The organism is Spiroplasma endosymbiont of Nebria brevicollis, assembly GCF_964030895.1.
GTDB lineage: Bacteria > Bacillota_I > Bacilli_A > Mycoplasmatales > VBWQ01 > Spiroplasma_E.
Genome location: NZ_OZ034986.1, coordinates 1,384,111 through 1,441,781, shown reverse-complemented (window position 1 = coordinate 1,441,781; position 57,671 = coordinate 1,384,111). Strand labels below are relative to the sequence as shown.

Below are 57,671 nucleotides of genomic sequence, written 5' to 3'. Positions count from 1 at the left end.
AAATAAAAGCAATTAATTTATTAATTGCAAATGGTGCAAAACAAATAATTATTAGTGATGTTCCTGATTTAACATTAACACCAAAAGTTAAAAAAATATTAAATAATAACCAAGAAAAAATCAAAACAGCGAGTAAAATATGCATTAAATATCAAGAAACATGAAACCAAATGATAATAAAATTGAAAAATATTTACAAAAATATTATTATTCCGTTTTTTCTTTCAAAGGAATTAGAAACTGATATGATTAATTTTAAAAATAAAATTCCAAATGGAATTATTGAAACCAGTGCTACATATTCTAAAATGATAACCAAAAAAGAAATTTATTCTTATAAACCAATTTTTAATTCTGGAGTTAATGCAAGTAATTTAAATAAATATTTTTATTTTGATGAATTTCATCCAGGGATGTGATTTCATCAACAAATGGCAAATCATATCATCGACATTTTACAAAATAATTAATTCAATTGTTAGGAATATTAATATTAAAAAATTAAAAGAGGTTTTTCAGTAAAGTGTAAATAAGGGTGTTGAAGAGTATATTGCTCATCCAAATGACTTAAAAAATATAAAAATTGGACAAGCATATGTAAAAATATTATTACCTAGTTCAAATCAGTATATAGATAAAATTGATATAAAAAACAACATTAATGAATAGAAAAGTATTCAAAATTAAATTAAGAAGACGAACTAAGGAATGAAAAACTAGTGAGAAAAATATTAACTATTTTATGGACAGTAAGTACTATTATTATTGCATGCAATAATAATAGTAATAACGACATAAAATACGAAATAAACGATAAGGGAGAAATCATATATAACTTTCAAGAAAAACAAGCATACATAATAGGATTTACAATAAATGGTAAAATAAATCAAATAAATATCTACTTAAATAAAATTCCTTTTGAAACAACACTCTATGGCCAAGGAACACAATATTGAACATATATTAATATTAATGATAATAAAGCATGAACTACTGTCTGATATACAAATAATTTAATATATTTAAAAAAAGGAAATTTATAGTATGGAATAAAAACAATAACTTGTAACTATCAAAAATAGAAAACTGTAAAATCGAAATTGATAAATTATATTTTAAATTTTAATCGTTTGTATATGAGCAAATTTGATGCTTTAAAATGAATGTTAAAGATGTAAAAATATTATTATAAAATTAATTGATTTAAAATTTTCTTTAAGTTTTCAAAATCAAAAAAGAAATTGTATTTATCTGATTTTAATAAAATTTTTAAAAATGTATTTAATTGTTTTTCATTCGAAAAAACAATTTCTTGATTATCCATTCTTTTGATTTTTACTAGTAAAGGTCAATTTTTAAAACCATATTTTTTTTCATAAATCATATTATTTATTCTTTGTTCATCTATTTCTTTCATTAAAGAATTATTTATTGTTGAATAACCTTCATTTTTTAAATAATTATTTATATGAATATCATGTTGATTGTCAAAATTGTAAATAAATTTTTTATTATATTTTTTGGGATTATCATAAAATTTTTTAAACAAATTAATAGAATTTATTAACTGTTTAAAAACATTTTTATAGTATTTTTTTTCATCGTCAATATTAAATCTTTTAAATTTAATTCTTTAATAAAATCTAAAATTAAAAGATTTTCTTCATTTATTTCTGAAAAATGATTTAATAAAAATTTTATCTGTATATTGTTCATCATATCAATCATTTTCTTTTGAAAAATATATTAAGGATAATGTTAGCAAGTGAATAACCGATATATCAAATGTTGCTTCACGTGGCTTTGCTACATCACAACAAATGTTAGATATTAAAAAATATATAAATGATTTATCATTTAATAATTATTTAAAACATGTGGAATGAACACCTAATTTAACTGCTAGTGGTTATGATGATAAATATTTACAATATGTAGAATTAGATAAGTTACAAAGTGACATTATTGCTTGGGTAAACCAAAAATTACCACATATAGATAAAGCATACCAACAAGCCATTAAAACTGCTGAAGTTGATTTAAATTTACATGGTTATAGCGTTGATACGCTTTTAAATGGTAAACCATTGCCCCAAACAAAAAGTAAAATTGATAATTTTGCTGATAGTCAGTCATTTCACGATTGATTGCAAGCTCAAGCAAATATTAAATTTCATGGTTGACAATTAACGATGGGTCTTGGGATTGGTCTTCCTTTAGCACTTGTAGCCCTTACTACTGCTTGTTGAGTTCGTAGAAAAACAAATCCTAAATATAATCCTTATGCATGAGCAAGAAAAAGAACAAGACAAAGAAAAGCAAAAATAAAATAATTAAAACATTAATTTTACCACAAGACACCGTTGATAAAATTAATGAAATTGCAAAACTTAAATCCACAACATATTCACAAGTGATAGTTGATTTAGTAAATTTGGTAAAATTTAATTAATAATTTAAGGGGGTTTTATATGGTAATTATTAAAACTAAATGTTATATATCATCATGTGATAAAGAATACACAATTGACTTTTTATATCGAGATAAATTTATATATTGTAGTGGAAAGTGTTATCAACAATCATTTGATAATACAATAACAAAATTTAAAAAAAATAAAGTTTTGGAGGAATATTATGAATAAAAAAGAACTAGTAAAAGCAATTAGTAGCGAAATTAATTTAAATCAAAAAGATATAGAAAAATTTAAATTCTTTGCCATTTGTTCAAATCTTCATTCATGTGCATAAGTTGGTGTACCTTTAGTTTTTGCGTTCATATACAAATAACTTCGTAAATATTCAATGCGTTTATATGAATATTTACTTGTAACTTCTTTCAATAAATTTAGTTAGGAAAAAACTATTTTATTCAATTTAATATCAAAATATGATTTGTATGCAGCAAATGAACCTTCATCTAAAAATCATTTGAAATAAATATAATCATTATCATGTCAAATATTTAAGTCAACTTTTATATAATTTCCGATAGGATGTCCATCATTAAAATTCATTTTATCAACTGGTGGATATGTATTTATTTCCACTTTAAATATAGAATTAGTATTACCTTCACCTTGATTAATATTTATTTTTTGCATTTGATTTGATAATTTTACAACATTATTTTTCGCATTTGACAACGAAACTTTTAAAATTGACTGTTCATCAAAATTAAATGTTTTATATTTTTCTGTAAAATTATCTCATGAATCAGCATAATCACTTCATTTTAATAATTTATATGTGTCAGAACTATCATTATGGTTAGATCATACTCCATTATATCAATCATTAAAATAATAATTAATATCATTACGAATGATATCACTTTTGTCGTCATTACTTATTTGACTATATATATTGCTATTTATAATCATATTAGCACTTGGTATACTGGTTGAAGCTAGCATTCCTATTGTTAAAATATTTAATCATTTTTTCATAATTTTTACCTCCTAAATTTAATCTATTTAATCTATAAATATCTTTAATTTAAATTATAAAACTTTAAAATAATTTTTCATAAAATAACTTTTAATGACTATCAAAATCTTGCATAATCTTTTTTACTTCTTCATCAGTTAAAATTGGTTTTTCAATTATTTTACTTTTTTGTTTTTTAAAATTACTTGCCGTTAGTTTCGAGTTTTTTAACAATTAAATTATATAAATATACTTAGTTATTCTAATAAAAAATAATATTATTTTTTATTTCATTTATGGTATGGGGTACACCAAGGCCAAGTATGAGTTATTTAATTTGGAGGGAATATGTAGTAAATTTAACTTAGAAGAAGAAAAAATTTTGCATTTAATTTTTAGTCAAATAAAACCTAATGAAAAAAATGATACTATTTTTAAATTATTGAAGTTAGATTTTTTTAATAAATTAGAGTTAAAAAGTGATGATAAATATACAAGATATGCAAAAATTATTGAAGGATTGATAAATAAAAGTTGAATGAAAATAAAAGATGAAAAAAATAATCCAATGCGGGGGTATGTTGTTAGTGCTTCGCGTTGAAATTATAATGAACCATTTTTTGAAGTTGAATTAAGTAGAATGTTTATGCCACTATTACAACAGTTAGTGCGTGATTATACAAAAATTGAATTAGATAGTGTGTTAAAATTAAAATCAAAACATTCTTTAACATTATATAAATGATTATGTTCTTGAACTGATGAAAGTAAAAAAACAAATCAAAGATATTTAACAACCAAAGAATTAAAAGAATTGTTAGGTTTAAGTATTGATGATTATGTTTGTAAAGGTAAATTTAATCGTACTGATTTTGAAAGATATACAATAAAAGTTGCTATTAATGAAATAAGTGAAAAAACAAATCTTTCTGTTCAATTTAAGAAAAATAAAAAAGGTAATAAGATTCAAAATTATGAATTCACTTGAACAAAGAAAAATATTGAAAAACCACAAAATACTAAAGACAAAAATACACCAGTAAAAATTGGAAAAAGAGAAAAAAATTCAACAAAATAAACTTTCACAAGAACAAGTAAACAAGATTATGAAAGATGTTGATAAAGACAGTGAAGTTGAAGAATATCTTGTTCACCCAAATGATTTAAAGAAATTACGAGTTAGGCAAAAGCATATTGCAAGATAATTTTATTTAGTAGTAAAAATACTTTTTCTTTCTTTTACAAAAGAAAGAAAAAGTCCGCGACAAAGTCGCTTCAAAAAGAAAGAAAACTTTTGAAAAAACTATTGAATTATGATTTAAGGAGCAAAATAAAATGGAACAACTAAAAATATTAGACATTATCAATCGATGAGGTTACTTAAATGTTGAACAAATTGCACTACTTTTAAATATTGATGTTTATTAGTATTCTTTGATAGCATTTTTATTTTAATTAAAGTATAATTAAGTAATTGTTTTCAATGGAAATAAAACGAAATAGTAAAAGGAGGATAATTCAAGTATGAAAGTTATAGATTTAAATAATATTACTAAAAAATATGAATCTAATGTTGGATGTTTTAATATAAATATTACAGTGAATAAAGGAACTGTTTATGGTTTTATTGGACCTAATGGTGCTGGAAAAACTACTTTAATACGACAAATGGTCGGTTTTATTAAATCTGATGAAGGTAATGGAACCATTTTAGGTTATGACATCTGAAAAAATTCAAAAGAAATTATGGCAAAAACGGGATATTTATCTGGTGAAGTTATGTTACCTGAATATATGACCGGCATCAATTATTTAAAAACAATTGCTGATATTCGTAATAATGTTGATTGAAATTATACAAAAAAATTAATTGAATATTTTGATTTTAATCCAAAAACAAAAATTAAAAAAATGTCAAAAGGTATGAAACAAAAAATAGCCATTATTTCTGCATTTATGCATAAACCTGAACTTTTAATTTTAGATGAGCCAACAAGTGGATTAGATCCTTTAATGCAAAAAAAATTTGATAAATTAGTTGATAATTTTAAAAAAGAAAATAAAACAATATTCATGAGTTCTCATATTTTTGGTGAAATTGAAAATAATTGTGATAAAGTTGGAATTATAAAAAACGGAAAAATAATTTCAGAAGTATTAATTGAGGACATAAAAAATAATTCTGAAAAAAATTATGAAATAAAATTTTCAAAAAATGTTGATTATAATAATTTTATTTCTTCTAAAAAGTGAAATATTGTAAATAAAAATAATAAAAACAAAATTTTAACTATTTTTATTTCAAATGCTGAAATTGATAATTTTTTAAAAGAAATTTCAGTTTATAAAATTGATTATTTCAGAGAACTACCATTTGATTTAGAAAAATTTTTTATTAAGTATTATGAAAAGGAGATAGAATTTAATGATTAGTTTTATAAAATCACAATTTAAAATTGTAAAAATTGAAATAATAATATTTTTTATATTGTTATTAATTTGAACTGTCCCAACGTTAATTCAAGAGTATTTTTCACCTTATGAAATTATTGATAAATATAATGGATATTATTCTAGTACTGGTGGCCCAGGAGGTTCATTACTTTTTAAATTTTTCTTTTTTATTCCTTCAATGATATTATTACCTATTTTTGGTGTTATTTTAGTAAATAAACTTTTATTAAAAGAAATAAGTAAGGGTTATTTTAGTTCTTGATTAACAACATCTATGTCAAGACAAAAAATTTTAAATTCTAAATTTTTTGTAATTTTATCATCAATTTTATTTTTAAATATTTCTATTTTATTAATGCAATTGATTTTATTTTCTTCTATTTTTAAAGATTTTAATAGTCAAATGGCTTTATATCTTTTTTTATATTTTTTGTCACTTATATTTTTTTCAATTTTATTTACATCTATTACTTGATTTATTAGTTGTTATTTTTGTGATAAACAATCTTTATCTATTGCTTTAATTAGTGGAGTTTTAACTGTTTTTTTTGTATTTTATATAATTGGACATTATGCTTCTGAAATTAAAGGTTTAGAAAATTTGAAATATTTTGATTATTTTACTATTATGTCTTTTTTAAAACCAATTATTTTTAATAATCCCACTCATAATCAAGGTGTAAATCTTGGTAATATTCAAAATTTTGATTTTGTCAATTTTGCTTGACAAATTCCTGTCGTGTTAATTTTAATTGGTGGTTTATTTATTTTGGGAAATTGATTTTTTTCTAAAAAAGATTTATTTTTATAAAAATAATCTAAAACCTAAAATTATTAATTTGGATTAAATTGTTCTTTATAAAATAATAATTTATATAAATATTCAGCTAGAATTTCTGAAAACTTAGGTGGTACAGCGTTCCGTATCATTTTATATTGCGCCATTTGACTTCCAATAATATATAATCATCAGAAAAAGTTTGTAAACGTGCGGCTTCTCTAACTGTTATTGTTCTTACTTGAGATGAGTCCGGATGAATATGTCTTAATCAATCCTTATATAAATGTACTGGAATGGTATATAAAGTTAAAAATAAAGAAATAATAGCTACTAAGGTAATTGGCATAGAAAATAATTCTAGTATTGAAGAAATAGCAATTGATGGTAAAGATAATGTTTTCTTTGCAACATCTACAGGTGGATATGAATTAAAATATAATGAAAATTGAATTACAAAAATTACTGATATAAATACACAAGTAAGAACAATAGCAGTAGATAGTCAAGGTAATATTATAATTGGAACAGATAATCAAAGTGCTTATTTATTGTTTGCTACTGAATTAGTAAAAGAAAAGCCAAAAGCTGTTCTAATTAATGAATTAGAAAATAAAAGCAGCATTAATGTAATTGCTGTTGATAATCAAAATAATGTGTATTATGGTTTACATAATGGATTATATATTATAGAAAATAATCAAAAAATGCCAATTAAAGTAAATGAAATAAACAGTTCTGTGTTTACTATTAAAATATTTAAAAGTACTTGTTCTTCTAAATCTGATTTTTCTTGTTGCATGGAATAAACTAATTTATGTCCTGCTGTTGAAATTTCTATAGGTTTACCAATTTCATAATATACTAATCCAAACTCTTTCATAATTTTGTATCAAGTATCAAATCTAGAGGGTCAACCATGATCAAACCCAGATTATCCATGATTTTGAGGACTATGTGCAATTATTTTAATTGTATATAATTTATCAAAATTTTTTTCTAATTTTAATTGGTTCTTAAGTTCCTGATTAGAATTAACATAGATAGGAATATAAATTTTTTGTGAAATAATTTTAAAAAAAATATTATCAATTAATTTGTTTGTAAGTATTTTTCCTTCAAATTCAATTAAGACATTTAAACATTTTTTAATACGCTCAGGATTACATAGAGTAGTTGTAAATGAAAGTGGTTTATATTCAGAATTTCTTTTATTCATAATTTATCACTAGAACCTCTCTAGAAATTGAATTATCATGATAACTAATATAATTGCTTTTAATTTCTAACATTTTATTAAAAGAACAACCAATACATTTATACTAGTTCCTACAATTAAACCTATTGTTCCCAAAATAATTACTATTTTTTTATCATAAAATTACTCCTTAAAATTTTAATCACATTACTATTAACTAGTACTTTGTAAAAACGAGAAACACAGATTACAGGAAAACCTTGTTTTTTGGTAAATTATCTCTAAAAAAATTATCTAATTTTTCCCATGCGAGATCTCTATATTTTTCCGGTGTAAGAATTCACTGTGCAAAAGCTTCTGCAAATAATTCTTTATTTGATGTTCTTCCATAAGTGCTTCTTACAATACCATAAGCTAAAATCCGTTTATATTCAGATTTAGTAATTCCTAATGGTAAAGCAAATACATCTATCATTTGTTCTTCTGCAGATATATTTCAGTTTTTTGTGACAAAAAAATCTAACATATGTCCATACTCATGAACTATAGTTCATACTATTTTATCAATTTTATACTCTTCAGCCACTGAATAATAAAGTTTTATTTTTTTATCTCAACCGGAAAAATCACCGGGGAAATGAGCGCTTCCAAGTCACTCTATATTTTCATTTGATAATTCAATCTTTTTTACTATATTTAAAACATTTTGTTTTCCATAAATGTTAAACATTATATTATAAAAACGAAATAATTTTTCCTTTATTTTTTTTTTGAAAAATTAAATCATTTGGAAATAATTTTTTTAATATATTATCTCAGTCAATATTATATTGATCTTTGTTACTGTTCATCATTTTTTTGAATTCATTATTTAATTCATTAAAATTTTCAAAACTATTATTATTTTCTTTTTTATTAAAATTTTCAATTGACTCATCACTTGCTTTATATTTAAGTCTATAATCAAGCTCTTTTACAAAATGATAAGGTTTGTTATAAAATAGATATTTTAAGACTGACCAATTTTCATTCCAAAAATAATCTGAGATTATATCTGAAGATAAAAATGAAAAGGAATCACTCTCCTTAAAAGTAGGTACTATGAAAGTGTTTTTATTTTTAGGGACAAGTTCTTTTAAATTAAAAAAATTGTAAAAAATATCATAACTCACCTTAAATTTATTAACATATTCATTTGAAGATACCATAAAATCTTGTTGAGTAATATCACTAATGTTAATTTTGTCTATAATATTTGCTAGCAAATATTTATTTATTAAAGCATTTTTGATTTCAGCAACTGTTGGTGGATCAGGATTTATGTTATTAGTATAAACTATACCTATTTTTTATCATTAATAATCTCATTTAAATCTGTTACTCTTTTAAGAGAGTAACGAATTTTAAATTTACCAGTATAAATATTTTCATCATTTGAAGAAATTTCAATTATTTGATTTGTTTTATCTATTTCAGTTTTAATTTTTTCAGGATTAATTTCTTCAAACAATTTGTGTTTAATAATTACTATCATACTTATTTTGATTGAGTTTTCTTCAAGCATTTTATTTATTTCTTCCGGTTTAGAACTTTCATCAATTTTTAATTCAACACTCATTTCATCAAATTTGGAAAAATCAATAATTTTTATAATTTTATAAGTAACATTTACAAATCCAGTATAAAAATTATTATCATATGATTCAATTTTGGCATCATCTTGACTAATATCTGTAATTTTAATTTTATCAATATTAAGATTATTAATCTTGGATTTTAGTAAATTTTTAATTTGGTTTTCAGTTGGAGATTGGTCATCATTATGAGTACCAATAACACCTAAATTTCTATATTTTTCTGAAATTATTGTTTTTAAATCTTTTTTATTTTTTTTCTTGTAATTTTCTTCTTTTTCAACATCTTCTATTTCTAATGGTGGGTTTAATAGAAAAACCGTGCCAAAACCTGCTGGAAGTAATACAATTAAAGTTGCCATAAATGCTATAAAACTTTTTCTTTTACTATTATCACTCATATATTTTTTCTCCTAAATAAAATTTGAATTATTTTTTAATATATATAAGTTTACATGATTTCTGCAATAAATTCTTCGTATGCTTGCTTTTGACGTCAATAGGTAGGATTAGTTCAAATTTGAAAGTATTTTTTGCAAAAGTGTCAGAATGTTTAATCTGATATTTTAATAATAATTTTATTATCATTTTTTTAATTAATTCTTTATTATCAGAATAATAATTTAATTCTTTTAAATTAAATGATTTTGTTATAGTTTGTTTCTTATTTGAAAATATTTGATTAATATCTAAAATAATATTACTTGGTTCAGTTCCATTACTTCACTCTTTTGTTTCATACTCTCAACTAATATATAAGTCAATTGACTTATAATATCTTTGTAAATCATTAAAAGTATTAATTAATAATGTTGGGTCTAATTTGGATTTAATATCTAAGTTAATTTCTAATGGTTTAATTTTTGAAAAAACATAATCGTTTCAGTTATAAGGGGCATATTGTAACTTATTATCATTACCTATACTAAATAAATTTTCTACTGGTAATTCAGTACTGTATGTAGGATTACTTGGAATAATAATTATTTGTTTTGCTATATTTTGTGGACTTGGTGGTAAGATATTTGCTGGATAATTAAAAGAATTATTAAAACCATATATTAATAGTCAAAAAATAACTATTAATAAACCTCCTGCAAAAAAAAAGAATATTATATTAATAAAATTAAATTAGAAGAACTTACATTTTATGAAGAACATAATGGGTGATTTATTGGAGAAATAAAAGACCCAAAAACAAACATTATTAATCCATGTTTTAAATATAATGTTAAATGAGTTGAAAATAATAAAGCATACAAGATTATTGAATACAATCATAATGATTTACCAACTAATTATTTAATTACTCCATATAAACATATTTCAACTCATAATGAAGAATTATTTTTGTTATAAAGGAATTAATAATGCATTATGAATTAATTATTGGTATTGACCCGGCGGGTATTGGAAATAGCGGAGTGGTTATATATTCAAATGAAACTAATAATATTATTTATTATGAAACATTCCAAGCAAAAACTATTTTAGAAAGTAAAAATCTTTATAAAGAAAAATTAATGCAGTTTAAAACACTTCTAGGTAATAAAAAAATCTTAGTTATTGTAGAAAATTTCTTTTTAAATTCAAAACAATTATTAACAAATCCCCTAGCAACACCAAAAATTATAGGTGCTTTAATGGTATTAATTCAAGATATTATGAATTGAGATTATCACGAAAGTCAACCAAAAAATAAAAGTAAAATAGAAAATTATCAAGGAAATATTATTTTAACAAAACATGAACAAGATGCTTATAAGCATATTCAATATTATTTAAGGAACTAAAAAAAATGAAAGATAAAGCGAATTACATTAAATTAACAGTAAAACTTAGTAACAGTCAGTATAGAAGCAAAATATCATGAGAAAGGTAATAAATATTTATATTATACTGTTCGTGGTCAATGAAATGGATTAAACTATGTTACCTTAATTTTTAATAACCCAAAACTTTATAAACGATGTATTTTATTAAACAAAAATGATGAAATTATGGTAACTGGACAAATCTTTAATACTTTAAATATTCCAAAAAATCGTGCATTTTGTTCCATTAATGTTAAATGATTTAAAAAATGAAAGGAATAAATATGATTATACTACCTACTTTATTTGGAAATAAAGATGAAATTGAAATATTATCATCATCTCCGCAAGCACTTCATACACATAATGATATTAGAGCGATTATCTTAATGAAATACCCTAATGTTAAATCAAAACATATAGTTATTTCTGATCCTGAGAATAATGTTGCTTTAATAGTTGGTGATAATGAAGTCTATAAAGGATGATTTAAAGTTTGAATTAAAAAAAAATAAATTAAAAAAGGAGAAAAATATGCCAAATACAGAAACACCACAATCAAATAACTATACATTAACTAAATTAATAAGAATAGGTATAAGTCCTATTTCAGCAATGATTGGAACTAGTGCTTATTATGGACAATTAATAGGTAATCCAATATTAGGCTCAATTAATTCTTTATTATTTGGTAAAAAATTAGGTTTAGATATATGAAATTTAAATCAAAGACCTTCTTCTAAAACTAAATTTATTAATAGTAGTAAAAAAATATTATTAGGTTTAGGAACAATTAGTTTAGCAAATTATAGTAAGTTTTTAAATACTGTTATTACACCAATAGAACCTAGTACAACAATTAATCCAATAACAAGTACTATATCTCCTATAACTACTACAAGTACAACATCAACAACTGTTAATCCATTTCCAGATAATTTATTTAATAATAATTCTAATAATTTAATGGATTGAGATACTTATATTTCATTAAATGCTTATGGTATTTCAAATCTTATTAGTGGAATTACTGAATTAATACCTAATAGATTTGAAAATATTAGAAAGATTGCTAATATGACTACTGGTGGGTGTTTAATTTCTAGTGGTGTAGCAATGGGTATTAATAATGATTTTAATAATGCTTATGCTATTCCTACTATTATTGCCGGAACAAGTGAAATTATTCATAATTTATTACCAATAGAAACTAATCATAATAATACTGAAATGCAAGAAACTAGTTTTACTAATGATACTGCAAGATTAATTAATGATAATGTAAGTATTAATAGTTATGGTAGTGATATGAGTGAAGTTAATATTAATGCACGATTATCATTTGATGAAAATTATTATCATTTATAAAAGGAAGGGAAATATAAAATGAAAGAATTTATACATGAATTAATTATTATTGGAACATCTGTAGGAACATTAATTTGTAGAGAAATTATTGTATTTTTAAAAAAATATATTACAACTCCAAAACATATACGTTCCAATAATAAAATGACAAAACAAGAAAATAAGTTAAATAAGCAACAAATAAAATTAGAAAAACTTATGGAAAAAGGAAAAAGTAAGGAAGCAAAATAACTATGAAAAATAATGAAATTAGAATGACAACTAATATGAAACAAATTTATTTATTAATGTATAAAACTAATCAAAGTGATGATATGAAATATAAAGCATTTGAAACATTAGAATTAGCAACATTATTTCATTTAGGTTTTAAAGAAGTAGTTACTAAAATCGGATATCATAATCGTGAAATTATTCATTATCAAATTTTAGCAATTCCATTTAATTTAGATGAAAGTAAAATATTAAATGTAAGTAAGGAAGTGAGACAAAATGACAAGAAATGAATTTAACACAAAATATAACGAACAAGATATCAAAATTGATAGAGATTTTGATTTATCTATTGATAAATATTTTAACTTTTCTGAAATTAACATATTAGAAGAAACAATTATTGATTATAAAAAAATAATGAATGAAATACCACAAATAGTTAAAGATTGATTATTAGGATAATAAAGAAAGGAATAATAACATGATTGAAAATGAACCTAATATACAAAATGAATTTTTAGTTGAAAATAATGCTGAACAACAACCTGATAATGAAATTAATCAAAAAATTAGTGAAGCAGAAAATAAATTAAATAAAATTAATCAAGAACTTAAAGAACAACAAATGATTAATATTTTTAATAAATATCAAATTAAACAAGAATTTCATGATTATTTGAAGTTTAAAACAAAAGATACTAAAAGTGAAGAAATAGAAAATACTATAAAACAATTTATTAAAGAACAACCAGTATTAAGAACACCACTTAATACTGGTGGTAATCAACAAACAATTATTAATAATCAAATATCAACAAAAATTAATCCGTTATTAGATTATAAAAAGAAAAATTAAAATGGCAGTAAATATTCAAACAAACTTAAATAATACAGAAAAATTAGTAGAAGCTCCTGAATTTATTGAATTTTTTAAACAATCAAATAGTCCCTGAGCAAGTTTTTTTCCTATTGAAATGGTTAATTCTACTAAAATTGAATTCATTATTAAATTACCAAAAGACCCAAAAATTAAAGTACTTGAGTGAAATGATAAAAGTACAAGACTTGATATTAGTTATGCTCAAACTGATAAAATTGACAAAATTATTGAAAAATTATACGTTGCAGGTGAAACTATTGCAGCTGTTGATTTATTAGCAGAAAATGGTCAAAATTTATTAGATACTATGCAATATGAAGTTGCAAATGATTTAACAGATAAATTAGCAAGTGATGACACTAATGTAATTTCACAATTTGCTACTAAGGTATTAATTAATGATACAACTCCAATTGGTTATTTAAAAGCAATGTTATCGGCATGAAATACTTTATTTCAATTAAGAAATGGTGCTAATTCTCGTTTCTTTATTACTAATAATCTTTATGATAGTTTAGTTTATTTAGCAGATAATAAAGGAATAATTACTGATAATCAATTAGCACAGCAATTAAGATTAAACGGTAATGATTTATATGTAAAAGGAGTATTATGTCAAATTGTACTTGATGATTATATGACATTTACTAATGATAAAAATGAAAATGAAATTATGTCTTTTATTCTAGCAACACCAAAAGCAATGAAAAGATATATGCTAGAAAATACAGTTGTTTATGTGCAAGAGATTACTGACGGTAAAGTTGGTAGAGCATATAAAGTTGGTGGTGAAGTATTGGGTCAATCAATTCCTTATATGTCAAAAAAAGAAACAACATCTCGTTGAATGATGTGTGGTGTAATTAAAAGTGAAGTAAAAACTGACTTAAAATCTAAAATTACAAATTTAACATTAGATACTACGGCAAGAACAGATAAAAATAATAGAGATTTAGATACAAATATTTTATATACAAAAGAAATTAATGGTTTAAATCCAAGTTTAGAAACTCCTACAATTAAATATTTTAGTGATGACCAAGGTAAAAATATTATAAGTAATAATAAACAAAAAACTGGTGATTTATATGTAATTATTAGAACAAATATAAATGACCCAAATTATAAAGGTTCAACAAATCCTATTAAAATTAATCTTAAATAAGGAAAATTAATACTATGCCAATTGGTACTAATAGCACTGCTATAATTTTAAACATAAATAAACCAAAACATACTAGAATAAGTAAACAACAAGAAAATAAAAGTTTATGATTAGAAATTTTAGAAATGATTGGTGTACAAGTAATAGCAGTTGCACTTGCTCCTTTTACTGGTGGTTTAAGTGAAGAACTAGCACTTGGATTAGGTGCAAGTGATTTTATTGGTAGTAGTATTGCTGTTGGTATTGAAGCAACAACTGATTTTACTATTAATCAAGTTTATGATTATTTAAAAGGAAATGTAACAAAATTAAATACTTTTTTTAATTTATTACCAGCGTTTGCCGGACTTAATAAAATTACTCGTGGTATTCGTACTACTAAATTTATTAAACTAGCACAAAAAACTAAAACATTAGAAAAAATTGGGATTAAAGAAGCAAAAAATTTACAAGATGTTATTAATCAAGTAACAGGTAAAGAAATTTTAACAGATAAAATTATTAGTAAACAACGATATTTATTTAACTATTCAATTGCACCTAATCGTGAAACAATATTGCAAAACTTAGGTTATGTTGCAGAAAGACAATTTCATAATAATTTTAAAAAATTAGAAGAACAAGAGTTAAAAGATTACTTATTATTACAAAATACATTAATAAAGTTAAGTCCACAATTAACTCCTAAATTTAAAATTAAAGATATTGAAAAAGCAAATAATTTTTTAAAAAAATATAATACTTATTTAAAAGAAGTATTAAAAATGAACCAACATGATTGATTAAATTTAGTTTACACAATACATACAGAAAATAGATATGGAAAAACATTAATTTTAGATTTACAAAAAATTCGTGTTAATGCTATTAAGTTCAATTTTAAAAATAGTGTTATTCATAAAGTTGTTTTAAAAACAAATCAAACTTTTAAATATTTTGATATTAGATTTTATTTAAGAAAAGGATTAAATAAATTTTGAAAAGATACACCTTATTTTGAAAAATTACGTGAAAAGATATATAAATTACAAGAAAAATTTGAACAATTAGAAGAAAAATCAATAGCAAAAATTAATAAATTAAAAGAAAAAACAAGTGATTTATTTACTAGTGCTGAGAAAAAAGCAATTAAACATGCACAATTAATTCCATTAAATTCACCAGTATTTATGGTATGTAAAATTCAGCCATTATCACTAGATAAATGTGCTATTACTATTTATCATCGTAATCCTAAATATAAACCATTTGTTGTTATTGATACTATTATTAAAGCAGAAACTTTCGTTACACAAGTACATCCTTTTCATTGATATCGCTGAAATAGTGGTTGATATATTGGTTATGGAGTTAATACTAATAAATGATTAAAAACAATTGCATTTGCGCCACCAGTTGTTCAACAGATTATAAAAGATGCTTTTAAGGTACATCGCGAAATATTAAGAATAGTAAGAACTTATCATAAAGTTATTAATGTTATTAATAATCCGTTGGAAAATGTTACTAAATCTTTTAAAAGTGTTAGTTTAAAATTTGGAGTTTATACGTTGTTTGGTACTGGTTTATTACATCATTTAGAAAAATTTGCTTATAGTCAAGTGGTTGAAAAAGGTAAGAAAAAATTACAAAAAGAAATTATACATATAGCACATAGAAAAACTAAAAAACGTACTAAACATTATGAAAAAGCATTTTTTAAGGAATGATAATATGATAAAAGAACTTTGAACTGATATTAGTTTAGAAAATTATAATAAGTGATATCCATTAACCGGAACAATTGACGACACTCCACAACAATATGTAAATACATGACCAAATGCTAAGGAATGATTTACTACATTTGCTATTCGCGCACAAAATGATATTAATGCTTATCTTAATTTTATTTTATATAAATTTCCTTTTGATAGTTTTAAAGATAAATTACTTCAAGAAACATTAAGAGATATGGTTTATGTAATGGTAGAACATTGAGTATTTAATCGTACTCCAATTGAATTTAATGTTGATGCTAATATTCAATTAATAATGGTACACAATTTAGTGCTAGTAGTATTCCAACAATTAATGTGTGAGATTTAGCACCAAGTAGAATGAAAATTCTATCTCAATTAACGCAATTAAAAGAAATACTAATGAGTTATGATGAACAAGAAATTGCTGTTGATAAAATTGATTTAGAAGCATTTTATAAAAGAAATCAAGTAGATGAATTAATTGATAATGAAAAAGAACAAAGAATTGGTGGAGATAAAGATAATCATGATTTTATATTAACTAAACAAATGAAATTATATGATGATGTTATAAGCAAAAATGAACATGAAGTATTTCGTGGAGCAGTTACTAAACTTGTTAATAAAAGTTATGTAGCAACTGAATATGACTCCGAAACTGAAACAATGGTTTTAAATTGACCAAGTGAAATTGGTACATTACCACCAGAAGCATTACAAAATAATCCACAAGAGAATGATTTTACCCATGCTGCAACTGCTGATTTTTCTGCTAAACAACAAAAACGTATTACTAGTAATGAAAATAATATTAAGTTAGCAAATAAAGAAATTGAAAGTATTAAAAATAATTGATTTAATATCGAAACAAGTCCTTTATGAAGGAAAACAAATAACCATAATATTAATCAAGATAAATGATATGTTGTTTCTTGATACTTTTCTTATATTAATAATGGAAACTATAATAATAAGAATTAATAAACTAACAAAAACCTTAATTTATCCTCCAATACAATCTAGCAAACCACAAGAATTTATTATAATTGATAAATTAATTATCAACGAAAATATTATAGTATCATTATTTTACAATTATTTAGGATTTAAGTTTTTTATAGATGTTGATGATAAGTCTGGTGCAACTAATCATCAATATACATCTGTTATTATTGAAGTTTATGAATTTCAAGGAAATGGAATTCCAACTGAATTTATAGCAGAAACTAATAATAATGATAATTATTATACTAAACAAGAAACTAATAATTTATTAGATAAAAAACAAAATATTAATGACGAAAATTTACAAACTACTAATAAAACAATTACTGGTGGTATTAATGAAAATAAAACTAATATTGATAAAAAACAAGATGAATTAACTGCAGGTACTAATATAACTATTAAAGATAATATTATTAGTGCTACTGGGGGAAGTTCAGTTGATGAAAATAGAATATTTGATAATAAAGATGATAAAGATACTACTACTAATTTAATTAATAATGTTATTAAAAAAGGTGTTAATACATTAAAATATAGAAATAATCCGTTTGTAACTGATGATTTAGATATTCCACATAAAAAATATGTTGATGATAAAATTAATGAATTAAATTTTATTAAATGAAAATCAGTTGGTACTATTAGTAATGAAAATGATAATATTGCATTTAATTTTAAATTAAACACTTTATATCGTATTAGTTATTCATGGGCATATCTTAAAAGTGATGGAAGTAGTAAATATTTAATTTTTATGTGAAGGGGCGCTCCTGCAATATTAGATAGTACATTTCAAGCAGAAAATAATAAAAAGGTAGTAACTAATTATGTTGATTTAGGTGTTACATCAGCAATGATTTATTTATAAACTCATGTGGTTATAATCTCAATTTAATGAATGATTATCAGCATTGTTTAATAATACATCACTCATATTACTGCCATATTGACTACTTGTTTCACTATTAATTGTAAATCTATTATCATCATTAATTAATCTTACTCTTTCATCAGTAAATACTTCTTGCATTTCAGTATTATGATGTGTAATTTCTATTGGTAATAAATTATGTATAATTTCACTAGCACCCGCTATTATTGTAGGAATAGCATAAGCATTATTAAAATCATTATTAATACCCATTTGCTACACCACTACTAATTAAACACCCACCAGTACCCATATTTGCTATTTTTCTTATTGGTTCAAATCTATTAGGTATTAATTCAGTAATTCCACTAATAAGATTTGAAATACCATAAGCATTTAATGAAATATAAGTATCTCAATCCATTAAATTATTAGAATTATTATTATCATTTAACATTAATGGTCATGGTGGTGTTTCTGTAGTAGATGTTGTACTTGTAGTAGTTGGTAATTTTGTAGTACTTGTTATTGGATTAATTGTTGTACTAGGTTCTATTGGTGTAATAACAGTATTTAAAAACTTACTATAATTTGCTAAACTAATTGTTCCTAAACCTAATAATATTTTTTTACTACTATTAATAAATTTAGTTTTAGAAGAAGGTCTTTGATTTAAATTTCATATATCTAAACCTAATTTTTTACCAAATAATAAAGAATTAATTGAGCCTAATATTGGATTACCTATTAATTGTCCATAATAAGCACTGGTTCCAATCATTGCTAAAATTGGACTTATACCTGTTCTTATTAATTTTATTAAAGTATAATTATTTGATTGTACATTCATGTCATTTGGCATTTAAATTCATTACTCCTTCTAAACTGGTTTTTTGTTTAATAAATATTTCTATTGTACCTTGATATATATGATTATCACCAACAATTAATGCAGTATTAGCATGTACATCACTAACAATTATATATTTAGCATCTAATTGCTTATATTTACTTACAATAATTGCTTTAATATCATTATTACTTGTTATTTCTTTTGGATTTGGTGAAAATATTTCTATTTTATCTTTACCAAATAAATTTATTAAATTAGTCATTTGTTTTCTCCTTGAATCAGTTATTTTTAAATAAATTAAATATACAATACCAATAATCCCTAAAATTAAACCTATTATTCCAATTATTATTAAACTAGCAACTATTTCATATCATATTGGTACATTCATTAATTTTCATCTACTTAAATAAAATCAATGTGTAAATCAATATCAAAATGTCATTATTCACTCCTTTTAAATCTTTGTATTCAAATAATATCAACCAATTAATAAACTATCAGCTTCATCATGATTTGATATTGTTATATTTCAATTATTTTGTTTAATTAATTCATTAGCTTGTCTTATACTTTGTTCTTTTCTAAAATTATTATTATATTTTTTTTCAATTTCATCATGATAAATATATAAATTATTTTCACTATTACATTTAACTTTATTTCAATATAAATTTTGTCATTGTTTAGGACTTATTAACATATTTTTTGTTAATAATTTATTAAATTGTCCAACAATAAAACCACGTAAATGTTCTTGTGTTTCATAACCAATACCATTTTTTACATGAAAAGTACCACGTTCAATATAAATATCTAAAAAATCCATTCAATTAACAGCCTTACAATCTAAATAATTTCAAATAATATTTTTAATTTCATCAACATAATCATTTAAAAATATTAAATTAAAGTAATTTTCAAAACTATAACTTTTTATTCATATTGGTTTTTTATTTTCTCATAATGTAAATCCAGTATTTTTCATACTTGGGTCTACTGAAAGTAGATAATTATTCATTACTAAATACCACTTAAATTTCAAAATTTTCTATTAATTGTTCTTCTTCATTTAATTTATTTAATACTTCTTCATAATTTGTATTAGTATTTGGATTATCAATATATATTTTTTCAGTTTCAGTAATAACTGCTTGGTAATTTTCATAAGCAGTTTGTAATTCAACTGACATAATACCCCATTTTCTCAATAATTGAGTTAAAACAGTTTTTTTAGCCATACTATCAAAATCACTAACAATAAATCTTTTATTTTTTTTATAAGTTTCACTATAAGTATTAAAATGATTTTCTATTTCTTCTTTACTCATATATAAATATTTTTCATAACCATTTTGAAGTTTAAAATAAGCACAATAACCTATTGTTTTTGCTTTTAATCTTTCTAATGGATTTTCTATAAATTTAAATTTTATTTCATCTTTTAAATAATCTATTTTTTTTAATTCATTTTCTTTAATTTCAATAGCATTAATTCTTTTATATTGTTGACTTCTTTGAGCAAGTTGTATGTAACCTTTATATCCCATTTGAAATTGTGCTTTACCTTTAAAAGGTACAACTCAACAATAACCAAAGTTTTTTTCTAATGGTAATTGTAATAACGTTGCTTGATAACATGCTTCTAAAATAGTTACTAAATTAGCATTTATTAAACCTAATTGATTTTTAATTGCTAATACATTACTTTTAAATCTTTGTATTTCTTTTTCATTAATAATACTTCCTTGATTTTTATTAGTAAATCATTGTTCAATAGTTAATTGATTTTTATTAGTATTAGTTAAATTATTAGTCATTTTCCATTTCTCCTTTAATTAATACTTCTTTAAATTCATTTAATGATTTAATTTGACCCCTTAAAACATCTAATTCTCATAAATTAAATTTATTTAATTTCATTTTTTCAATTTGATTTTGTAAAAATTCAATTCTATAATCAATACTAGTTGTTATTAATTCATAATTTCATTTACATTTTTTATCTTTACATTCCATTTTTATTTCTCCGTTTCTTTTCATTCTTTATAACTTAATAAAGCCATATTTCATTCATGTAAATCTTGAATTGTTATTTCAATTTCTTTTTGTTCTTTTTTATTTGTTAAATATACATAAGTAATATTAGATAATTTTTGAAAACCATTTTTAATTAATAATCAATAATAAGCAGTTAATTGTAATTTAATTCTTTGTAATTTATTTTTATCAATTACAGCATAAGTTTTATAATCAATCAAAAAATATTTATCTTGTTTTTTATCTAAATATATTAAATCTGGTATACCTGCTACATAATTATGACTAATTGGTTCTTCAATAATAAATTCAAAATTATCTTTATCAATAAATTTTTCTTTTAAAAATATTAATGATTTTTCACAATAAGAATAATTTATTTCATTTGTTAAAGGTTTTAATTTATTTAATAAATCATTAATAATATTTTCTTTATTTATATTTTGTAAATATAATTCATTAAGTTTATGAACTCATTGTCCACGAACTGCAGCATTTTTTAAAACATCTTTTGGAACATTATCATAATTTGAACCTAAATAATTATTAATAATTTTAGAAACTGAAATTAATTCTTTATTTTTAATAAAATATTGATGTGTATCTTTTTTAAAAACTAATTTATTCATAATTACTTAACCTTTTAAAACATTTATTACAAGTTCTATTATTTATAGATGATTTTTTATGACAAATATCACAACTATGAGTAATAATATTATTTAAATAAGTTTTTTTATATTCAATATTTTCTTTTCATAAATACATATATATTCTCCTTTTAATTAACTATTAAATTTTATATCTAATTTCATTACTAATATTTCATAATGTGTAATAAATGCTTCTGGTTCTTGATAATCATAATATGGGACTTTTAATATATGATGTTTATAATTTTTATGAAAATTAATAGCATTTTCAATTTTAGTAAAAACTTTATATTTTATTTCATTTGTATAATTAACTGTATATTTTAATAAATAAACATATTGCATTATTTTATATTCCTTTCTTTTTGTTTTTTATTATAAATAATTGCAATTCCTAATAATAAACCTATAAGATTTAAAGTAATAAATAATATTATTACTCCCATTGCATTATTATCATTACACATAAATAAACCCAGAGTTGTTAATATTATTCATGCAAAAATTCCTATTATTATTAATAATATGATTGTTTCAATACTCATTAATATTTCCTTTCTTTTTTTTCATATCAAATTTCTTTTAAATGTAATTCTAATTTTCAACAATAAATACAAATAACTTTATTATTTTTATCTTGTAAAAATATATTTTGAAAATAAAATAAATGTTTTATTCTATAAGTATCACAATAATTACAATAATATCTTTTAACAGTAAAATTATGTTTCATTTTAAAAACCTTTCTTTTTTTAATATTGACCGTTGCCTACAGCAGAAAGGTCAATATATATTAATACGTATTATACGTATATGTTTTAGGCTCTTGCTCACTGGTGGTGACAAGACCTAAAAAAATAAAAAATATATACTAATTATTTAATTTATGTTAATATATAATTGATAAGTTATGTATTTATATATAACCCCCTTTAGTGTAATGATTTAAAAAATAAAAATAAAACAGGGTTTATGGTTATTACATAATCTATAAGTATCCTTACTGAACCCAAAAGGCCATTCAATTAAACTCTATTACATACAATAACAATTCTATTAATTTTAATAAATCACTCTTTTATCCTGATATAGAAGCATTTACATTTCGTACTCACTATTTGACTTCTATGACAGTGTATTTAATTCTTAACAAAAAAAGAACGATAGTTATATCGTTCTTGTTAGTTCATTAATCTATCTATTAAATTAATTCGTCCCATTGTTAGATTTCTATCTTGGTGTTAAAAAGTATAGTAAACTTGCACCTGATGTGATTAAACAAATTTTAAAATATTTTACTGATGGTAAAAGATATCGTGATATTTGTGATACTTTTATAGAAGATTTAATAAGTAATAGTACTTGTTTGTAGAAAATTTCAAAAATTTTAATTACCAAAAATTAATATTCCTAAAATACCATTAGAATCAAAAAAAACTTTATATATAAATATTGATGATGGACATCGAAAATTTAAGTTTAATGATAAACATAATAGTAAAAATTGTAAAAAATGTTCTATGAGATTACTAGTATTTTGTACTGGTAAAAAGAAAAATGGAAAATTAATTAATAAAAGAGCTACTTGTAAAATCAGATTAACAAAAACAAAAATTGGTGCAGATAAAACTGCACAATTAATTAAAAAATATGGTAATTTATTTTATGAAAATTTTGACCAAGCAAATTTAATTGTATGTGGAGACAGTGCACAATGAATTAGAAAAACAGCTAACATTTTAAATGCTAAATTTATTTTAGATAAATTTCATGCTTTTCACGTTTTATATCTTGGAATTATGGTTGGAAGAAGAAAAGATAAAATTGCTAAATTTCATTATGAATATGCACAAAATTTATTTACAAAAGGTGAATATGATGAATTAATTGATTTTTTACAATCTTTGACTTTAAAATATAAAAAATTAAAAGTTGGTTATTTTATTAATGCAAAAGAAGGAGTGTTTAATCAAGCATTAGTTGAAAATATTGGTTGTTTTACTGAAACTAATATTAAACAAATATTAAAGCACATGATTGGTAGCAGAACCTATAATATTGATATGTATACAAAAATGGTTAATTTTAAATGTTATAAAATAAACACGGAAATACAGTTATTATAAATTCAAAATATAAATTAAAAAATCAAAAAATAACATAAAACTTATGAAAGGAAACTTTAATAAGAATTTTTGATTTGTAAAAGTAAGTATTATTGTTGACTTATATTTTCTAAGTGCTAAGATTAATATACAATTACATAACTTAGTCTCAATTATTCTCGTCTAACTTTATAATTTTAAGACAATTAATGAATGATAATCGACAACATAGTTATGCTCCCAAAAATTAAACAACCTTTGGGTCATTATGCCAGCACTTTGATTTGTAACTGTACGAACAATAATATTTGACTTTTTAATAAATTTATTATCTTTTTTATTAACAAAACTGTTTGCCATAATTTAACCTCTTTACCTTTAATCTTAATAAGATGATTATAACATAATATATCAGTATATGGTCAAATTCATATCATTTTTTATATATACAGTATGGAAAATATGAGAACGTATAATATATAATAAATACCAAAATAAATTTTAAACCATATTAAATTTACACATTATTAACAGATAAAATAGCCAAATATAATGTAAGACAGTAAAAATTGAAGTATTTTTTTACTTTCGATTTGACCATATACTGATATGAATATCTTTGTGATAATTTACAATTCATCTCTTTATATAAAAATTAAATAACTAAATAGGTACGACCCTTGAAAATTATGACCTACCCTTATCCTATAAGATATTTTTATCAATATCATATTGATAAAAATAACAGTAACTCTACTTTTAGTAGAGCATTACGAAATGAAATTGATATTGAAAGAATAGACAATATAATTTATGAAAGAAGCTACGGATTTGAAAAATGACCATTAGTAGTAAAAATAATAAAAATTGATAAGCAAGAAATTATGATTTCCCTTGAATTTTTCTATTTTTTACTAGATATTGTAACAAAAGATGAAATTAATAAAGGCTTTTATCCCTTTATGTACTTTTTTAAATTTTATCACATAAACAAGAATAAAAGCCTACCTAGGAAATCCATCCCCGCATGTACTTATAGTAAGCACAACATCAGTGTTTCAAAAGTTAGAAGTTTATTAAACTTATATGCAGATTCTTTGACATATAAGTGAATGTTTTCTTTTGAAACCCTGACATGAGTTCTGAAAGTCTTCCTCAAATGTTTTCACACTGACTCAATTTGATTTGTGTTGACACCATTTGATGACACATAACCAAATTGATGATTTACTGTTTCATGTTTAGGATAAGAAGTTTTAAAACTTTGATATCCTTTTCAAGAATCAGTAAACAATGGACAGCTAACAGAAATGTGCTGCAAAGCAAACTTCAAAAGGTTTTTCTTGTCTGCTTTTTTTAAAACTTTCACAATTAAATTATTGGTTGTTTTTTCATAAATGCCAACAATCAATGTTTTATTCAACAAAGATCTCCCTTGTTTTTTTGAACCCATATGTGAAAGATACATTTCATCCATTTGTGGGATGCCATTGATAATGAGTTGTGATTCTTGTTTTGCAATTCTATTTCTGATTTCATGATCCATTCTTCAAGCTGTTTTATAAGTCACACCTAATTCTTTTGTAAGATCTGTTGCAGAGGAGAGGTATGCCATGCTTGGTGTTTTATTCATCTAAAGATAAGATAAAATCAAAATGTCAATTTGGTTTGTGACTTATAAAAAATGGTGCCATGTAAGATGCTAAATGTTTGATGACATTTCAAACATCTTATTCTTCTAAAATCAGAAACATTTAGACATTTGGTGTCAGGGGGCGTAACAAAAATCCGGAATTAATTATTAATCCTTTTGGAAAATCTTATCTTCCATTAAGAATATATAAAAATTTAGAAACTAATGAAAATATATGTCCAGTAAAAAATTTTATTAAAATTCTAAAATATAAAAATTGTACTAATCGTTTATTAAATTTTATATTAAAACAAATACATAAAGGTAAAAGACAATGTGATATTAAAGATATGTTACCCGATTGTCCTATTTCAAATCAAACTATTAGTAATATAATAAAAAATAGTAAATTTACTATTCAACCTTTAAAAGAAAAAATTAAAGTATTAGATAATCAAAAACTTCATATTGATATTGATGATTGTTATGAATTTTTAAGAAATGATTATGGAATAATAGAAAAACATTGTATTAAAATTTTTAATCTTTATACTCATAAAATTAATATTAGTAAAAATAGAAATAAATTATTAAATAAAACAACAGCATTTTTATTATATAAAAATGATGATAATATGTCACAAGATAAAGTATATAATTTTGTTTTTGAAACTATTAATAATAATTATGATATTAAAATAAATAGTTTAAAAGATTTAGAATCTCAAAATCTTAATTTAATAATTGCAGGTGATGGTGCATTATCAATAAGAGCAATGGCTAAATTATTAGGTGGTTATTATATATTAGATAAATTTCATGCTTTTAGTTATCTTTGAAAATCATTTGTTGGTAAAAGGGGAAAGAAAAAAGAATCTACTGATTGAACTAAGTATATAGATTCATCTGCTTCTCTTAAAAACGGTAATTATAATCAATTTATTAATATTTTAGAAAATAATGTTGATGAAAAAACATTTAATTATTTTAAAAATAATACTCAAGGTATTATTAATCAAGGAGCAGATTGAAATATTGGTTGTTATGCTGAAAGTACTGTTTTTCATTTAGTAAAGTCATTAATAAGGAAATGGTGCAAAAGCATAATATAATTCTAAAACATTTATTAATATGTTAAATGCAAGAGTAGCATATCTTAATAAACAAAATATTAGTTTTTAGTTAATATAAAATTAAATAAATATTTACCTAAATAGTTAGGAATTTTTAGATTAAAATAGTAAAATTAAAGTGATATTATTGTTTACAAGAATGATAATATATGGTATAATTACACTAACAATTAAAGATATATTTCTCTCATTGAAAGTATCTATACGTATATTTTATTCGCCCAGTAACTGCGACTCTTTTAAAATTAGTGTCACCTGTCATATATTTATAAAGTTCACCTTTACCTGATTCAGTTCTTGTTCCAACAAAAATAGTACCGTTATTATCAACTGCTACACTCATGCCTTCTCCATCGCCAAAGTCTCTACCAACTATTCTAAAACCAGTAGTTCCTAAACTTTTATAAACTTCAGCATAAGCAAAACCTAAATTAGTATATTTAACAACTACATAAACATAACCATGATTATCAATACTTAAATTTCTTGGAACCGTATATTTAGCAAAAGAATCTCTAGGGATCCCAGGAAGAATACCAAATGATGAAATACCATCACTTACATAAACTTTACCTGAAGTATTTGAAGTTTCAGTAGCTGCATAAACATTACCATTGTATTGAGAATCATTTGTTCCAACAAAAATACCATTTGAGTTAACAGTAACTGCTCTTATTGGACCATAACTTCAATTCATAATATCTTCTACTCTTTTAAGAGTAAAAGTAACATTTATTGTCCCTGTATATTTAAGTTCATCTCCTACTATTGTCGCACTTGTAGCAGTAATATTTTGCACAACAACAGCATTAACATCTAAATCAGGATTAATACCATCATTTTTAAGTGCGGTTTTAATTTGATTGGCAACTGGTTTAGATTCAGCAGTAAAGATATTTCCTAAATCTGTTGTAGTTAAAATTTCACTTAAATCTACTAATTGCACTATAGCAAAACTAATTTTTACAGAACCATAATAAAGAGGATTATTCCCCGTTACTACCGCAGTACTGCTAGTAATACCATTCACAGAAACATAGGCAATATTAACACTTGAAATATAGTTTTTAACTTGTGTTTCACTTGGATTAACCCCTCCTGTTTCAATAAAACCTAAATTTAAATTTGTTAAAACATCTGATATATCTTGTGCTTCATCTATATTAGTAATACTTTTTTGGTTTAACATGTTATTACTTGTATTTTGAGCAAGTAAAGGAATAACACTATTACCAGAAATAGCTAAACTAGTTAAAACAGTTAGATTCATTAATAATTTTTTCATAAGGTCCTCCTAAATTTTTTTATTTGCTACTGTATTAATTTTATATTTTTTAAAAATAAACACTAAAAATATTCTTTATTTTATAAACTTATTTGTGTATAAAATTACATAATAGTCATAAAAAATGGGGTTAAGTCGAAAATTGTGGGTAAATTCTTTTTAAAAGGTCATTGCTAACACACAAAATGAATTTAGTTTGTTAAATTCGTGTACCTCAAAATAATCTATGTGTCCCATTAAATTAAAAACTTGTTTTTACAAAGTTTAAAAAATGCTATAATATAAAAGAAAAATTAAAGAAAGAAGGTATCTTAATTATGATTAAAAAAATTAATGATGATTTAAACCAATATATCAGTGAACATTTAAAATATCAAATGCTAAGTTTAAAATTAAGTAATGATGCTAATCAAAAAGGCTTTCCTGGCTTTGCTCACTTTTATCAAGTTGAAGCTGCTGATGCAGTTGTTCATATTCGTAAAATTGCTAATTATTTAATGGACCAAGATGCAGAAGTTGAAATTAAAGACATTAAAGTTCCAACATTTACTACAAAAAATATTGAAGAAACAATGAAAAAACTAAAATCTACTAAAGAAGAATTACTTGACCTTACTAATAAATTAGTTAAAAGTGCACGTGACAATAACGACAATTTAACAGCAAAATTCTATGACTGATTTTTAATTGATTTCTATGAAGAAATTGCTTTTGAAAAAGATTTACTAGATTGAATTGCTATGTCAAATAGTAACCTTTATAAGATTGATAAACGTTTAGTTAAAACAGAAGAACCTGATACTTTAAAAGTTATTGTTCCGTTTTATGAACCTGAATAAATGCTAAAAAAATTGAATGCTTTTAAGGCATTCAATTTTTAATTTATTTAATTTCCTGAATTATATTCTAAAATTAAAAAGCAGAACTTAAAAACTTTAATTCTTCTTCAATATTTAACCGAGGAAATAGTAATTTGGTTTTATTAACTGTTTTACTAGCAATTGCATTTAAATCAATTTTAATAGAAGGCATACTAATTTCTTTTAAACCTAATTGTTGATGTATCTTCAAAGCACTATTAATTAAAATAGGGCTTAACAAAGCACTACTAATAACTAAAATATTACTTAGTAAATTCAAAACATTATGTAATTCAATAATTTCATCATTTTTAAACAATTCTCATGGTTTAGTTAAATCAATTAACTTATTACCTTTACCAATTAGTTCAAAAACAGTATTAATGCCATCTTGAATTTGATATTCATCCATTTGTATATTAAAATCACTAATTGTAATTTTAATATTACTAATAATATCTTTTTCATCTGTTTCTAAATGTTCTAAACTTAGAGTAGGAATTTTACTATCACAATATTTCATAATCATTGTCACAGTTCTTGATAATAAATTACCCAAATCATTAACAAGATATGAATTATAACAATTTAAAAATAATTCATGACTATATTTAGCATCATGACCAATGATAATTTCTTTCATTAAAAAGAAACGTAGACCATCAGCACTATAACGATTAATTAATACTAATGGATCAATAACATTACCTTTCGATTTAGACATCTTACCTTCTTCATTAGTAATTCAACCGTGCGCTAAGATTTGTTTTGGTTGACGCAATCCTAAAGCCATTAATAAAATGGGTCAATAAATCATATGAAAACGACTAATTTCTTTTCCTACTAAATTAACAATTTCACAATTTGGATATACTCAAAATTTTTTAAAATTACTATCATCTGATTGTAAATAACCTACTGCTGTTAAGTAATTACTTAAAGCATCAATTCAGACATAAACAATATGCTTAGGGTCTTCTACAACAGGGATTCCTCATGTAAAACTAGTTCTAGTAATACTTAAATCATTTAAACCATGAGTAATAAAATTATTAATCATTTCCGTTTTCCGGTTTACAGGTCATAAAAATAATGGATGTTGATCATAATAACTTAATAATTTTTTAGTATACTTACCTAATTTTAAAAAATAAGTTGGTTCTGATAAAGCAGAAACACTACCACTGCAAGTTTTACAAGTATTATTAGTTTTATTAATTTGCGTATCTGTTACAAATTCTTCACAAGAAACACAATATAATCCTTCATAATTGCCGAGATATACATCATCTTGTTTTAAAAGTTTAGTAAAAATTTTTTGAACAGTTTCAATATGATTTTTATCAGTTGTTCTAATAAATTTATCATATTTAATATCTAATTTTGTTCACAGGTTTTTGAATCCATCAACAATATCATCAACAAATTTTTGTGGTGTTTGTTGATTTGCTTGGGCTTTTTTTTCAATTTTTTGACCATGTTCATCACTACCAGTTAGAAAGAAAACTTCATAACCATGCATTTTCTTATAACGAACCAGTGTATCGGCAATCGTTGTTGTATAAGCATGACCTAAATGTAATTGAGCACTAGGATAATAAATTGGTGTTGTAATATAAAATCTTCGTGTCATGTTGTTACTCCTTATTTTGTTATTAATTTATTACCAAAAACACGAGTAAAAATATAATCAATGTTTTTTAAAAAATTATCATTATTATAACATTGGTTTAACTGTTCTGGTGATAAATATTTATAAATATTGTTTTTTTCTAAAATAGTTTTAAAATCAACATGATTTTTTTGTGCTTCTAAAGTACAGTTTTGCACAAAGTCATACGCTATTTCCCTTGTTACTTTGGGATTATTCTTAATAATTGTAAGTAAAATTGGTTGTGAAAAATAAAGTCCATTGGTTTTAGAAATATTGCTTTCCATAGCATCTGTATTAACAACTAAACTGTCTAAAATACTAGACATACGGGTAATAATGAAATCTAAACTATGATAAATATCAGGAATAATTATGCGTTCATTAGAACTGTGTGAAATATCACGTTCATATCACAATAAATTATTTTCATATGCTGCACTATTATAACTGCGAATTAAACGTGCTAATCCGCAAATGTTTTCACTACCAATCGGATTCTTTTTATGAGGCATAGAACTTGAACCTTTTTGGCCAAAACCAAAACCTTCTAATAACTCATTAACTTCACTACGTTGACTTAAACGAATCTCTAATGCTATTTTTTCAATAGTTGTTGCAATAGCACTTAATTGTGCAATTAAAAAGATATGACGATCACGTTGTACTACTTGCGTAGCGCAACTATCAGTTTCCATCTTTCATTTTTTAGCAACAATTTCACTAACTTCTGGATTAATATGAGCAAAATTACCCATAGCTCCGGTAATTTTAACTATTTCAATTTGTTTACGTGCTAATGCTAATCTAACTAATTGACGACTAATTTCATCATATCATAATGCAAACTTTAATCCTAATGATGTTGGTTCACCAAAAATACCATGACTGCGACCAATCACTAACTGCTTTTTATATTTAAAAGCCAAATCTTTTAACTTAAATTGTAAGTCGGTTAATGATTTAACAATAACTTCATTCGCTAATTTTATTTGTAAATTTAAAACACTATCAACCATATCAGTTGAAGTTAAACCAAAGTGAATCCAACGACTTTCATCTTGCAAATTAGCACTTAACATACGTGTAAAAGCTACAACATCATGTTTAGTTTCTAACTCTAACTTAGCCATTAATTTAACATCCAATTTAACGTTTTTTTTAATTAATGCAAAATCTTGTTTTGGAATAATTTTAAGTTGGTGCAATGCTTCGCAAACATCAATTTGAAACTTCATTCATAAATTTAAACGATTTTCATTATTTCAAATTTGTTTCATAACTAGGGTTTCATAACGTTCAATCATTGTTACTCCTTAATAAAAATTGTTTGTTTGCGGTCAGGCCCGACAGAAAATATTTTAATTGGTACACCTGTTAATTCACTAATTTTATTTAAATAATTTTGGGCATTAATTGGTAATTCTGCAAAACTAGTAACTTTAGTAATATTTTCCGTTCATCCTGGCATTTCAATAAATTGTGGTTCGCATTTATTAAAATCAGCAATTTGTGATGGAATATAATTAATCATTTCACCGTTTAACGTATAGTGAGTACAAATTTTTAATGTTTCGATATTAGTAAGGACATCTAATAAAGTAATAGCTAAACTAGTAAATCCATTAATTTGTGCACTATATGTGGCAATAACTGCATCAAATCAACCAATTCTGCGCGGTCTTTTTGATACTGTACCATATTCTTTGCCAGTTTCACGAATATATTCTGCTACTTTACCAGTAAATTCACTAGGTAATACCCCTGCTCCAACCCGTGTACTATAAGCTTTAGTAACTCCAATAATTTCATTAATTGATTTTAATGAAATTCCAGTACCAACCGGAATCGAATTAGAAGAAGGATTAGAAGAAGTGACAAATGGATATGTACCATGGTCTAAATCTAATAATGTGCCTTGAGCGCCTTCAAATAAAATTGATTTATTTCTTACTAATTGTTCATTTAAAAATTGGCTACTATCAATAATTAAATCTTTAAAGTGTGGTAATAATTCTAACAATTGATTACAAATTATTTCAGCACTAAATGTCTTTTCATAACCATAAACGTTATGTAAAATTTTGTTTTTAATATCTAAATTATCATTTAATTTTTCTAATAAACTATCACGATCTAATAAATCACCAATTCTAATTCCAATCCGATTAATTTTATCTGCATAACAAGGTCCAATTCCTTTTAAAGTTGTCCCTACTGCTTTATCTCCCTTAGATTTTTCTTCACATTGGTCTAAAGCAATATGATAAGGTAAAATAACGTGGGCACGATTAGAGATTCTCAATTTATCACAATTAAAACCAGCAGTTTTTAGATTATCAATTTCTGCAACTAATTTTTCTGGGTTAACAACGCAACCACTAGCAATTACACAATAAGTATTTTTATTGAAAATACCTGATGGAATAATACTTAATTTGTACAACTCATTATTAAATACTATCGTATGGCCAGCATTATCGCCACCACTTCAACGAACAACAATGTCAGAAGTTTGACTGTAGTAATCAGTAATTTTACCTTTACCTTCATCTCCTCATTGACAGCCAATAATTGCTGTTGTATTAAATTTTTTTGTTGATATCATTTCTGGTTTTAATATACTTGTATTTTGCGTAATAGTTTTATTTTTAACAACTGTTTTTATAGTTTTACTTACTTGTGCTTTAACAACTGTTTTTGATTTTCTTTTACTTTCATCAACTTTAGTTTTCATTGTATCTCCTTTAATGTTTTATATTTTTGATAAATTAATAATTTAATTATATAATTATTTAATAACAAATATAGAATTTTGTTATTAAATAAAAAATAAGGGAAAAATAAACACATGGATTGACGTAAAGCTAATAATGACGATACAATTGACCATGCAGATAATGACAGTACACTTTGTCCAACTTGTCAAGAAAAGGTATTACAAAGGAAATTAGACAAAATCAAATTTCTAAATGAATATCAACGTAGTCAAGAAGATATCGTACTTTTAGAGCAAATAAAAAAAGAATTAGAACGTATTAAAAAAGAAAAAGAAACTCAACTATTAGTATTCTTATGTAAGAAACATAAGAATACTAATAGTAATAGTGCTTAGTTTATACTAAACACTATTTGTAGTCTATATTAAGTTTTTGGATAGAATTTCAAACTAAATGAAAGAAATAACTAGTAATTCTATATTCGTACTCTAATTGTAACGGGGGCATTGGTTACTTTTTTTAGTTTAGAATTATAGTATAAATAAAATAAACATGTTATTATAAGGTACATATAAAAAATTAAAAGTAGGTGAAAAAAATGGAAAAAAAATAAGTAGTTTAGCAGAATATTTAAATATTCCATTAATTGAAGCTACTAAAATAGAAATGTCAATATTATATTTATTAGGAAAATCAAGTGAAATAAATAAACCTCATCTATATAAAACTTTTATTTGTAAATTTATTTCACTTTTAGAATTAAGAGCAGCACAAAAATATGCTAACCATTTTTTTATGTTGGATTTTCAAGCATTAGAAAATGGGCCAATTCCATATAGTTTTATGAAATATATAACAGAAAATAATGCTATTATGTTTTTTTTAAAAGATAAAAACTATAAAAAGTATTTTAATTGAGATTATTTTTCCGAAACTGATAAGGAAATATTAGAAGAAATAACAAATTATATTTTAGAAGTTAAAAATGTTCAACAACTTAGTGAAGAAATCCATATTAAGTGCCCATCTTGAAGAAAATTCTGAACAGAAAGAAAGAAAGATTCTAAACAAAATAAAATGAATTTTTCTTTTGATATAAGACATAACAATGAAGATGAGGAAGAACTAAAAGAAATAATTCATTTTTATAAAGAAAGTTGCTATAAAAATGGTAAAAATTGTTCTATCTTTATTGATAATAAGGATACTTTAAATGATGAAAAATTTTCTTTATTACTACCCTTAATCAAAATTGATGAAAGATATATTTTTTTCATTAGATTAACAACTCAAAAACCAAAGAAACATGAAAAAAATTATATAGAAATTAATATAAAAGTCTTACCTAAAACTTCATATATAAGATTTGATAGAAACTATAGTGATATCCATATTATTAATATTGAAAAAATAGAAAATTATAGACGCGCTTATATTCCAAATTTAGAAAAGAACTATAAAAAAGAAATATTAAAAGGTGCACTTAATTGTAGACATATCTCTCAAATATATTTAAATTTAATTCTTCTAATTTCTTTATCTAACTAATGTCTATTGACAAAACAAATTTTAAAGTTTCAGAATATGTCTATTATACTTATTCATAATATCTTCAAACTTATCTTTAGTAATTCAAGCAATAATACTTTCTACTAAAAAATCTTCATCATTTTTAATACTATCAAGTTCAATTTTACTAAAATTACTTAAAACTCAATCAGCAGTACTAAAATAGGGATTTTTGCCAACACCAATTCTTAAACGTTGATAAGTTTTATTATTTGTTACATGAAAAATACTTTTAATACCATTATGACCAGCAGCACTAAAATTTTGTTTATATTGAAATTGACCAAAATTTAAATCAACTTCATCATGAATAATTAAAACATCTTGGGGTTGAATTTTAAAATAATTCATAAATTTACTAACACATCTACCTGATAGATTCATAAAAGTTAATGGTTTTAAAAAAATAACATCTTGATTGTTAACCACTGTTTTTACATATTCTCCATCAAATTTATTTTGATTAATATTAATTTTTAAGTTTTTACAAACCATATCAACAATAATAAAACCGATATTATGACGTGTTAATTCATATTGTTTACCAGGATTTCCTAAACCAACCACTAACTTCATCTTTAACAATTCCTTTTTTTATTTTTTATTAATCTTTTTAATTAGTTCATTAGTTTTATCATCATAAACTTTAGTTAATGACTTATTATTAACAGAAGCATCAATCATCTTAGCAATAAAATCAGCAATTGAGATAACTTTTAAGCCTGCAAAATTTCTTTCTGGAGTAATTTCAATAGTATTAGTAATAACTACTTCTTTGACAATGTCTTCTTCAAATGCTTGTTTTAATTTTGCTGACGCTTCACCACTAAAAATACCGTGAGTTGCTAAAATATAAACTGATTTTGCCCCGTGCTCTTTGATAGCTTTAGCAGCATTAATAATAGTCCCACCTGTATCAATCATATCATCAATGATGATAGCGTTTTTATCTTTAACATCACCTAAAACAAATTTAACTTCACTTTTATTGGGCTGTGAACGTCTTTTATCAATAATAGCTAAAGGTGCACTCAAGTAATTAGCTAATCTTCTAGCACGTGTTACGCCGCCATGATCTGGAGATACCACTACTAAATCAGTTAAACTTTCATCTATTAAATAAGATGCTAAATCTTGTGTTGCACGTAAATCATCCATTGGTACATCAAAAAAACCTTGTTCTTGTGGTGAATGTAAATCAACTGTAATCACACGATTTACACCCGCTACAGTCAGCATATTAGCTACTAATTTACAAGTGATAGGTTGTCTTCCACCTTGTTTACGATCTTGACGAGCATAACCAAAATAAGGTATTACGGCATGAATTTTTTCAGCAGAAGCGCGAACACAAACGTCAATAAAAATTAATAATTCCATTAAATTATCATTCGTTGGTGGTGATGTTGATTGGATAATATAAACCACCTTTCCACGAACTGAAGTTATTGATTGAATATTAAATTCACCATCAGCAAAGCGACTAACTTCTACTTTGCCAGGATTAATTCCTAATTTTTTACAAACTTCTTGTGTAAATTTTTGACTAGCACTTAAACCAAATACTATTATGTTATCTTTATTATTCATTCCATTTTCTCCTTTACTTTCCTTTATTAACAAAAAAACAAAAATTTTCATAATTTCATTATACAATTTTTATTATCATTAGTACATTCAAATTAAAACTTAGATAGAGTATTTATGAATTATAACTGTTAAGTCGAGAATTATGTGTAAATTTATTTTTATAGAACACTACCCCTCATATTCAATAAATTTAGTTTAATTTATTCTATCATAATTAAAAACTAGTAAGAATTATTGTTAATAACATTAAACAATTCATAAAACATAGGAAAATCTAATTCTTCAGCTCGGATTGTTGAAGGTCAAGATAAGTCATTAATAAAACTAACGGCTTTTTCTTTATCATTTAAATAAACACCAACATTATTAGCCAATGTTTTTCTTTTATTAACAAAACAACTGCGAACAAATTTTCAAAAAATTACCGATTGTTCCAATTTCATTTTTGGATTAACTTTAAAATAAACAACACTACTAACAACATTGGGTATAGGGGTAAAACTAGTAGGACTAATATCAAAAGCAATTTTAACATCACAATAAAATTGACACATAATTGATAAATTACTATATTCCTTAGTTTTAGGTTTTGCACAAAATCTTTGTGCAACTTCTTTTTGCATTGTTAAAGTGAATGAAGTAAATAAATCAACATTTTCTAATAATTTTAAAACAATTTGTGAAGTAATATAGTAAGGTAAATTAGCTACAACATGAATATTATGAATATTTTTAAACTCACTGGTAATTAATTTTCTTAAGTCCAGTTTTAAAAAATCTTCATTAACTATCAATAAATTATCATAATTACTTAGTTGCGAATGTAAAACTGGAATTAATTTTTTATCAATCTCAATAGTCACTACTTTTTGGGCATGATTAACTAATTCATTAGTCAAATGACCCAGACCAGGACCAATTTCTAATATCCCATCAGTATTGCTACAATTACTAGTTTTAGCAATTTTTACAACAATATTATTATCTGTTAAAAAATTTTGACCAAATTTTTTAACAGCATGCAAATCATATTTTTTTAATAAAGTTTTTGGATTATCCATTCTTAGTCCCCCAATTCTTTTTTTATTTCTTATATACATACTAGTAATAACTAAACAAATGTTTATTTAATCATTGGAAATGCTAATTTCACTACTAGTAATTCTACTTGTGGTAATATTAACATATATCAAGTTAATATATAAATATTAAATTGAGTGGAAAAGGAGATGATTTTTATATGGCAACAAAAAATGACGTTGCTAACGAACTAAATGATGATTTAATTAATATTGTTTCTCTAGACTTAGGAACAAGAAACTTAATTGTCAGAGTTAATGGTCGTGAAGTTTACAAACAAGCAGCTGCTATTGTTTTTGATACTGAAAATGGAGAAGTATTTATTGGAGAAGCAGCTTTAGTAATGAAAGAAAAAACTCCAGCAAATAAAATTTTTAGAGAACCTATGTCAAACGGAGTTATTAGTGATAATAATGCTCTAATTGCTCTATTAACTGAAATTTTTACACAAATTGTTGACGTGAAAGGGGAAAAAATTTGACAAAAATCAGTTGCACTTGTAGCTATTCCTTCTAAAGTCTTTAAATTAGATAGAACAGTTTTAAAGGAAATTCTTGAAGGTAAAAAAAGTGCTAAAATTCCGATTTTTAGTGATAAATTTCCAAAAAGATATTTATCCGTTGACCGAAACCTTAGTCATGAAGAAAAATTAGCATTAACCTATTCAATGAATGCTGAAAAAGTAGTTATTGTTCCAGAAGTTAAACTAGCTGCTATTGGTGCTGGATTAAGTCTTTGAGATGCATCAGGAGTATTTGTACTTGATATTGGTGGTGGAACATCTGACTGTGCTATTTTATCAAGTGGTGAAGTTATTGTTCAAGATTCAATTCCAGTTGCTGGTAACGCAATTGAAGCCGGTATTAAGGCTCACTTTGAAAAAATGCACTATATGACCTTAAGTTCTGAAGAAGCAGAAAAAGCTAAAATGGGTGCTGGGATTTGAATAGATGGGGATAAAGACAGTGAACACCGTCTTACTATTCATGGAAAAAGTACAAAAACTAAAAAGCCTGAACAAATTATCATTTCTAAACAAGAAGTTGCTAAAGCAGTTACCGAAGCATTTGAACCAATTGTTAAATTATGTGAAGATATTATCGATAAAGCGGGTGCTGCCTTCTCAAAAATGATTATGGACAAAGGATTAGTAATTACTGGTGGTGGTGCTTTATTACAAAACATTACTACTTATCTAAAAAAACGTTTAAACATGGAACATGTAGTTTCTGCTAATAGTCCTAAAGAATGTGTTATCAAAGGTACACAAAGTTATGAAACACATAAAAAAGACTTATATACTAATGGTTATATCAGACCAAGTAAATAGTTTTAAGAGATACAACAAAGGAGGAGATATAACATGGGATTATTTGATAAAAAACCCAAAGAAAATTTAAATAAAAAACAAGGAATAAAATCTATTAATGATTATAATTGATTAGCTTTAGATGTTGGTACAGAAAATTTTAAAGCACGTTATGTTAATATTGGTCTTACTTATGATGCTCCAACTTATCTTGCTGAAGATTATGAAAAAAACGTGATTTTATTTGGTCAAGATGCTAAAGATTTAATTGACAAAACTAATGAAAACGTTGTTATTAAACGTCCAGTTCGTGATGGTAACATTGCTGATCCTGATGCTTTAAAACGTATTCTTGGTAAAATATTTAGTGATTTCAGACTTGAAATTAAAGGTGGAGACGCTGGAAAAGAGAAGAATCGTAACTTAATTGTTTTAATGGCGACACCAAGTGAAATTAACTCAGTTCAAAGAGAAGCGTTAGAGAATATCGTTCACCAATTAGGAGCACTTCGTGGTTTTGTTCAAGAAGAAGTTAAAATGGCTGCCTTAGGGTCTGGACAAGATATTTTTGGAACTGCTATCATGTGTGTTGATATTGGTGGTGGAAGTACTGATATTGCTATTATTAGTAATGACTCAATTCTATACTCTTATACAACGAATTGTGCTGGAGACTACTTAACTAACAAAATTAGTGAATATATCGCTTCAAAACATGCTTTAAAAATTGGTACTAAAGAAGCTGAAGATATTAAAAAAAATATCGGTTCACTATTGAAATACCAAGATGAAAAACCATACACAATTTCAGGTGTTTCATTACCTAGGCTAGATTCGCAACCAGGTGAAACAATGTCTATTTCTAAAACTATTGAAATCACACCAGAAGAAATTCGTGAAAATGTTATGCAAGTTCAGTTTAGACTTGAAATTATTCCAGCAATTCGTCGAGTACTAAGAACTTCAGGAGAAAGAGCACCTGGTAGTGTTAGTGACTTAAAGAAAAAAGGTAAAGGAATCACTATTTGTGGTGGTGGAGCCTACATTAGAAAAATTAATGATTTTATTAAAGAAGAATTGGCTAAAGAATACTTTATTGAAGTTACTGGTAAAGGTGGAACTAAACCAATTCGTCAAAAATACGAAGGAGATATTTTCGAAGTTCGTGTTGCTGAAAATCCTTTAGATAATGTTATCGATGGTTGTGTAAAATACCGTGATACAATTTACAAACAAATATTAGCAGAACAAGACCCTAATCGTGAAATTCTTACAAAGGATGAAGAAACATTGTAAATTCAACAAACTAATAAAAAATGAATTCATTGAATTCATTTTTTATTTTGTGATTAAGATTAATTTAACAGTCTCTTAACGATTAAATTTAATTTTTAATAAAATATCCTATTAAAATCACAACTCCAGGAATTACAAATGAAATTAAACTGACTAAACCTGTAACAAATAGTCGTTGTTCATGATTAAGATAACTATTTAAACATAACAAAAATGGCACTATTTGAAATAATCCAAAAACAATTATTAAAATCACATTGGGGGAAAAATAACTAATGATTATAATAATTCCATAAATAATACAGGTCATAAATATAACTAATGACATTATCATCCCTATTATTAAGCCTAAAGAAATTATTTTATTTTTATTTAACATGCCTATTCTCCTAATCTTGAAATAGTTTAATTTTTTTCATATTATACATTTTATAATAAAAAATTTATATCATCTTTTTTTATAAAATACATTAATAAAATTGTTATAATAATAGTATATTATTTTCTAAGGAGCATTCACATAATGCAAAAAATACAGAGGTTATTAAAAAATAGCATTTTAACAGATGATAAAAAAGAGTTTTTAAAAAAATATAAAAATAAATTTTTATATTTTTTTAACACAATTACGTTCAAACTATACACTATTGCCTACTATTATTATAAATAAAACAACTTGTTATGTTAATAAATTACATAACAAGTTTTAATTTTACATTTTCACTTGAATTTTTATTTAAAAATTTTTCAATGATAGTTAAGCCAAATTCAAAAACACATCCTAATGATCTACCAGTAATAATGTTACCATCAACAACTACTTTTTTCTTTAAATCAATTTTACTATTATTTAATCCCATACTTGCTCCTGGATAATCAGTAATTACTTTATTATCTAACAAATTTAATTGACCAAGAATTTGTGGTGCTCCACAAATAGCGGCGATAATTTTATTATTATCTTTAGCAAATTCTATTAATTTAGATTTTAATAATTGTTTTTTATTTAAATTTTCAACACCTAAATTACCACCTGGTAAAACTAACATTTTATATTCTTTAAAATTAATTTTATCAATAAATTTTTCACAATTAATTTTAACATTATGACTTGATGTGACTGCTAAATCATTTTCAATGCTAATAATATCAACTGTTATATTAGTTCTTCTTAACAAATCAATAGTGATTATTGCTTCACCCATTTCATATCCAGTTGCTAAAAAAATGGCTGCTTTCATTTCCATATTATTCAGTCTCGTTATTTAATTTAAAAATATTAAAAGCGTTTTCGCGGGTCGCATTAATGACACTTTCAACTTGTTTAGGAATATTTTTTAACTCAGCAATTTTTTTAACTGTAAAAATAATATTTTCTGGATTGTTAACTGTTAAACCCTTTTTAGGATTTCTTCCTCTTTTTGGTTCTGGTGTTAAATATGGTGCATCAGTTTCAACTAAAATTCTATTCATAGGAATAGTTTTAACTACTGCTTGTAAATTAACAGCATTTTTATAAGTCACATTACCAGCAAATGAAATATAAAATCCTTGTTTGATAAATTTATCAGCTATTTCTTTTGTTCCTGTAAAACAATGCAATATACCACGAGTAATATTTTGATTTTTAATAATTTGAAATGCATCTTCAAAAGCATCACGAATATGTAACAATACTGGTAACTGATGTTCTTTAGCTAATTTTAATTGTTCAATAAATCATTTTTTTTGTTTTTCAGGAGTAGTAAATTTATGAAAATAATCTAGTCCAATTTCGCCAATAGCAATTACTTTGCCAGTTTGAATCAATTTTTTCAATTCTAACATTACATTAGTTTTTTCATCGTTTTCAAATTCAACAACTTCTGTTGGGTGAATTCCAACAGCTGCATAAAGTCGAGGTATTTTTTCATCGTTTTCAAATTCACTAACTTGACTAACTGCATCTTGACTAGTTTTTAAAGTAAAGCCAACATTTAAAATACTACCTACGCCCGTCAAATAAGCATCTTTTAATAATTTTGAAACCTCATCTTCAACATAATGTTCTGACATTAAATGACAGTGAGTATCAAAAATCCCATTATTCGCCATATTTTTACCTTCCTTATTTCTATTTTCCCAAACAAAATCTTTTAAAAATTTCATCTAATAAATTAGTTTCAAATTTTTTACCTTGCATTTGCAAAATTGTATTTCATGCCTTTTGCAAATGGACAATGATTAAATCAATTGAAATATAAGATTTTAAATCTTCTAAAGCATTTTTAATGCTAATTTCAATTTCATCTAAATACGCTAATTGTCTAGTATTGGCAAGGATTAATTCTTTACTAAAATTAATTTCGGTAGTTATAATTTTATTTTTTATATCTGAAATTAAATTAGTAATTTCTTTATTAATTGCACTAATTTTAACTACATTAAATTTATTTTTAACGTCTAGTTTTAATTTTAACCCTAAATCTATTTTATTAATAGCAATAAGATAATTTTTATTTTTAACTAATGATAATAATTTTTTATCTTGAATAGTTAGAGGTTTTGAACCATCCAATACTAGTATTATTAAATCAGCATTATTTAAGGCATCATGTGATTTGTTAATTCCTGCTTTTTCAATATCATTTAATGTATCGCGAATTCCTGCTGTGTCAATTAAATTTAAAGTAATATCACCTAAATTAATTTTACCTTCAACTAAATCACGAGTTGTTCCTGCCTGATTAGAAACAATAGCTTTATCTTCGTTTAATAAAGCGTTTAATAATGAAGATTTACCAACATTTGGTTTTCCAATAATAACAGTATTAATACCTTCTTTAATAATTTTTGCAATTTTACTATGTTCTTTAATAACTTCAATTTTATTCAAAAATTTTTCAACTAAAGGCATAACATTTTCAATTGTTGTCTGTTCTATTCCATCGTATTCAGGATAATCAATATTAACAGTAATATTAGCAATTAATGTTAATAGTTCAGCAGACAACTCATTAATTAATATTTTTGTTTTACCACTTAAACTATTGATAGCAACTTTTAAAGTACTATCATTTTCTGCCATAATTAAATCATTAATAGCCTCTGATTCAATCAAATCAATTTTGTCATTTAGGTATGCGCGTCTCGTAAATTCGCCTCTAGTGGCCATTCTCATACCTGTAGTTAGCAATAATTGTAGTATTTTTTGGGTAATTAAAACGCCACCATGACAATTAATTTCAATTGTCTCTTCACCAGTAAATGACTTAGGTGCACGATAACATGCAAGAACAACTTGATCAATTTTATTACCATCATAGTCAACAATATATCCAGTTTTTAAAGTATGTCCTTTTTGTTTTAAAATATCTTTATCAAAAACTTTATTTAAAAATTCATAAGTATCATTACCAGAAATTCTGATAATACTTATAGCTTGATTTAATTGGGCAGTCGCTATTGTGACAATTGTTTCATTTAACATTTTTTTCCTCTTATGTTAAACAACCTAAAGATTTAAACCCTAGGGTTGTTCTAAATTTTCTGATTTGATTACCACATGACGTTCTTGACCAGCACCTAATGAATAACTTACAATTCCATCAATTTTTTTTACTAATTCATGAATTATTTTACGTTGATTATTGGACATCGCTTCAAAATGATAAGGGGCTTGAATATTGGCCGTATAAGTTTATCGTATAGAATTATATAACTTAAACAATATTAACTTACAAATCCTATATTTTTTTACTTTAATTATATCATATATCATTTTAAATACCATAAATATAAACTAGTATTTTATAAATAAATAACAAAAAAATCCTAATCTTAATAATTAGTTTTTACAAATATTAAATTTTAAAAAATTAAATTCTCTTATTTAAATAATTTGCTTTTGCAATTAACATATTATTTAAAGTTTGATAATTATATATTTTTGCACCATTAGTACAAGATTTTAAAAAATGATAAACATCACTTTCAGCACTACAACCAATATTTCAATCTTTATTTTGATTTACAATACCTTGATTATTATTTTTAAAATAATTAAATGTTTTTTTATCAACATTATTTTCTAAAATATTAATAAATTGATTATAATTACCATTAGCAAAATTAATTGATGTATCTATATATTTATTTCAATCAGTAGATTCTTTTTTCTTTCCCCTTTTACCAACAAATGATTTTCAAAGATAACTAAAAGCATGAAATTTATCTAATATATAATAACCACCTAATAATTTAGCCATTGCTCTTATTGATAATGCACCATCACCTGCAATTATTAAATTAGGATTTTGTCAATTTAAATCTTTTAAACTATTTATTTTAATATCATAATGTTAGTATATTGAATAGAAAATCATGTTTCATATTCACCAATTTCTAATAATATACCTTTATCTGTTTCTTTAATTTTACTTTTTAATTCTAAATTAATAGTTGTCATATATTCCTTTCTAACCTTTCTATTATGTATAAGCCTTATCACTGTAAGTGATAAGGCTTATACTAAATATTTACTATCTACTACGTATAGGCCTTATTGCTACTTACAGTAGCAATAAGCCTCGGAGGGTAGGGGGTTCTAGGGGGAAGGGAACCAAAAAAAAATATAAAGTTATAAAAGACCAACACAAAAATTACTATTAGTTATATCTGCACTATAGCCTTTAATAATTTTTATTAAGTTATGTAATAATTAATTACTTTAATAAAGTACAGATTTATCAAAATAATTAATTATAATTGTTTAACAATTATAAATGAGAGTATTATCTCTCATTTATAATTTTATTAAATCTATACCTATTTTGGATACGCCCGAATTAACTGCTGAAGTTCGTAGTTTAGTAAGTGATAAAGATGGTAACATTTTTGTTGGTGCAAGAACTGGTGATGGTTCTGGTACAGTTTATGTTGGAAGTAATAATAACAATAATTTTAATTTAATATCAGGTACTATTGGTTCAGTTTATAATTTATCAACTGATGAACTAGGAAATGTTTATGCTGGAACAAGAACTGGAGCAGGAATTGGTGCACTTTATAAAAGCAGTGGTGTTTCTGATTTTTCTGTTATTTCAGGTACTACTGGTGTAGTTTATGGTGTTGATGAAGTAAATGGAGCATTTTATGCAGGTACAACGCTTCCAGGAGGAAATACAGGAAAACTTTATCGAGGTTTATAAATAAAAAATTATAGATAGTTAGGAGAGATGGAAAATGAAAAAATTATTAAAGCTAGTTTCTATTATTAGTTTAGGTGCAACGCCATTTATGAGTGTTGTTGCTTGTGACAATAAAGATAACACTGAAGTAAAAATGAATGAACAAGTAGCAAAAAACTTAGACTTATTAGAATGGTTTACAAGCTGCTTTATTGAATCAAAATGCTGATAAAGTATATTGAAGTATTCCTGCAAATGACACAACAACGGTTATTAAAGCTAATAAATTATTAAAAACACCAGGTACTAATTCTGAAGCTAAAGATGATGCTTCATATGATTTTATTACCAAAACATTAAACATTCAACCATTAAATGGAACAAAAGATTTTGATGATAGTGTTTTAGCAGATATTGAAGGACAAATTACTAATATTAATCCAACGGTAAGAGGAGAATCTGGTGCTTATATTGTTGTAGGAGGGAATTTTTCTTTTCAATTTATGAAAAAATCTGATAGTACTGTTTTAGGTTCTAAATACCAATTTACCTTAAAACGTGATAATACTACTGATATTGTTACAAACACATTACAAGGTATTATACCTGCTTTATTAGTTACAGATACTGATGTAGTTACTAATGATAACATAAAATTCAAGATTAATGATGTAATTCCTGCTGGTGCTGTTAAAGGAGCAGTTATTATGGTTAATAGTGGTGTTGCTGCAACAACTGATACTGCTAAAGCATTTAATTCACTAAATAGTTTACTTGGTATTAATATTATTGTCCAGTTGGAAAGTAAAACTAATGCTGGCCCAAATTGAGCTACTAACGATACGTTAACAATAAGTTGCAAAACTGATGTTGTTGATTTTAGCACCATTCTTGTAACAAAAACTTGAACTCTTTAATAATGATTTTACAATCTTGTTAAGAATTTAATATAAACAAAAAGTCATGAATGTTTTTCTTCTAGAACTCATTCATGACTTTTACTTAATTATTGTAATTGTATAGTTTATAATCCACATTTAGATTGAATGCCACAATTGTTGCAAGTGTAACATCCAGCACTAAACACTAGTACACCTTCTTTACACATAGTACATAAGTCACCTAAACCTGTACCAATTTTACGGTCTTGACGGTCACTTCTAAATCCTGGTTTAATTGGACGAATTTCATCAATAGTATCAATAAATGTTTCAATAACTCCTAAATCGCTTAGATTCACTTGTTCTTGCATTTGATTATCATCATCAGATAAAGATAATACTTGACTATCTCTACTTCCATCAACATAAACCGTTCCGCCTTTAGCACCATCTTTGTATAATTTGTAGTAAATTTGTTTAACTTTTTTTACTGTATATCCTTTAGGAGCATTAACAGTTTTTGAAATTGAAGAGTCTACTCAACGTTGAATTATACATTGAACATCAGCGTGTGCTTCAGGTGTTAATTGCATGGCAGGGACAAAGATATCTGGTAATGGTTTTTCTTTAAATTCTGGATGATATTGTAATCATTCACTAACAATTTTAGCTTTTACTTCCATGAATTTACCAAGACGTCCTGAACGGAAATATGAGAAAGCAAAGTAAGGTTCTAACCCTGTTGATACTCCGACCATGGTTCCTGTTGAACCAGTTGGAGCAACAGTTATTAAATGAGAATTTCTAATGCCATATTTAAGAACATCTTGTCTAATGTCTTCTGGCATTGTTTTCATAAATCCAGTATTGATAAATGCTTCACGTGATTTTAAGAATGGGAAACTACCTTTTTCTTTAGCAATATTAATTGACGCGCGATAAGCAGTTGTCGTAATAGTTTCAAAAATTTCATCAACAACTTTATTTGCTTCTTTTGAACCATATTTTAAATTACCTCAAATTAATAAGTCATGTAAACCCATTACTCCTAATCCAACTCTTCGTTCACCAAGGGCTTGTTTTTTGTTAGTTTCTAAGAAATAAGGAGTCGCATCAATAACATTATCTTGTAAACGAACACAAGTCTCTACACATTTTGTTAATTTATCATAAAGAATGGTACTAGTTTTTTTATCAACAAAATTAGCTAAATTAATTGCAGATAAGTTACATACTGAATAAGGAGATAGCGGTTGCTCTCCACAAGGATTAGTTGCAACTACGCGCATTCCATATGCTTGGGCATTAGTCATTTCATTAGCTCTATCAATGAAGAAAATACCTGGTTCAGCTGAGTAGGTAGCACAGAAATTAAATAAATCTCATAAATCAGTAGCGTTAATAGTGTAGTAATTTTTAATTGGATATCCCATTTTTTCTCAATCATGGACATCACCAATTTTATTTCAATGTTCATCATAACCTTGTTTTTGGGTAGTTGTATAGTTATCTAAGTCAGGGAAACGTAGGTTTCACTTACCATTATTTGTTACAGCGTTCATAAATTCATCAGAAATGGTTACAGAGATGTTTGTACCAGTTAAAAAATCACTACGAACTACTTGTCAAGTTCCACCAACTGCTAGTTTATGTTTAGCATTTTCAATAATTTCTTCTGTAAATAATTGTTCGTTACTTACAATAGATTCAAATGTGCGACGATCTTGTTCGGAAAGTGTTTCAAACTTTAACTTTTTATTCGCTTCATCACGTATGATACTACACTTAGAATTTTCTTTTAGTCATAATAATATTTTGGCATTTTGCATTTTTGAAATAATAAATTCAATAATATCAGGGTGTCAATCAGCAAGCATAATCATTTGCGCTCCACGTCGTGAACCACCTTGTTCAACTAAATGTGTTAATGTTGATAAATCATTAAGTCATGAAACTGCTCCCGAAGATTTACTACCAACCGTTTTCGCAACAGTACCTTTGGGTCTTAGCGTTGAACCATTAGAACCAACACCACCACCGTGTGACATGATTTCCATTACTTCTTGGCGGTGAGCAGCAATACCGCTTCGAGAGTCACGAATGAAAGGCATTACGAAGCAATTAAAGAAAGTAACATCAGAGTCACTACCAGCGCCATATAATACACGTCCTGCTGGAACAATGTTTAATGATTTCAGTTCTTCATAAAATAGGTTTAAATATGATTTTTGCTTTTTAGGTGATTCTTTGACAGCCAACGCTTTGCTTACACGATAAGCAATTTGTTCATAAAATAATTCCAATGGTTTTTCTAACTCATATTTTTGTTTATGAATAATACCTGCTTTTCCTGATGTTTTAATTAATTCTGGGTCAATTGAACCGAGATATTCATCTTCAATTTTGATAGAATAGTTTTGATTTTCTAATTCTTCAACAATAAAACCAATGCCTCTTGTTGGAAAAATTGCATCTTCACGAATGATTGTTATTACCAAATCACCAGGTTTTAATGTAATTAAATTTTTATCTTTTTGGGCATAGCGGTCAAGCATGACCATTCTTGAAACTCCATCATGAGTAATATTATAGTTTTTTTCAATAGTTTTTAAATGCGTAAAATGTTTACTAATATCATTATTTAAGTTATCTTTTAAAGTTTGATTGTACATAATTTTCACCTATCCCTTTTTAAAGTATTTTTATTATAACAATTAGAAAACTGAAAATATGAAATTAGCATTGTCAATTGTTGCGTTAAACTCTTATTTTTGAAAAATAAGTTGCTTTAAAATATTATCATAGATTTAATTAGGATTTGAAATAATTATTTTAAAAAAATATTATTTTGTTATTAGTTTTTTAGTTATTAAATCAATAATTGATATTTTATATCTATTACTAAATTTCAGTCTTTAAGTTATGACAAAAGAATTTCTTGTTACTATGTTTATTTCAAAATTAAGGAAACATAATATCCAAACAATGTTATAATTTAAAATCATAAACAGTATTTTACGGAGGTAACAAATTATGAAAATTGTATTATCAGGAGTTGTTGGTGTTGGAAAAAGCACTGTTAGTAATCAATTATCCAAACAATTAAAATTTAAAATTATGGATGAACCTGTAGCAAATAATCCTTATTTAGATGATTTTTATCAAAGTCCTTTAGAGTATGCATTTAAGATGCAAATTTTTATGTTGATGGCGCGTAGTAAACAATTAAAGGATTCACAAAAATTAGAAAATGTTATTTTTGATCGTAGTATTTTAGAAGACCCTATTTTTGTAGAAGTATTAAAAACACAAGATAATATGAGTGAACGTGATTATCAAGTATATTTGGATTTTTATAACAATGTCATTACTTCTTCGCTTTATTTTGACCCACAAGTTAAACCTGATTTAATAATTTATCTAAGAGTAAATGTTGATAAAGCTATTGAACGAATTAAACTTCGTGGTAGAGAGTCAGAAAAAAATGTTCCAAGAGAATATTGAAAGTTATTAAATGATAAATATGAACAATGATATGAAAGGGAGAAAAAACAATTTAATTTTTTAGTTATTGACACTAATGAGATTACTCCTGGTGAAATAATTAAAAAAATTACTGATTATTTAACTAAAAAATAAATTGTTTTTAAAAGGAATCTTTTTAGTAAACCTGAATTATATAAGATTTGATGTTTTGTAAACCATAAAATTGTTTGTCTTTTATATTTTGAAAATTTTAATCAAGATTAAATTTAATATCTATTTTCGAATAATTCCATGAATAGATATTAAATTCTTATAGATTGTACGAAGTCTATTCAAAAATTCCTTTACTTTCAAGGTAATTAAGTTATAATATTCTATGAGTTAAATATTTAAAAAGCAAAACTTAATAATATATTTACTCCTTGCTCATTATGAGCCATATGTCCAAAAGGAGGTCTTCAAATAGTGGAAGATTTAAACAAAAAACATAATTATGAAATTATGTACATCGTTGATGATCAAAATCAAGAGAAAGCACAATTAATTAAAAAAGAATTAATTGCTATTCTAGTTGAAAACGGTGGAGAAATTAAAAAAGAAGAAGATGCAATTCGTACATTTGCTTATGACATTAACAAAAAAGTTAAAGGTCACTACTTTATCATTGAAGTATCTACTTCACCAAAAAATATTGCCAATTTTAATCGTGTAGTTTTAATTAAACAAAAACAATTAGAAGTTATTCGCTTCTTAGTTATTAACCTTGATAGTGAAAAAATTAATAAATTTAAAGTAAAACGTCAAGTAGAACCTAGCAATTATGTAAGAACAGCAAGACCTGGAAATCGTGAACGTACACCATACAATCGCGAAGGAGACACAGAAAGAAAACCAAGACCAATTGCTGGTACTGAATCTGCTAGTCACCATCGCCCACGTAGTAACTATGTTCCTAAAACAAATAATGCACCAAGCACTATTAAAAAAGACTAAAAAATTGGAAAAGTGAGGTATAAATTATGAATAATGTTTCGTTAACTGGTAGAATTGCTCGTGATTTAATTCTACGTAAATCTTCAACAGGAAAATCTTTTACTTTTTTCACTGTTGCAGTTAGTACTATTCAAAATCAAACTGATTTTATTCCGTGTGTAGCTTGAAATAAAGTTGCTGAAAATATGTCTAATTATCTTGTTAAAGGTTCTTTAATTTCAGTTTCAGGTAGATTGTCAACAAGAAAATCAACATATGAAGGAAAAGAACAGTATATTACTGAAGTAGTTGCTCAAACTGTTTCCTTCTTAGATAATCGTAAAAAGGAAACAGCAGCAATTAACGCTAATTACTCAAAACCGCAAAGTGAACCAAAAATTCATTTAGATGAAGCATTTAAAGCCCCTAATTATAGTACTGATATTAAATTCACTAATGAAAACTCACTTAACCATAATACTTCTAATGATTCATCATTTGATGATGAGGAAGCAATTATCTGAGATTAAATACAAAGGAGGAAATAATATGAATAATGGGAAACCAAGAAGTTTTTCAAGAAGAAAATTTTGCTTTATTACTAAAAATCAAATCGCTTATATTGACTATAAAGATATTGAATTATTAACTAAATTTATGGGTAATAATAATAAAATCTTACCAGCAAGAACTACAGGAACTAATCCTAAATATCAACGTCAATTAGCTATTGCTATTAAACGTGCTCAAATCATGGGTCTATTACCATACTCAAGATAAGAAAATATATTAAAAGAACTCACAATTTCTATTAATTTTGTGAGTTCTTTTATAATTAATTTTTATTTAGGAATGCTGTGACCTTGAAATAATGACTCCAGAGAGGAATATTGAATGATCTCGTATGCATTTTTTCAAACTTGTTGTATATTCAAGACATTGTTGAATATGCATATGGGGATAAATACTTCCAATAATTTGTTTTTCATTTCCATTAAATTACCTACTAGTTTATCAAGATTTAGCGCCCTTTTTTGCAAAAAGTCTATTGTAAAACTTTAAAAATTTGTTATCTTTAATTATAAAATATAAGTTGTTTATTCTTTGTTTTGTTTTTAAAGTAAATATATTTTTTTATATTTATAAGGGAGTACTAAAATATGAAAAGTATAAAAAAATTACAATTAATAACCATAATATTACTTATTATAACTATTTTAATTATGATTATAGGATTAGTCCTTATAGGCTTTTGTGATTTTCATAATTGTATTATCAAAGTTTCTAAATTTAAGGTAGAAATTACAGAAGAAAATGGATTTAAATTATTAAATACTACCAGTATAAATTATGTATTAAGCCATTCAGCATGTTCTGTTAGTAAAAATATTGGAACTTATTCTCATTGAATTCAATTACAAAGTGGAGTTATTTTTTGTACAATTTTGACACCAATTTTCACCTTTATAACTACTGCTTTAACTTTTTTAACTATTGGCTTTAAAATGAAATTTAAAAATAATAATTTTTGAGATGCAATTAAAAATTGTGAAATAATCAACAATTACTACCTTCACTAAATTCTTTAATTTTACAATTTATGTAACAATAATGAAGTTACCTAATTGAATAAGAAATGTTCCACTTTTTTGATATCTTATAAATATTAAAAGTAATTGTAATTATCATGAAATAAACAGACCTAATCCTTATTTTTAATGTTAATGTTATAGTATAATTAAAGTAATCTTGTTAAGGAAGTGGCCAAGTGTTCAAATCATTACGAAATTATCATTTAATAATGATTGTTTGATTAGTAGTTGAAATCTTAATCGGTTTAACTTATTTTATTGTTAATATTGAAACATCGCGACAAGCAGTTACTATTGCTGTAATTTTAAGTTTGGTTTTGGGAAACTTCGTTATTGTTTGTCTTTATATTTTCCTTTTTAGTCTATGAATTCGCCATCGTTATATTAATACTGCTGAAATTATTAAATTAAATAATGCCCAAGCATTAACGTTTGGTAGTGTCGGAATGATTGTTCTAGATAGTGATTTATCAATTATGTGAGTAAGTGAATTTTTAGAAGATAAAGGGCTAGGCCGTTTAATTGGAAAATCAATTGTTAAATTATCACGCGATTTAGAACAACTTATTAGCAATAATATTACCCAAATTACGCTCAAAATTGAAGATATGCTTTATGATGCTATTTATTTAGTTCAAACGCGTACTATTTTGTTGCAAGAAACTACTAAATATCATTTTTTATATAATAAATTACAACAAGAAAAATTAGTGTTTGGTGTGATTAATGTTGATAATTTTTATAATTCTTTGCAAAAATTAAGAGTTGAAAATCAAATTCGTGTTGAAGCTTTCATTAAAACTGAACTAAATGATTTTGCTAATAACTATTCAGGTTTATTATTAGGAAACATTGAAGATGGATATAATATTTTACTTTATCAAAATGAGTTTAACAAAGCCCGCAATGATAATTTTCCTTTAATTAAAAATATTCGTGAAGGTGTGAAAAAATTTAAAGCTGATATTACCTTATCAGCAGGATTTTCTTATGGTAATGCTATTAGTAAAGATTTATATGATTTAGCTATTGAAAGTAAAGAACTTGCTGTTTATCGTGGTGGTGATCAAGTTGTAATTCGTGAATTTGGTGGTAATACTGTTTTTATTGGTGGCACAATTGAAGCAAAACAATCAGAATCTAAAATTAATATTAGAATGTTTGCACAATCGTTGTATAATGAAATAAAGTTAGCAGAAAATGTACTTGTAATGGGTCACCGCGCTGCTGATTTTGATTGTATTTCTTCAGGAACTGCTATTGTTGAAATAGCAAAAACATTAAATAAAAGTGCACATTATATTATTAATCAAAATGAAGTTGATGAAAGAACTTTAAAAATTCTCCATGAACTTGTCCCTGAAAGTTATACTAATCGTAATTTTATTACCGGAAAGCAAGCTTTAAAATTCCTTCATGCTAATACTTTATTAATTGTTGTTGATACACACAATCCCCAACGAGTTGATAGTCCTGACCTTTTAAGTAAGGCTGTTAAAATTATTGTGATTGACCATCATCGTGTTTCTGATGAAGCAATTAGTAGTACTATTACTTCTTATATTGACGCTGGGACTTCTTCTACTGCTGAAGCTATGACAGAAATTATTTATTATAATGATTTTAGTAATATAGAATCCGAATTTTTATGAAATTTAATGTTTGCTGGAATTCTAATTGATACTAATAATTTTCAAGTTCGAACAACTCGTAGAACATTTGAAGCTTGCGGTTTATTAACTGATTGAGGAGCATCTTCTTCTAAAGTTAAGGGACTATTGAAGAATAGTTTAAATGAATTAATTGAAAAATTTGCATTAATTAGTAATGCTAAAGAAATTAAAAAAGGTTTTTTAGTAGTATTAGCTGAAGAGAACTTAGAAGTTCATACTTCATATTTAGCACAAATTTCAGAAATGCTATTAGATTTACGTGATTGTAAAGCATCTTTCACTATTGCTTATGACCGGAATGGTCGAGCTTGTTTATCGGCAAGAAGTAATGGTGAAATCAATGTGCAAATTATTTGCGAAAACCTTGGTGGAGGAGGTCACTTTAGTGCCTCTGCTGTTCAAAGTAGCAAATTAAGTATTAAAGAACTATATGATGAACTAGTTAAAATTATTGAAAGTGGTTCCTACAGTAGTGAAAGTGGTCTGACAGAACGATATTAAAAATATTAATGAAAGGTTGTGACAAAAGTGAAAGTGGTCCTTCTAAAAGATGTAAAAAATTATGGTAAAAGTGGTGAAGTTGTTAATGTAAGTGATGGTTATGGTAAAAATTATTTATTACCAAACAAACTAGCAGTAATAGCAACAAACGAAGCTTTAAAAATTAATCAAAAAGAAAAGAACAGAAATACGGAAATACGGAATGAACAATTAGCAAATTTTCAAAATATTAAAAAACAATTGGCAGACATTACTTTACAATTTAAATTAAAAACTAATAATGGTAAAGTATCAGGTGCAGTTTCTGCTAAACAAATCTGTGAATTATTAGCAAAAAAATATAATATAATTATTGATAAACATAAGTTTATTAAATTCAGAACTATTCATGAGATTGGAATAGCTAACATTACTATTAAGTTAGACATAACAATTACTGCTAATTTAAAGGTGGAAGTAACAGGAGAATAAATTATGAGTGATAATAATCAATATATAAACAATGCCGAAATCAATGTGTTAAGTGCTATGATTCAATCATCACCTGCTTGCGAGAGCGCATTAAATTCTTTAGCACCAAATGACTTTACTATTAGTGCCAATCAAACTATATTTAAAACTATTACTAATCTTTATCGTAATAATTCAGGAATTGACACAACAACGATTGCTGAAGAATTAGTTAAACAAAATAATTTAGATAAAATTGGTGGTATTCAATATCTGTCTTCATTAGTAGGTCAATATATTACTGATGCCAACTTAAAAGAACATATTAACATTTTAATTGAAAGAACAACAAAACGACAATTAGAAAGTGCTTTAAAGAATATTGGTAAAGAACTACAAGGCGAAAAATCTATTACTGATATTTTAGTTAATGCTGAAGCGCAAATTGTGCAAGTAAGTAATGAGCGTAATAATGAAGAGTTATTACCTATTAGCGCTCACATTGATGAAGTTGTGACAAAAATTGAACAATTACAAAAATCAACTGTTAATATTACAGGTACGAGTTCAGGTATTAACAATTTAGACATTGTTACAAGTGGTTTCCAGAAGGGTGACTTGATTATTTTAGCAGCAAGACCCTCAATGGGTAAAACTGCTTTAGCCCTTAATTTTGCCCTTAATGCTGCTAATGAACAAGAAAATGAAAATGACGCTGTTGTTATATTTTCTTTGGAAATGCCAAAAGACCAATTAATTACAAGAATGATATCTTGTCAAGGTCATTTTGATGCTAATCGTTTACGTAATAAAAGTAAATTTACATCAGCTGATTGAAATAGAATTAGCGCTACAGCTGAACAATTAAAACAAAAAAATATTATTATTGATGATACTCCTGGATTACGAGTTTTAGAATTACAAACTAAATTACGTAAACTAGCTCGTGAAAATAATATTAAATTAGTTATTATTGATTATCTGCAATTGTTAACTGGACGAGATAGTGAATCAAGGCAACAAGAAGTTTCAAACATTTCTCGTAGTTTAAAAATTCTAGCTCGTGAATTAAAAGTCCCTATTATTTGTTTATCACAACTTTCGAGATTAGTGGAACGAAGAGAAGAAAAACGTCCGTTAATGTCCGATTTACGTGAATCAGGAGCCATTGAACAAGATGCTGATATAATTATGTTTTTATATCGTGATGATTATTATAAAGAAAAAACTAGTGAAGAAAGCACTGTTCAAGAAAGTAATATTGCTGAAATTCTGATTTCTAAACACCGTAATGGTCCAACTGGAAAAGTAGTAACTATTTTTATTCCAAAATGGGGTAAATTTGAGAACTATACGGGTTAGATAATAATAAAAATTAGTAAATTTAACCTATGGATGACCAATTTTTATCTTAATAAACGATTTTAAAATAAAAACATACACATTAGGTGGAAATGGTGAAGAATTAGTAAAATATTTGCATTCTTGGTATAAGGAATGAATTAAAAAGCCTATGTGTGGAAAATGATTATCATTAAAAATATAATGATTAAGAATGGCAAACATAGATTATTTTTTAATTTTGTAGAAAAGCATGGTGAACTAATTTTTACCATCATACTACATGTATATAATTAAAACTTTATCATGTATAAATATTTTTGTTATAAATTAAAGGATTATTTTATTTAACTTTTTTTATCTAGGGTTACACGTTAAATCTTATTACAAGGCTAGCTTTTTAATTATTTTTTTGTTACAATGAATATAATAAAAAATATTTGTTATTAGATTTAAAGAGGTGAATACATGGAAACAATAAAGTTTATAGACTTATTTGTTGGACTTGGTGGTTTCCATTTAGCATTACAAGATTGAAAATCAGAATTAGTTTTAGCTTGTGATATAGATAGATGATTATTGTAAACAAGTATATAATGATAATTTTAATCCTTCAATTTTTATTAGTGACATTAAAGAAATTAATGAAAGTGATATTCCTGACTTTGATTTATTATGCGCTGGATTTCCATGTCAACCTTTTTCAAAAAGGATTTAACGATAATAGAGGAACTTTATTTTTTGAAGTGCTTAGAATCTTAAAAAAAGCGCCCAAAGTTTATTTTACTGGAAAATGTTAGTAATTTGGTAACTCATGATAATGGTAATACTTTTAAAGTAATTACAGATGAGTTAAAATTACTAGGTTATATAATTCCTCATAAACCTTTAGTTATTGATTCTTTAAATTTAGGGATACCAATGTATAGAAAAAGAATATATATACCTGCAATTAGAAGCGAATTTATTAATAGTAATAGTCAAGAAATGACTAACTATATTACTAAATTAATTGATAATTCAAAGTTAAATATTAATATTTGAGATGTTATTAGCGAAAATAAAGTTGAAAATAAATATTATTTGCAAAATTACCAATTAAAAATAATAAATATGTGAGATGAATTTTATAAAAAAATTGATATTAAAATAATTGGATTTCCAATTTGAGCTGATGTTTTTTTAAAGAGAACATTAATACATTCCCTATTTGAAAACAAAAAATAATTATTAAAAATTTAGACTTGTATCATAGAAATAAAGTAAATAT

The 57,671-nt window shown here is 24.7% G+C and carries 77 protein-coding genes and 1 pseudogene (1 of these 78 running past the window's edge); 42 read left to right on the top strand and 36 right to left on the bottom strand.

Annotated features, from left to right (window positions below; all coding sequences use genetic code 4):
• Together AAHM98_RS08660 and AAHM98_RS08655 are read left to right on the top strand one after the other, a co-directional pair.
• A protein-coding gene (locus AAHM98_RS08660) for an SGNH/GDSL hydrolase family protein (RefSeq protein ID WP_342276429.1) crosses the window boundary here: on the top strand, positions 1–470 show its final stretch. 571 nt of this gene lie to the left of the window's left edge; only the last 470 of its 1,041 coding nucleotides appear in the window; the start codon falls outside the window, past its left edge; its stop codon occupies positions 468–470.
• A 249-nt stretch (positions 471–719) separates the two neighbouring features.
• The gene (locus AAHM98_RS08655) at positions 720–1,046 is read left to right on the top strand and encodes a hypothetical protein (protein ID WP_342276428.1); all 327 of its coding nucleotides are present in this window, start codon (positions 720–722) and stop codon (positions 1,044–1,046) included.
• A gap of 143 nt (positions 1,047–1,189) precedes the next feature.
• Here the strand turns inward: AAHM98_RS08655 and AAHM98_RS08650 are convergent, their stop codons facing one another.
• Positions 1,190–1,552: a hypothetical protein gene (locus AAHM98_RS08650; RefSeq protein WP_342276427.1), complete on the bottom strand. Its 363-nt coding sequence runs from the start codon at positions 1,550–1,552 to the stop codon at positions 1,190–1,192.
• 271 nt (positions 1,553–1,823) lie between these two features.
• Between AAHM98_RS08650 and AAHM98_RS08645 the strand changes: the two genes are divergently transcribed.
• Positions 1,824–2,336 carry a hypothetical protein gene (locus AAHM98_RS08645; protein WP_342276426.1) on the top strand — a complete coding sequence of 171 codons (513 nt, stop codon included), beginning with the start codon at positions 1,824–1,826 and terminating at the stop codon, positions 2,334–2,336.
• A gap of 519 nt (positions 2,337–2,855) precedes the next feature.
• Here the strand turns inward: AAHM98_RS08645 and AAHM98_RS08640 are convergent.
• Both AAHM98_RS08640 and AAHM98_RS08635 read right to left on the bottom strand, forming a co-directional pair.
• Positions 2,856–3,452 (bottom strand): hypothetical protein, encoded by a 597-nt coding sequence (locus tag AAHM98_RS08640; protein WP_342276425.1) that lies wholly within the window; start codon positions 3,450–3,452, stop codon positions 2,856–2,858.
• Positions 3,453–3,543: 91 nt separating this feature from the next.
• Positions 3,544–3,666 carry a hypothetical protein gene (locus tag AAHM98_RS08635; RefSeq protein ID WP_342276424.1) on the bottom strand — a complete coding sequence of 41 codons (123 nt, stop codon included), beginning with the start codon at positions 3,664–3,666 and terminating at the stop codon, positions 3,544–3,546.
• A 103-nt stretch (positions 3,667–3,769) separates the two neighbouring features.
• Between AAHM98_RS08635 and AAHM98_RS08630 the strand changes: the two genes are divergently transcribed.
• The 4 genes from AAHM98_RS08630 to AAHM98_RS08615 all read left to right on the top strand — a co-directional run bounded on the left by AAHM98_RS08630 (position 3,770) and on the right by AAHM98_RS08615 (position 6,697).
• A complete protein-coding gene (locus tag AAHM98_RS08630; RefSeq protein ID WP_342276423.1) occupies positions 3,770–4,510 on the top strand; it encodes a replication initiation protein in 741 nt (246 codons plus the stop codon).
• The gene (locus AAHM98_RS08625) at positions 4,479–4,637 is read left to right on the top strand and encodes a hypothetical protein (protein ID WP_342276422.1); all 159 of its coding nucleotides are present in this window, start codon (positions 4,479–4,481) and stop codon (positions 4,635–4,637) included. The genes AAHM98_RS08630 and AAHM98_RS08625 overlap by 32 nt, the downstream gene beginning before the upstream one ends.
• A 319-nt stretch (positions 4,638–4,956) precedes the next feature.
• A complete protein-coding gene (locus AAHM98_RS08620) occupies positions 4,957–5,865 on the top strand; it encodes an ABC transporter ATP-binding protein (protein WP_342276421.1) in 909 nt (302 codons plus the stop codon).
• On the top strand, positions 5,858–6,697 hold the full coding sequence (locus tag AAHM98_RS08615) for an ABC transporter permease subunit (protein WP_342276420.1): 840 nt from the start codon (positions 5,858–5,860) through the stop codon (positions 6,695–6,697). The genes AAHM98_RS08620 and AAHM98_RS08615 overlap by 8 nt, the downstream gene beginning before the upstream one ends.
• 23 nt (positions 6,698–6,720) lie before the next feature.
• On the opposite strand, the pseudogene AAHM98_RS09085 reads toward AAHM98_RS08615, so the two are convergent.
• Positions 6,721–6,965 (bottom strand): annotated as a pseudogene (locus AAHM98_RS09085) (DNA cytosine methyltransferase); the annotation flags it as partial.
• Between AAHM98_RS09085 and AAHM98_RS08610 the strand changes: the two are divergent.
• Positions 6,961–7,473: a two-component regulator propeller domain-containing protein gene (locus tag AAHM98_RS08610; RefSeq protein ID WP_342276419.1), complete on the top strand. Its 513-nt coding sequence runs from the start codon at positions 6,961–6,963 to the stop codon at positions 7,471–7,473. The pseudogene AAHM98_RS09085 and the gene AAHM98_RS08610 sit on opposite strands and share 5 nt — an antisense overlap.
• Before the next feature lie 125 nt (positions 7,474–7,598).
• Here the strand turns inward: AAHM98_RS08610 and AAHM98_RS08605 are convergent, their stop codons facing one another.
• The 4 genes from AAHM98_RS08605 to AAHM98_RS08590 form a co-directional block, all read right to left on the bottom strand.
• The gene (locus tag AAHM98_RS08605) at positions 7,599–7,883 is read right to left on the bottom strand and encodes a hypothetical protein (protein ID WP_342276418.1); all 285 of its coding nucleotides are present in this window, start codon (positions 7,881–7,883) and stop codon (positions 7,599–7,601) included.
• A 226-nt stretch (positions 7,884–8,109) separates the two neighbouring features.
• Positions 8,110–8,592, bottom strand: a complete 483-nt coding sequence (locus AAHM98_RS08600; protein ID WP_342276417.1) for a hypothetical protein — start codon at positions 8,590–8,592, stop codon at positions 8,110–8,112.
• Between the two features lie 4 nt (positions 8,593–8,596).
• Entirely contained in the window at positions 8,597–9,070 is a 474-nt protein-coding gene (locus tag AAHM98_RS08595) for a hypothetical protein (protein WP_342276416.1), read from the bottom strand.
• Between the two features lie 134 nt (positions 9,071–9,204).
• The gene (locus tag AAHM98_RS08590) at positions 9,205–9,897 is read right to left on the bottom strand and encodes a hypothetical protein (RefSeq protein WP_342276415.1); all 693 of its coding nucleotides are present in this window, start codon (positions 9,895–9,897) and stop codon (positions 9,205–9,207) included.
• A gap of 969 nt (positions 9,898–10,866) precedes the next feature.
• Between AAHM98_RS08590 and AAHM98_RS08585 the strand changes: the two genes are divergently transcribed.
• The 12 genes from AAHM98_RS08585 (at position 10,867) to AAHM98_RS08530 (ending at position 18,557) form a co-directional block, all read left to right on the top strand.
• The gene (locus AAHM98_RS08585) at positions 10,867–11,289 is read left to right on the top strand and encodes a hypothetical protein (protein ID WP_342276414.1); all 423 of its coding nucleotides are present in this window, start codon (positions 10,867–10,869) and stop codon (positions 11,287–11,289) included.
• A gap of 305 nt (positions 11,290–11,594) precedes the next feature.
• Positions 11,595–11,825, top strand: a complete 231-nt coding sequence (locus AAHM98_RS08580; protein ID WP_342276413.1) for a hypothetical protein — start codon at positions 11,595–11,597, stop codon at positions 11,823–11,825.
• A gap of 19 nt (positions 11,826–11,844) precedes the next feature.
• Entirely contained in the window at positions 11,845–12,678 is an 834-nt protein-coding gene (locus AAHM98_RS08575) for a hypothetical protein (protein WP_342276412.1), read from the top strand.
• An 18-nt stretch (positions 12,679–12,696) separates the two neighbouring features.
• A complete protein-coding gene (locus AAHM98_RS08570; RefSeq protein ID WP_342276411.1) occupies positions 12,697–12,909 on the top strand; it encodes a hypothetical protein in 213 nt (70 codons plus the stop codon).
• A gap of 2 nt (positions 12,910–12,911) precedes the next feature.
• The gene (locus tag AAHM98_RS08565; RefSeq protein WP_342276410.1) at positions 12,912–13,190 is read left to right on the top strand and encodes a hypothetical protein; all 279 of its coding nucleotides are present in this window, start codon (positions 12,912–12,914) and stop codon (positions 13,188–13,190) included.
• Positions 13,171–13,356, top strand: coding sequence for a hypothetical protein (locus AAHM98_RS08560; protein WP_342276409.1), 186 nt, complete (start codon positions 13,171–13,173; stop codon positions 13,354–13,356). The genes AAHM98_RS08565 and AAHM98_RS08560 overlap by 20 nt, the downstream gene beginning before the upstream one ends.
• 19 nt (positions 13,357–13,375) lie before the next feature.
• Positions 13,376–13,750 carry a hypothetical protein gene (locus AAHM98_RS08555; protein ID WP_342276408.1) on the top strand — a complete coding sequence of 125 codons (375 nt, stop codon included), beginning with the start codon at positions 13,376–13,378 and terminating at the stop codon, positions 13,748–13,750.
• A gap of 1 nt (position 13,751) precedes the next feature.
• Positions 13,752–14,939: a hypothetical protein gene (locus AAHM98_RS08550; protein WP_342276407.1), complete on the top strand. Its 1,188-nt coding sequence runs from the start codon at positions 13,752–13,754 to the stop codon at positions 14,937–14,939.
• A 14-nt stretch (positions 14,940–14,953) separates the two neighbouring features.
• The gene (locus AAHM98_RS08545) at positions 14,954–16,651 is read left to right on the top strand and encodes a hypothetical protein (protein WP_342276406.1); all 1,698 of its coding nucleotides are present in this window, start codon (positions 14,954–14,956) and stop codon (positions 16,649–16,651) included.
• A 1-nt stretch (position 16,652) separates the two neighbouring features.
• Positions 16,653–17,027 carry a hypothetical protein gene (locus AAHM98_RS08540; protein WP_342276405.1) on the top strand — a complete coding sequence of 125 codons (375 nt, stop codon included), beginning with the start codon at positions 16,653–16,655 and terminating at the stop codon, positions 17,025–17,027.
• Between the two features lie 11 nt (positions 17,028–17,038).
• Positions 17,039–17,662 carry a hypothetical protein gene (locus AAHM98_RS08535; protein ID WP_342276404.1) on the top strand — a complete coding sequence of 208 codons (624 nt, stop codon included), beginning with the start codon at positions 17,039–17,041 and terminating at the stop codon, positions 17,660–17,662.
• Positions 17,637–18,557, top strand: a complete 921-nt coding sequence (locus AAHM98_RS08530) for a hypothetical protein (RefSeq protein ID WP_342276403.1) — start codon at positions 17,637–17,639, stop codon at positions 18,555–18,557. Before AAHM98_RS08535 ends, AAHM98_RS08530 begins: the two co-directional genes overlap by 26 nt.
• Here AAHM98_RS08530 and AAHM98_RS08525 read toward each other — a convergent pair.
• The 11 genes from AAHM98_RS08525 to AAHM98_RS08475 are packed head-to-tail and all read right to left on the bottom strand — an operon-like array spanning position 18,552 to position 22,839.
• Complete coding sequence (locus tag AAHM98_RS08525; RefSeq protein ID WP_342276402.1) at positions 18,552–18,833, bottom strand: hypothetical protein; 282 nt, start codon at positions 18,831–18,833, stop codon at positions 18,552–18,554. The genes AAHM98_RS08530 and AAHM98_RS08525 overlap by 6 nt on opposite strands.
• The gene (locus AAHM98_RS08520; RefSeq protein WP_342276401.1) at positions 18,823–19,422 is read right to left on the bottom strand and encodes a hypothetical protein; all 600 of its coding nucleotides are present in this window, start codon (positions 19,420–19,422) and stop codon (positions 18,823–18,825) included. The genes AAHM98_RS08525 and AAHM98_RS08520 overlap by 11 nt, the downstream gene beginning before the upstream one ends.
• Complete coding sequence (locus tag AAHM98_RS08515) at positions 19,391–19,858, bottom strand: hypothetical protein (RefSeq protein WP_342276400.1); 468 nt, start codon at positions 19,856–19,858, stop codon at positions 19,391–19,393. Before AAHM98_RS08515 ends, AAHM98_RS08520 begins: the two co-directional genes overlap by 32 nt.
• A gap of 12 nt (positions 19,859–19,870) precedes the next feature.
• Positions 19,871–20,434 (bottom strand): hypothetical protein, encoded by a 564-nt coding sequence (locus AAHM98_RS08510; RefSeq protein ID WP_342276399.1) that lies wholly within the window; start codon positions 20,432–20,434, stop codon positions 19,871–19,873.
• Positions 20,435–20,447: 13 nt separating this feature from the next.
• Positions 20,448–21,233, bottom strand: a complete 786-nt coding sequence (locus AAHM98_RS08505; protein ID WP_342276398.1) for a recombinase RecT — start codon at positions 21,231–21,233, stop codon at positions 20,448–20,450.
• Positions 21,226–21,432, bottom strand: coding sequence for a hypothetical protein (locus AAHM98_RS08500; protein WP_342276397.1), 207 nt, complete (start codon positions 21,430–21,432; stop codon positions 21,226–21,228). Before AAHM98_RS08500 ends, AAHM98_RS08505 begins: the two co-directional genes overlap by 8 nt.
• Before the next feature lie 2 nt (positions 21,433–21,434).
• On the bottom strand, positions 21,435–22,082 hold the full coding sequence (locus tag AAHM98_RS08495; protein WP_342276396.1) for a PD-(D/E)XK nuclease family protein: 648 nt from the start codon (positions 22,080–22,082) through the stop codon (positions 21,435–21,437).
• Positions 22,075–22,221 (bottom strand): hypothetical protein, encoded by a 147-nt coding sequence (locus AAHM98_RS08490; protein ID WP_342276395.1) that lies wholly within the window; start codon positions 22,219–22,221, stop codon positions 22,075–22,077. The genes AAHM98_RS08495 and AAHM98_RS08490 overlap by 8 nt, the downstream gene beginning before the upstream one ends.
• 17 nt (positions 22,222–22,238) lie before the next feature.
• Positions 22,239–22,451, bottom strand: coding sequence for a hypothetical protein (locus AAHM98_RS08485; protein ID WP_342276394.1), 213 nt, complete (start codon positions 22,449–22,451; stop codon positions 22,239–22,241).
• Positions 22,451–22,651: a hypothetical protein gene (locus AAHM98_RS08480; RefSeq protein ID WP_342276393.1), complete on the bottom strand. Its 201-nt coding sequence runs from the start codon at positions 22,649–22,651 to the stop codon at positions 22,451–22,453. The genes AAHM98_RS08485 and AAHM98_RS08480 overlap by 1 nt, the downstream gene beginning before the upstream one ends.
• Positions 22,651–22,839 carry a hypothetical protein gene (locus tag AAHM98_RS08475; protein ID WP_342276212.1) on the bottom strand — a complete coding sequence of 63 codons (189 nt, stop codon included), beginning with the start codon at positions 22,837–22,839 and terminating at the stop codon, positions 22,651–22,653. Before AAHM98_RS08475 ends, AAHM98_RS08480 begins: the two co-directional genes overlap by 1 nt.
• Positions 22,840–23,325: 486 nt before the next feature.
• Here AAHM98_RS08475 and AAHM98_RS08470 point away from each other — a divergent pair, with 486 nt between their 5' ends.
• A complete protein-coding gene (locus AAHM98_RS08470; protein WP_342276392.1) occupies positions 23,326–23,478 on the top strand; it encodes a hypothetical protein in 153 nt (50 codons plus the stop codon).
• 148 nt (positions 23,479–23,626) lie between these two features.
• On the top strand, positions 23,627–24,232 hold the full coding sequence (locus AAHM98_RS08465) for a hypothetical protein (protein WP_342276391.1): 606 nt from the start codon (positions 23,627–23,629) through the stop codon (positions 24,230–24,232).
• 168 nt (positions 24,233–24,400) lie between these two features.
• Here the strand turns inward: AAHM98_RS08465 and AAHM98_RS08460 are convergent, their stop codons facing one another.
• Together AAHM98_RS08460 and AAHM98_RS08455 are read right to left on the bottom strand one after the other, a co-directional pair.
• On the bottom strand, positions 24,401–24,571 hold the full coding sequence (locus AAHM98_RS08460) for a hypothetical protein (RefSeq protein ID WP_342276390.1): 171 nt from the start codon (positions 24,569–24,571) through the stop codon (positions 24,401–24,403).
• Positions 24,572–25,244: 673 nt separating this feature from the next.
• Positions 25,245–25,844 (bottom strand): IS1595 family transposase, encoded by a 600-nt coding sequence (locus AAHM98_RS08455; RefSeq protein ID WP_342276389.1) that lies wholly within the window; start codon positions 25,842–25,844, stop codon positions 25,245–25,247.
• A gap of 350 nt (positions 25,845–26,194) precedes the next feature.
• Between AAHM98_RS08455 and AAHM98_RS08450 the strand changes: the two genes are divergently transcribed.
• Positions 26,195–26,956 carry a hypothetical protein gene (locus AAHM98_RS08450; protein WP_342276388.1) on the top strand — a complete coding sequence of 254 codons (762 nt, stop codon included), beginning with the start codon at positions 26,195–26,197 and terminating at the stop codon, positions 26,954–26,956.
• A 184-nt stretch (positions 26,957–27,140) separates the two neighbouring features.
• On the opposite strand, the gene AAHM98_RS08445 is transcribed toward AAHM98_RS08450, so the two are convergent.
• The gene (locus AAHM98_RS08445) at positions 27,141–28,262 is read right to left on the bottom strand and encodes a hypothetical protein (protein WP_342276387.1); all 1,122 of its coding nucleotides are present in this window, start codon (positions 28,260–28,262) and stop codon (positions 27,141–27,143) included.
• 317 nt (positions 28,263–28,579) lie between these two features.
• Here AAHM98_RS08445 and AAHM98_RS08440 point away from each other — a divergent pair, with 317 nt between their 5' ends.
• On the top strand, positions 28,580–29,101 hold the full coding sequence (locus tag AAHM98_RS08440; RefSeq protein ID WP_342276386.1) for a ferritin: 522 nt from the start codon (positions 28,580–28,582) through the stop codon (positions 29,099–29,101).
• 73 nt (positions 29,102–29,174) lie between these two features.
• Here AAHM98_RS08440 and metG read toward each other — a convergent pair whose 3' ends face one another.
• The 3 genes from metG to AAHM98_RS08425 are packed head-to-tail and all read right to left on the bottom strand — an operon-like array spanning position 29,175 to position 33,381.
• Entirely contained in the window at positions 29,175–30,755 is a 1,581-nt protein-coding gene (metG, locus tag AAHM98_RS08435; protein ID WP_342276385.1) for a methionine--tRNA ligase, read from the bottom strand.
• 11 nt (positions 30,756–30,766) lie between these two features.
• The gene (purB, locus tag AAHM98_RS08430; protein WP_342276384.1) at positions 30,767–32,080 is read right to left on the bottom strand and encodes an adenylosuccinate lyase; all 1,314 of its coding nucleotides are present in this window, start codon (positions 32,078–32,080) and stop codon (positions 30,767–30,769) included.
• Positions 32,081–32,082: 2 nt separating this feature from the next.
• On the bottom strand, positions 32,083–33,381 hold the full coding sequence (locus AAHM98_RS08425; RefSeq protein ID WP_425289616.1) for an adenylosuccinate synthase: 1,299 nt from the start codon (positions 33,379–33,381) through the stop codon (positions 32,083–32,085).
• A 243-nt stretch (positions 33,382–33,624) separates the two neighbouring features.
• Between AAHM98_RS08425 and AAHM98_RS08420 the strand changes: the two genes are divergently transcribed.
• Both AAHM98_RS08420 and AAHM98_RS08415 read left to right on the top strand, forming a co-directional pair.
• Positions 33,625–33,888, top strand: coding sequence for a hypothetical protein (locus AAHM98_RS08420; RefSeq protein ID WP_342276382.1), 264 nt, complete (start codon positions 33,625–33,627; stop codon positions 33,886–33,888).
• Positions 33,889–34,159: 271 nt separating this feature from the next.
• On the top strand, positions 34,160–35,041 hold the full coding sequence (locus AAHM98_RS08415; RefSeq protein ID WP_342276381.1) for a hypothetical protein: 882 nt from the start codon (positions 34,160–34,162) through the stop codon (positions 35,039–35,041).
• Positions 35,042–35,062: 21 nt separating this feature from the next.
• On the opposite strand, the gene pth is transcribed toward AAHM98_RS08415, so the two are convergent.
• The 3 genes from pth to rsmA all read right to left on the bottom strand — a co-directional run bounded on the left by pth (position 35,063) and on the right by rsmA (position 37,713).
• Complete coding sequence (pth, locus tag AAHM98_RS08410) at positions 35,063–35,638, bottom strand: aminoacyl-tRNA hydrolase (protein WP_342276380.1); 576 nt, start codon at positions 35,636–35,638, stop codon at positions 35,063–35,065.
• 18 nt (positions 35,639–35,656) lie between these two features.
• Positions 35,657–36,652, bottom strand: a complete 996-nt coding sequence (locus tag AAHM98_RS08405; RefSeq protein WP_342276379.1) for a ribose-phosphate pyrophosphokinase — start codon at positions 36,650–36,652, stop codon at positions 35,657–35,659.
• Positions 36,653–36,873: 221 nt separating this feature from the next.
• Positions 36,874–37,713 carry a 16S rRNA (adenine(1518)-N(6)/adenine(1519)-N(6))-dimethyltransferase RsmA gene (gene rsmA, locus AAHM98_RS08400; RefSeq protein ID WP_342276378.1) on the bottom strand — a complete coding sequence of 280 codons (840 nt, stop codon included), beginning with the start codon at positions 37,711–37,713 and terminating at the stop codon, positions 36,874–36,876.
• 179 nt (positions 37,714–37,892) lie between these two features.
• Here rsmA and AAHM98_RS08395 point away from each other — a divergent pair, with 179 nt between their 5' ends.
• On the top strand, positions 37,893–39,062 hold the full coding sequence (locus tag AAHM98_RS08395; RefSeq protein WP_342276377.1) for a rod shape-determining protein: 1,170 nt from the start codon (positions 37,893–37,895) through the stop codon (positions 39,060–39,062).
• A 33-nt stretch (positions 39,063–39,095) separates the two neighbouring features.
• A complete protein-coding gene (locus AAHM98_RS08390) occupies positions 39,096–40,337 on the top strand; it encodes a rod shape-determining protein (RefSeq protein WP_342276376.1) in 1,242 nt (413 codons plus the stop codon).
• An 88-nt stretch (positions 40,338–40,425) separates the two neighbouring features.
• Here AAHM98_RS08390 and AAHM98_RS08385 read toward each other — a convergent pair whose 3' ends face one another.
• The 7 genes from AAHM98_RS08385 to AAHM98_RS08355 form a co-directional block, all read right to left on the bottom strand.
• A complete protein-coding gene (locus tag AAHM98_RS08385; RefSeq protein ID WP_342276375.1) occupies positions 40,426–40,716 on the bottom strand; it encodes a hypothetical protein in 291 nt (96 codons plus the stop codon).
• Positions 40,717–41,029: 313 nt separating this feature from the next.
• Positions 41,030–41,584 (bottom strand): DJ-1 family glyoxalase III, encoded by a 555-nt coding sequence (locus tag AAHM98_RS08380; protein WP_342276374.1) that lies wholly within the window; start codon positions 41,582–41,584, stop codon positions 41,030–41,032.
• Position 41,585: 1 nt separating this feature from the next.
• Positions 41,586–42,431 carry a TatD family hydrolase gene (locus AAHM98_RS08375; RefSeq protein WP_342276373.1) on the bottom strand — a complete coding sequence of 282 codons (846 nt, stop codon included), beginning with the start codon at positions 42,429–42,431 and terminating at the stop codon, positions 41,586–41,588.
• Positions 42,432–42,450: 19 nt separating this feature from the next.
• A complete protein-coding gene (gene mnmE / locus AAHM98_RS08370; protein WP_342276372.1) occupies positions 42,451–43,806 on the bottom strand; it encodes a tRNA uridine-5-carboxymethylaminomethyl(34) synthesis GTPase MnmE in 1,356 nt (451 codons plus the stop codon).
• 39 nt (positions 43,807–43,845) lie between these two features.
• The gene (locus AAHM98_RS08365; RefSeq protein WP_342277266.1) at positions 43,846–44,001 is read right to left on the bottom strand and encodes a R3H domain-containing nucleic acid-binding protein; all 156 of its coding nucleotides are present in this window, start codon (positions 43,999–44,001) and stop codon (positions 43,846–43,848) included.
• 193 nt (positions 44,002–44,194) lie between these two features.
• Positions 44,195–44,584 carry a hypothetical protein gene (locus AAHM98_RS08360; protein ID WP_342276371.1) on the bottom strand — a complete coding sequence of 130 codons (390 nt, stop codon included), beginning with the start codon at positions 44,582–44,584 and terminating at the stop codon, positions 44,195–44,197.
• A 74-nt stretch (positions 44,585–44,658) separates the two neighbouring features.
• Positions 44,659–44,784 (bottom strand): hypothetical protein, encoded by a 126-nt coding sequence (locus tag AAHM98_RS08355; protein ID WP_342276370.1) that lies wholly within the window; start codon positions 44,782–44,784, stop codon positions 44,659–44,661.
• A 364-nt stretch (positions 44,785–45,148) separates the two neighbouring features.
• On the opposite strand from AAHM98_RS08355, the gene AAHM98_RS08350 reads away from it, so the two are divergent.
• From AAHM98_RS08350 to AAHM98_RS08340, 3 genes are read left to right on the top strand one after another with little or no spacing between them, the layout of a single operon-like run.
• Positions 45,149–45,526: a hypothetical protein gene (locus AAHM98_RS08350; protein ID WP_342276369.1), complete on the top strand. Its 378-nt coding sequence runs from the start codon at positions 45,149–45,151 to the stop codon at positions 45,524–45,526.
• A 34-nt stretch (positions 45,527–45,560) separates the two neighbouring features.
• The gene (locus AAHM98_RS08345) at positions 45,561–45,737 is read left to right on the top strand and encodes a hypothetical protein (RefSeq protein WP_342276368.1); all 177 of its coding nucleotides are present in this window, start codon (positions 45,561–45,563) and stop codon (positions 45,735–45,737) included.
• Positions 45,718–46,422: a hypothetical protein gene (locus AAHM98_RS08340; protein ID WP_342276367.1), complete on the top strand. Its 705-nt coding sequence runs from the start codon at positions 45,718–45,720 to the stop codon at positions 46,420–46,422. Before AAHM98_RS08345 ends, AAHM98_RS08340 begins: the two co-directional genes overlap by 20 nt.
• 107 nt (positions 46,423–46,529) lie before the next feature.
• On the opposite strand, the gene AAHM98_RS08335 is transcribed toward AAHM98_RS08340, so the two are convergent.
• Positions 46,530–49,058, bottom strand: coding sequence for a vitamin B12-dependent ribonucleotide reductase (locus AAHM98_RS08335; protein WP_342276366.1), 2,529 nt, complete (start codon positions 49,056–49,058; stop codon positions 46,530–46,532).
• Positions 49,059–49,419: 361 nt separating this feature from the next.
• Here AAHM98_RS08335 and AAHM98_RS08330 point away from each other — a divergent pair, with 361 nt between their 5' ends.
• From AAHM98_RS08330 to AAHM98_RS08280, 11 genes are all read left to right on the top strand, one after another.
• Positions 49,420–50,025, top strand: coding sequence for a deoxynucleoside kinase (locus AAHM98_RS08330; protein WP_342276365.1), 606 nt, complete (start codon positions 49,420–49,422; stop codon positions 50,023–50,025).
• Positions 50,026–50,337: 312 nt separating this feature from the next.
• A complete protein-coding gene (gene rpsF, locus AAHM98_RS08325; protein WP_342276364.1) occupies positions 50,338–50,865 on the top strand; it encodes a 30S ribosomal protein S6 in 528 nt (175 codons plus the stop codon).
• Between the two features lie 26 nt (positions 50,866–50,891).
• A complete protein-coding gene (locus AAHM98_RS08320; RefSeq protein ID WP_342276363.1) occupies positions 50,892–51,374 on the top strand; it encodes a single-stranded DNA-binding protein in 483 nt (160 codons plus the stop codon).
• Between the two features lie 19 nt (positions 51,375–51,393).
• The gene (gene rpsR, locus AAHM98_RS08315) at positions 51,394–51,624 is read left to right on the top strand and encodes a 30S ribosomal protein S18 (protein WP_342276362.1); all 231 of its coding nucleotides are present in this window, start codon (positions 51,394–51,396) and stop codon (positions 51,622–51,624) included.
• A gap of 380 nt (positions 51,625–52,004) precedes the next feature.
• On the top strand, positions 52,005–52,424 hold the full coding sequence (locus AAHM98_RS08310) for a hypothetical protein (protein WP_342276361.1): 420 nt from the start codon (positions 52,005–52,007) through the stop codon (positions 52,422–52,424).
• A 188-nt stretch (positions 52,425–52,612) separates the two neighbouring features.
• Positions 52,613–54,610, top strand: coding sequence for a DHH family phosphoesterase (locus AAHM98_RS08305; RefSeq protein WP_342276360.1), 1,998 nt, complete (start codon positions 52,613–52,615; stop codon positions 54,608–54,610).
• A gap of 18 nt (positions 54,611–54,628) precedes the next feature.
• Positions 54,629–55,081: a 50S ribosomal protein L9 gene (gene rplI / locus AAHM98_RS08300; RefSeq protein ID WP_342276359.1), complete on the top strand. Its 453-nt coding sequence runs from the start codon at positions 54,629–54,631 to the stop codon at positions 55,079–55,081.
• A gap of 3 nt (positions 55,082–55,084) precedes the next feature.
• On the top strand, positions 55,085–56,422 hold the full coding sequence (dnaB, locus tag AAHM98_RS08295; protein WP_342276358.1) for a replicative DNA helicase: 1,338 nt from the start codon (positions 55,085–55,087) through the stop codon (positions 56,420–56,422).
• Between the two features lie 447 nt (positions 56,423–56,869).
• Entirely contained in the window at positions 56,870–56,986 is a 117-nt protein-coding gene (locus AAHM98_RS08290) for a DNA cytosine methyltransferase (RefSeq protein WP_342276357.1), read from the top strand.
• Positions 56,970–57,119, top strand: a complete 150-nt coding sequence (locus AAHM98_RS08285) for a DNA cytosine methyltransferase (protein ID WP_342277265.1) — start codon at positions 56,970–56,972, stop codon at positions 57,117–57,119. The genes AAHM98_RS08290 and AAHM98_RS08285 overlap by 17 nt, the downstream gene beginning before the upstream one ends.
• An 86-nt stretch (positions 57,120–57,205) precedes the next feature.
• Positions 57,206–57,628 carry a DNA cytosine methyltransferase gene (locus AAHM98_RS08280; protein ID WP_342276356.1) on the top strand — a complete coding sequence of 141 codons (423 nt, stop codon included), beginning with the start codon at positions 57,206–57,208 and terminating at the stop codon, positions 57,626–57,628.
• The last annotated feature ends 43 nt before the right edge of the window (positions 57,629–57,671 follow it).